Source organism: Acinetobacter sp. YH01005 (genome assembly GCF_013420465.1).
Taxonomy (GTDB): Bacteria; Pseudomonadota; Gammaproteobacteria; order Pseudomonadales; family Moraxellaceae; genus Acinetobacter; species Acinetobacter amyesii.
The window spans coordinates 1-57,647 of the sequence record NZ_VOYA01000018.1; the positions used below are offsets into that span (position 1 = coordinate 1).

Here is a 57,647-nt window from a genome sequence, read left to right on the forward strand (position 1 = left end):
CATGAAATACGGTATTCTGATGTGACAAAACCTGAATCCTGGTCGTTAAAGTGTTTGTTTGCACTCATATTTTAACTGTTAGGACTCAGGTTTTTTTATTTAAAGCAAACTATGGGACAGCAGTGGCTGATTGGCTCCCTTTTTTATTTTCAAATCCGCAGCATAAGGCTTTTCAATTATTCGCTGTATTGGAATACAAGATGCTTAATTAAAATGATACGTTAGTCCTGCATATACCGCTCGGCCTTCACCCGGTGTTAAACGAGCAGGATCTTTGCCGGCATCGTTATAGCCCGGTGTCACGGTAGATGCATATTTTTTATTGGCCATATTTCTGCAATCCAACCAAGCCATATACTGTTTTTGCGGTTGTATATAGCCGAACGATGCTCCCCAAATTTGCCAATCTTTTGCGTAGAAACTATTGGCATAGTCGGTTGCGACCTTTGCGGCATAAAGTGTATTCACCGCAACATAAAATCCTAAAGGATGTTCGTATTTCAGTTCAGCCTGATAGATGTGTTTTGGTATACCTGCAAGTTCATTTTTTCCAAATACCGCATCATTTTTATAGTGAAAATCATTCAAAGTATAGGCTTGTTTCAGTTGAACTTGTCCATATACATCATTTTGCCAAAGTGAACTGTTTAAACCGAGTTCTAGCCCCTGATGGATGGTGTCTGAAGCATTCGATTCGTAAATTATCGGATTAGGCTCTGGTTGGATTTCAACAGCCAACAGTTCATTTTTAACCTGTGAATAGTAATATGCAATATTCCACTCACCCAGTGCATGTTGACCACGCCCACCTAGTTCAAGAGTATTCGCTGTCTGACTATTCAAATGAATCGGAGCACTTTGGCGTCCCGTCGCTGCGCCACTTTCGTTGGGGAACTTTTGATCCGAACCCCAAATTAAAGCCCAAGGATGTGGTGCTTCTAAGCTTCGACTGACATTGGCAAAGAGCTGAGTTTCAGGTTGGATTTGATATCGAAAACCTAGCGATGGCAGGACATTCCATTCACGAATATTTTCTTTATGACTTTGCACAGGCCATGTCACTTCACTTTCACGATGGGTGTACGCCAATGCAACTCGACTATCGAGCCAAAACTGTGGGTGTAGTGCCAAGGCGTTGGCATAATATAAAACATAGTCACCACCTTGATAGGTATAATGCCGCGTTTCTGTACCCGCAGCATAGGCGCCTTGCGCAACACGTAAGCGTTCAATGACCTGACCATCTGGCAAATGTGTGGTACTACGAAAACCTAAGGTGTTCTGACTTTCACGCCCCCATAGCGTTCGGTCAAATTGGTAGTTAAATAAGGTGCTGATATCATCATAGTCAACATCGGTACTATACAAACCTTCTTGCAAATCCATCGGATAATGATGATAGGCCAGACCCAACTGTAAACGATCACCGGAGTCCAAAGTCATATTGGTTTTATTCGCCAACCAAAGACTTCCCGGCTGCGGGCGATTGTTATTTAGCGAGATATTTAGGGCTACTGCTTGTTTTGGATCTTGTTCAATCTGTTGTTGGGTTAGTCGTCCCGGTGTTTGGTGTTCAGTCTCTCGGTAACGCAGATAAAATCGTGTATCTAGGTGAGGATTTAATTGATATCCCACATTGGCCGATATACCTTTGCTCTGGCTTGAGGCATGATCTTGATAACCATCATCATCACTTTGTGTTAAGGAAAGATAATAGTCTAAGTCGCCAATTTGTTGTCCTGAGCTGATTTCACTTTTTTGATAACCGTGGCTACCCATTTCATGGTGCACTGACAATTTAGCTGCATTTTTTCCAGTTGGGCTAGCATAGTTAATTAGACCACCCAAGCTTAATGCACCACGTGTTAAACCATTCGCCCCTCGTAAAACCTCTATATGGTCTACCCACAGCGGCTCAAGCAGTTCATAAGGTGTCCCACCCGGCCCTGTAAATGGCAAATCATCTAAGGTTACATACAACCCTGAAGCATGCGCCCCCGGTGCACGATTGATCCCCGAGCCACGTATCGACAGTTTCACCCCTTCATTTCCTGAATGATGCCGCGTATATCCCCGGTTGATTTTTAAATAAATCAGCATTTGTTCGCTTGGGTACATCTTGAATGTCTGCTGCAACGATCGCATTGGTTGCACCATTTACTTTAGTCAGTGCTTTTTTTATTTGATCATCCATTGAACTTTGTTCAACGTTAATGGTGATTTCAGGTAATACATTGCTATCTGCAACACTATATTGTGCCATTGCAGTAAGCATCATCAGGCTTAAAAGCTTAAGTGACGTGTTGTTATATTTGGAAAATTGAGGGACATCCATGATTGCGTCTTCTAAGTGAAACGAATTTGACGGCAAGGATTGTAGTGTGTTTTATCATCATGTATGTATCAAAATATTTCAAAATTCATGATTTTTATCAATATTCTTCTTCGTATTTTTATATTCAAATGATTTGTTAAATGAAATAAAACAGATAATTATATTTTTTAGTCAAAAAATAAAAGTTTCTAAATAAGATAAAAGCCCTCAATCAGTGAAGATCAAGGGCTAGTATGAATTGAGAGCACGCATTGAAAGATTTTCGGAAAGTTAGATGTCAAATCCTGAACATACTTTCAATCACACTCTCGTTAAATTGATATTGAAATTTCTAAGGCAATTTAAATTAAACAATTCTCTGTAACAGCATTAGAAGTTGTACATCGCGACTGCATTGATTCGATTATCTTCACCTTTAGTACTGCCATTTGGTGCAGCGCCAAAAGCTTCACGTTCACCATAGACATATTCCAGACCTAAACTAATCGGCTTAACAGGGCTGTAAAATACATTTGCCCATGCTTGCCACAAGTTTTTATTGGCCTTGGTTTTATCGACTAATGAGTTGACATAATCTGCATTGTTATCTGCTTTCATATAACCATAGCCCAATGTTCCGCGCCATTGTGCTGAAATTTGTTGAGTTAAACCTACTGTAATCGAGTCAAATTCATTGGTGGCGATGATGTCTTTATCCGCATTGGTCACAAAACCTTGGTTGGTCCATGACACAAAACTACTGTCGCCTTTGACATGGTAATAATCCGCCTTGAGCACTGTTTTATCCGTCAAATCTAGTTTTGCGCCCAGACCAAGCCCCCATGCGGTTTCTGTATCCGTATCCGTTTTCTTTTCAACACCCATCGCACGTGCGCTCAACGTCAGCGTATCTATCATTTTATAATTTAAACGCGCAGTTAATGCAGGCAAACGCATATTTGAGCTGTCATCTTTAGAATCTTCAGCTGCGAGCACGAGATTTGTCTCAGGACTAAATTTGTGACTATAGCGAACTTGCGGTGTACGTTTAACAGCACCACCGACATAGCCCAATGCATCAATGGTTTCAGGCATATAATCAGGTACAGCAAAGTTAGACCATGTTTGCCCCACCAACCAATCACCATAGGTTAAATAGGCATGACGAATACGTAGTCCATCATTTGCACCCAAAAAGTCGACTTCAATTTTACCGCCTACATCTCCCACTTGAGTCGGCGTTTTAAAGTCTAGTCCTAAACGTGTGGCAGCAAGTGTTGCTTTTAAACGATCTGAACTTTCAGCATTCCCTTCTAGCGGAACACTATTCATTTGGTTATACAGGCGAGATAAGCTGCCGCCTTCTGTCTGATAAGATGCATCTGCTCGCACATTGCCATACAAGCTAAACTCAGCGCCCGATTTGGTATTTAAACTCAGGCTCGGTGTTTGAGTCGGTTTTTGATTCTGCGCAGCAACTACAGACCCTTGTTTTACGTCTTTGATTTCACTCGACAAAGTGTTTTGCTGCTGAACATATTGCTGCATCATGGCTTTTAATGCTTTGACTTCATCACGCAAGTGCATAAACCATCAATAAGCACATGAAAAATGCAATCCAGAACATTAACGTACTGAAACTACGGCCTTGTTGAAATAATGCTTTTAACGGAGCTTTGTCTTCTTCAGAAACCTCATTGAGTACAAATTGAGTATCTGTTGTGAGGACTTGTTCAGGGGCAATTTTTGAGACAATCGTTCGAGTCGTATCTGTTTGATGCTTTGAAGTTAAATACATCAATGATTCAGGGAGGAATTTCCAGATTAAAGGCAGTGCAAGACATGGAATAATCGCAATATAAAACATGATTTTCCAGCCATATACAGGCACTAACCAAGCACCCAATAACGCTGAAGCCATACCACCAATGGCATAACCACTAAACATTAGTGCAACCAAGGTGCTGCGTATACGTTTTGGCGCGTATTCTGTCATTAATGCCACAACGTTCGGCATAACACCACCGATGCCTAGACCGGCAAGAAAGCGTAAAATACCAAACTCAACTGGAGTACTTGCAAAAGCACCGCAGAAGGTAAAACCACTAAAAATACCGACGCAGATCATAATGGTTTTTTTACGACCAATTTTATCGGACAGTGTGCCAAAACACATGGCACCAAACATCATGCCAAATAAAGCCGTACTTGCCAGTAAGCCGGCTTGTACCGCAGATAAGGACCATTCTTGCATCAACAACGGTAAGGCAACGCCATAGATCACCAAGTCATAACCGTCAAAAATAATAATCAAAAGACACCAAATCAAAACACCCCAATGAAATGGCGTAAATTTGGCTTCATCAACCAAGGTATTAATATTAATTTTCTGGTTTTGCATAGCCCACCTCCTAATTGTGAAGCTTGTAAAATTCGCTTTTCACAATGAATAAGTCGGTGCTTAATGTCCAAAACCGATTAGGCATGTTTGTATACCTAAAAAGTAGAATATAAATTAATCCCTTGATTCCTCTTTATTTAAATAGATCATTTCATAACTGCTGTTCATCTGAACGTCTATCAACACATTACTTAAAACACAGCACGATCATATGGAATCGCTTCTAAATCATAAACTTGATAAACACTATCAAATAAACCACGAATATCTTCGCTTTCATCCATATTACGTACAGCCATAAATACAGGGCTGATCGCAGCTTCGTCTAAGATCGGAACAAAGGTTAAATGTGTTAATTGCACACTTTGGGCACTCATTGGGGTGATACAAACCCCTTCATTGGCTGCAACAAAGCCCAGTGCCAGTTGTAATTCACGTACTTCACGTACTTTTTTAGGTTCCAAACCATACTCTGAAAATATGCCACGCACTTGGGTCGAAAAGTTTGGTTTGTTGTGATTTGGGTAAAAAATCAATTGCTGATCGATCAGATCTGCAAGATATACTCCTTCCTTTTTTTGTGCCAAAGGATGACTAGCATGTAAGGCTACCACTAAGCGTTCTTCACGCAGTAAAACTCGTTTAATCGCGGGGTCTGAAATACGCAAACGCCCAAAGCCGACATCTATACGACCTTCTTTTAATGCTTTGATTTGTTCAGTGGTGGCCATTTCCTCCATTTCTATTTTTAAATGTGGGTGTTGTTGCTTAAATAAGTACAAAATATTCGAGAGTAAACCAAACAATAAAGAGCTCACAAAACCGATTGTCACTGTTCTTTCGGTCAAACCGATTCGTTTCGTCATCGATTTAATTTCTTCTGCATTAGACAAAAGTTTTAAAGCATGATGATAAAAAAATTGGCCTGCTTCTGTGGTCTTAAGCGGTCGGCTACCGCGTTCAAATAACTGAATTCCAAGCTCATGTTCCAAATTTTGAATCTGCCGACTCAAAGGTGGTTGAGCTATATATAGTTTTTCTGCCGCTTTGGTAAAACTCTGCTCTTCAACCACTGCGACAAAGTATCTTAAGTGTCTTAGTTCCATGGTTATCGATACCTATTAAGTATAATAAAATGCAAATTTGATCTTCGACGTGAAGATTTTATTCTTTTAAGGTATATCACATAGACAGGATTAAGCAAATTTAATCCCATCCAACAGATCAAAAACATCGTGCAGCGCATTACCTGAAAGAAGCTTCAGCCGCTACACGAAACAACTTAAAAAGTATTGTTAGACAACCAAACAAGGAACGTGGCAGCCAAAGACCTCTTTTATCGAGTGATAGCCACCCATACTTAAATGCATACTTAAGGAGATATTGTATGAACCGTCAAGAGATTGATGTTCTGGTTAAACAAATGAACGTAGATACAGCGACAGGGCCTGTTGACCAACGTGTACAGCAAGTTGTGGTCCGTTTATTGGGTGATTTATTCCAAGCGATTGAAGATCTAGATATTACTCAAACTGAACTATGGAAAGGTCTAGAGTATTTTACAGACGCGGGTCAAGCAAACGAATTAGGTCTTTTAGCCGCAGGTTTAGGTTTAGAGCACTATCTTGATTTACGTGCGGATGAAGCTGATGCGAAAGCAGGTATTACAGGTGGTACACCACGTACCATTGAAGGCCCTTTATATGTGGCTGGCGCACCTGAATCAGTGGGCTTTGCTCGTATGGATGATGGTACGGAAACCGATAAAATTCCAACTCTGTTTATTGAAGGTACAGTAACAGATACCGAAGGCAACATCATTGAAGGCGCTAAAGTTGAAATTTGGCATGCCAACAGCCTAGGTAACTATTCTTTCTTTGATAAGTCTCAATCAGACTTTAACCTTCGCCGTACCATTCTTTCTGACCAAGACGGTAAATATGTTGCACAAACTACGATGCCCGTTGGTTATGGCTGCCCTCCAGAAGGCACAACTCAATTTGTTTTAGACAAATTAGGCCGTCATGGTAACCGTCCATCACATGTACATTATTTTATCTCTGCACCAGGTTACCGCAAGTTAACCACTCAATTCAACATCGAAGGTGATAAATACCTTTGGGACGACTTTGCCTTTGCAACTCGTGATGGTCTGGTGGCAACTGCTGTTGATATCACAGACGAAGCTGAAATTGCACGTCGTGGTCTAAACCAGCCGTTTAAACACATTAGCTTTAATGTTGAGTTAGTTAAAGAACAAGCTGCAGCACCAAATACTGAAGTTGATCGTCGACGAGCTAGCGCTTAATTACTCACTCAAAGGAAGCCGAGCTGTCTCATCCAAGTTTGACAACTCGGCGACTATCCCCTCATTGGACAGTCGGAGAATGGACATGCCACGTATTCCTGTAATTAACACCAGCCATCTAGATCGTATTGATGAACTTCTTGTCGATAATTTTGACACTGGTGAATTTAAACTGCACCGCTCAGTATTTACCGATCAAGCGTTATTTGATCTTGAAATGAAATACATTTTTGAAGGTAACTGGGTGTATTTGGCACATGAAAGCCAAATTCCAAATAACAATGATTATTACACGACTCATATCGGTCGCCAGCCCATTATCATTGCACGTAACCGTAATGGTGAACTGAATGCCATGATCAATGCCTGCTCACACCGTGGCGCACAGTTATGTCGTTATAAAAAAGGCAATAAAGCAACCTACACCTGTCCATTCCATGGTTGGACTTTTAATAACTCAGGTAAATTGCTCAAAGTTAAAGACCCTGCCGAAGCGGGTTATTCAGATTGCTTTAACCAAAATGGTTCACATGACTTGAAAAAAGTCGCGCGCTTTGAAAGTTATAAAGGCTTTTTATTTGGTAGCTTAAATCCTGATGTGCCAAGCCTTGAAGAATTCTTAGGTGAAACCACCAAAATTATCGACATGATCGAAGGTCAGTCGGAAAACGGTTTGGAAGTTTTACGTGGTTCATCTACCTATACCTATGAAGGTAACTGGAAACTGACAGCTGAAAATGGCGCAGATGGTTATCACGTTTCAGCCGTGCATTGGAACTATGCAGCCACCACACAGCACCGTAAAGAAGCACAAGCAGCGGATAATATTCGTGCTATGAGTGCGGGTTCTTGGGGCAAGCAAGGCGGTGGTTCTTATGGTTTTGACAGTGGTCACATGTTGTTATGGACGCAATGGGCTAACCCAGAAGACCGTCCAAACTTTAGCAAAGCCGATGAATATACCGAAAAATTCGGCGCACCGATGTCGAAATGGATGATCGAGCGTTCACGCAACCTTTGTCTTTATCCAAACGTCTATTTGATGGATCAATTCGGTTCACAAATTCGAGTTTTACGTCCGATTTCTGTCAATAAAACTGAAGTCACCATTTACTGTATCGCCCCTGTTGGTGAAGAGCCAGAAGCACGTACACGTCGTATTCGTCAATATGAAGACTTCTTTAATGCTTCAGGCATGGCAACACCTGATGATTTAGAAGAATTCCGTGCCTGCCAAGCCGGTTATGCAGGAATTGAGCTGGAATGGAACGACATGTGCCGTGGTTCAAAACACTGGATTCATGGACCGGATGATGCAGCCAATGAAATTGGATTAAAACCGCTATTAAGTGGCATCAAAACGGAAGATGAAGGTCTTTACCTTGCTCAGCATCAATATTGGTTAAAAACCATGAAACATGCCATCGCTGAAGAAAAAGAATTGGCAGAACAAGTCGCAAATGAACAAGGAGATGTCGCATGAATGCAACTGCACATTTAGACAGCGTAAGCATTGAAGCTGTATCTCAGTTCCTCTACCGCGAAGCGCGTTTTTTAGATGATGAACAGTGGGATGAATGGCTAGCGTGCTATGCCCCATCTGCATCATTCTGGATGCCTGCTTGGGATGACGATGACCGCCTCACGGAAGATCCACAGTCTGAGATTTCTTTGATTTATTATCCAGACCGTCAAGGTTTAGAAGACCGTGTCTTCCGCATTAAAACCGAGCGTTCATCTGCCACGATGCCTGATACCCGAACCAGCCATAACATTAATAATGTCGAGATTATTGAACGTGATGGCGACAAAGTCACGGTGCGTTTTAACTGGAACACCTTAAGTTTCCGCTACAAAACCAACTATAGCTACTTTGGCATGTCACGTTATGAAATTGATTTTTCAGGCGAGCAGCCAAAAATCCTCAGCAAATATGTTGTTCTGAAAAACGATTATATCAACCAAGTTATTGATATTTATCACCTCTAAAAGCTTATTTCACTAAGCAAGGTTTAACTTTCAGCCAGAAGGATATTTGGCTGAAAAGACACGTTATACCAGATTTTCAAAAGGATATTCAGCCATGTCAAACCATAATGTTGCACTTCAATTTGAAGATGGCGTTACTCGTTTTATTAGTGTTGCTCAAGGTGAAACCCTCTCCGACGCAGCCTATCGTCAAAAAATCAATATCCCTCTAGATTGCCGTGATGGCGCATGCGGGACATGCCGTGCATTTTGTGAGTCGGGTACTTACGACATGCCTGAAGAATCTTATATCGAAGACGCTTTAACCCCCGAAGAAGCTGAGCAAGGTTATATTTTAGCTTGCCAATGTCGTCCAAGTTCAGATGCGGTTTTCCAAATCAGTGCATCATCTGACGTGTGTAAAACGGAAATTCATGAGTTTCAAGGCACATTGTCTCGTGTTGAAAATATGTCGGATTCTACGATTACCTTTGATATTCAACTGGATGAAGGTCAACCTGACATTAACTTCTTGGCAGGTCAATACGTCAATGTCGGCATTCCGGGGACTGAAGAAACTCGTTCGTATTCGTTTAGTTCAAAGCCGGGCAATCGCTTAACAGGCTTCGTGGTTCGTAATGTCCCTGAAGGCAAAATGAGTACTTTCCTGAGTGCCGATGCGAAAGCCGGCGACAAAATGACCTTCAAAGGACCTTTTGGTAGTTTTTATCTACGTAATGTTGTCCGCCCTGTGGTCATGCTTGCAGGTGGTACAGGTATTGCGCCGTTTATGTCCATGCTACAAGTGCTTGAAGAAAAAGGGTCTGAGCAACCTGTTCGTCTTGTATTTGGCGTAACCAATGACTTTGACATCGTAGCTAAAGACAAACTCGATGAATTACAAAGCAAACTCCCATGGTTCGAATACCGTACTGTGGTCGCTCACCCTGAGTCACAGCATGAACGTAAAGGCTATGTGACCAGTCATGTTGAAAAAGATTGGTTAAACAATGGCGATGTAGATATTTACCTCTGTGGTCCTGTGCCGATGGTCGAAGCGGTACGTGGCTGGTTAGATACCGAAGGCGTTAAACCTGCAAACTTCTTGTTTGAAAAATTCTCAGCGAATTAAGGGAGAATAGTTTAATGTCAGAACAAGCCAGATTTAACAATAAAGTTGTCATCGTAACCGGTGCCGCTCAAGGTATCGGTCGTGGAGTAGCACTACAAGTGGCTCGAGAAGGCGCTCAAGTGGTATTGGCAGATCTCTCAGATTTTGTTGAAGATACGCTGAATGATATTCAAGCCCACAATGGCGATGCCATTATTGTTAAAGCCAACCTTGAAACATTTGCAGGCGCTCATGCAGTTGCTGCTCAAGCCATTGAAAAATATGGCCGAATTGATATTTTAATCAATAACGTTGGCGGTGCGATTTGGATGAAGCCCTTCCAAGAGTTTTCAGAAGAAGAAATCATTAAGGAAGTTAATCGTTCATTATTTCCAACTATGTGGTGCTGCCGAGCCGTGTTACCTGAAATGATTCAAAATCAGCAAGGGACAATTGTAAATGTATCTTCTATTGCAACCCGTGGTATTAACCGTGTGCCATATTCAGCGTCAAAAGGTGGGGTTAATGGCTTAACCGCTGCACTCGCTTTTGAACATGCCAAAGATGGTATTCGAGTCAATGCCGTAGCCACAGGTGGTACAGAAGCACCTCCACGAAAAGTACCTAGAAACGCCAACCCATTGTCAGATCATGAAAAACAATGGATGCAAGACGTGGTCGATCAAACCATTGACCGTACATTCTTAGGACGCTATGGCACAATTCAGGAACAAGTGAATGCCATCTTATTTTTGGCATCCGATGATTCATCTTATATGACAGGAACAGTCGTCCCTGTTGGTGGTGGAGATCAAGGTTAAACGCTATACCGTCATTGGTTTAATTCAACAGGCTCATTGACATAGTCGCATGGAGGCAAAAGCGATGGCACCCCTGTTAAAAACATTAAAAGAAGATTGGTCGATCTCAGCGACGGTTGCAGGATTTTTAGCCGTGCTGATTTCATATTCAGGCCCACTGATTATTTTTTTCCAAGCCGCACAAAAAGCTCAAGTTTCCCCAGCCATGATGATTTCATGGATTTGGGGGATTTCTATTGGTGCTGCGCTGGCGGGTATTTATCTCTCTATTAAATATAAAACCCCGGTGATTACCGCGTGGTCAGCGCCCGGTACAGCCCTTTTAGTCACCCTATTTCCGAATATTTCACTGAATGAAGCCATAGCAGCTTATATCACGTCCGCTATTGTTATTTTCTTGATTGGCATCACTGGCTATTTTGACAAACTCTTAAAATGGATTCCTCAAGATGTCGCTGCGGGAATGATGGCAGGTATTTTATTTCAGTTTGGACTTGGGCTGTTCACTGCGACAGATAGTATGCCGATCATTGTCTTTGGCATGTTATTGGTCTTTCTCATATCGAAAAGACTTTCGCCACGCTACGCGATGATTTGGGTCTTACTGACTGGTGTCATCCTGAGTTTTACATTAGGAAAAATTAATCCTGTTGATGTGAATTTTCAACTCGCTATACCGCAGTTTATTGCTCCAGTTTGGACTTGGAACTCGACTTTAAATTTGGCGATTCCCTTAATTTTAGTCAGTCTGAGTGGTCAATTCCTTCCGGGGATGGCGATCATGAAACTAAGTGGATATGACACGCCAGCTAAGCCCATTATCACTGCGACCAGTATTGCCTCGCTCGCTGTAGCATGTGTCGGAGGCATTACCATTGTTTTAGCGTCTATTACCGCAGCCATGTGTATGGGCAAAGATGCACATGAACTAAAAGAAAAACGTTATATAGCTGGTATTGCCAATGGTATTTTTTATATTTTAGGCGGCTTATTTGCAGGCAGTATTGTCATGTTATTTAGCCTATTACCTAAAGAGTTGGTCGCTGCACTTGCAGGTTTAGCGTTATTAGGTGCGATTGGAACAAACATGTCCGTTGCGATGAAAAATGAGGCCAACCGTGATGCGGCGCTAATCACTTTTTTAGCGACAGCCTCAGGTATGCATTTTTTAGGGCTAAGCTCAGTATTTTGGGGGATTTATATCGGTGTCGCTGCACATGTCATTTTGACCAAACGAGTAGCCACACAAGCACCAACGAGTAGCCACACAAGCACCGATGACAACGACTCAAGATTCTAAAAGTTCATAATGTCCAAACGCATTGCCAATACAAAGAAGATGGAACACTACATCTTCTTTGTTTAATCGAAAACTCAATTTTTTGATTTTCTTGTCATTTAAACTTAAAAATTCAATATTCGAAATTAAGAGCTCTATAGGATAAAAAAGGGATCATGTTGCATCATCCCTTTTTTACTTATCTTTGAATTATTTACGTTTTTTCTTACCACTAAGTAGATCTATGGCTTGGGCATAACGTGTAGGTGCAATTCGCTGAATTAAATCAATAATTTTGGCATCATTACCAATTAAAACTCGACGTTTATTCTGCTTTACCGCATCTAAAATGACTTTTGCTGCGACTTCAGGCGGTGTTTTTAGCACTTTATTAAATGCTTTGGTTGCCCTATCTGGGTTCATCCCTAACGCACGAATACTGTCACTCATACGCGCGCTATTTGCAATATTGGTTCGAATCCCACCCGGATGCACGCAAGTTGCGCTGACTCCAGCATTTTCCAAGTCTAATTCTTGGCGTAAAGATTCAGTAAAACCTCGTACCGCAAACTTCGTTGCATTATAGGCACTTTGAGTCGGTTGAGCCGTCAAACCAAATAAGCTGGAAATATTAACTATATGTCCATCGCCACTTTGTTTTAAATACGGTAAAAATGCTTTTGTCCCATATACCACGCCCCAGAAATTAATATTCATAATCCACTCAATTTCATCATAATGCATACCTTCTACAGTACTGGCTAACGCGACACCTGCATTATTAAAGATCAAATTGACCTGGCCAAATTCAGCTTGGGTTGCAGCCGCCCATTGCTCTACAGCGGCACGATCAGACACATCTAATTGGGTCTGAATTATTTTCACACCGGTGTGCTTAATCATTTCAGCCGTTTGTGCAAGACCGTCAAGGTTGCGATCACTTAATGCTAGATGCGCACCTGATTGAGCCAGTTGAATGGCTAACTGCTGCCCAATACCTGAACCTGCTCCAGTAATGGCTGCGACTTTGTTGTTAAAATTTTTCATCGTTATTCCTATACACACTTAATCTCGTTCAGTGAACAAGCTGCATTTTCATATTATTCATAACACAAGCTTAACGAGAACTGATCTATGAATGAAATGATTTTATTTAATTGTAAAATATGAATGCTATACATAGCTCTTTAGCGTTATTGCTTCAAATCAAATTAATGTAATTCAACATGATTAGAGCAAAAATTGAAAACTTAAATGAGCCTTTTAGCTCCGGCTTTTTTTGGGATTGTAGCTCTAAATTTTTCAGCTCAAACAGCGTTTGATATTTATAAAAGTGATACAAATCCCAAATGTTATAAACAAAGCTCAACATTTATTCTATTTTTCTACACGATCCAGATTCTACATATTCAAAATCAGTATATAAAATCCACAATATATACTTATTTTTTTGTGAATATAGCCCTTGAAGACAACAAGGCTGATGCTTTGTAATTTTCCAAGTCTTGTGTATCCACCCTTTGGAAGATCAGGGATGCACATCTCTTACTATGTTCAATAGAGGTTCTAAAATGATAAAAACAACTCTTAGCCTAATCGGTTTGTCACTGGTGTCTAGCTTAGCTTTGGCTGCTGATCCATTGCATGGTACTAAATGGAAAACCATCGATGACCAAACCAAAAAACCTTTATCTGTAGTTCAATTTAATGAAACATCAAAGGGCGTTTTATCTGCAAAAATCGTTGATGTACTCACCCCGGGTGAAGCAGAAAACTGCCAAAAATGTGTAGGTAAATTCCACAATAAACCACTACTCGGTGTGCAAATCGTGAATGGTTTGAAAAATACCGGTAAAAATACCTATGACGGCGGTAAAATTACTGACCCGAAAAATGGTAAAACCTATAGTTTCAATGCCAAAATGTCGAATGACGGCAAGACCTTGAATGGTCGTGGCTATATTGGTGTATCTGCGCTTGGACGCAGCCAAACATGGATACGTGTAAACTAATCCTTTATGTACAAAGTCAAAAGCGGCTCGATTGAGTCGCTTTTTTTGTATGAAAACCAAGAATGAAATTATTCGAAAATAAAAATTAAACGGTATAACGTTTGCTTAGCCCCCATTCGGCTAATATTCGACGATAGGTTGTCGATGAGCGATCTGCTTCGAAATGCGCCTCCATACTGATATCCAGTGGCAATTCCTCAGGTTTTTGACTTTCCACCATGTCCTGATCTTCAGCAAAAATTTGTGCATTAAAATCATAGACCGCTTGTAAATCGCCTGTGGTATCAAAATTACGAGTTAAAGGCACAAATAAACGGGTTTTATTATGCGATACAGGACAACAGGCATTTAATATTTTTAACACTCCATTTTCAGGAAAATCGATGGTTAAAATTGCAGAAAATGGCGGATAGACATCAAACGTTCTTTTCCATAAAAAATCTTCTGGCGCTAAATGTTGTAAGCCATGCGGATAATTACTCACATCACTAAGATATTCTGTATGTAGTCCATAGTCCGTACGTACTGTCGAATATTTTTGTACTTTAGGATTTTCACGGTCTGCAAAGCTCTCATGATGCACCCATGCGAAATGTGCAACATCAATAAAGCCTTCGAGCTGACGCCCACTTGAACCACCAATATCTACATAAGGTGGCAATATAGATTGGTGCGGCTCTGTATCCCACGTGTCTAAATCTGGAAAATTGGCCGTAGATTCATCTCGGTTAAATAAACTGGTCCACACCAATCCATATTTCAATACGACTGGAAATTTAGTTAATGAAAAACGCTCTGAAATTTGTGTCAACTCAGGCTGTGCAGGAATTTTTACACACTTTCCTGCGCCGTTATAATGTAAACCATGGTATGGACAAATGATGTCTTCACCCTTGACCCAGCCTTTGGTTAATGGCACCCCTCGATGTGGACAGATATCACGAACTAAATGAATTTTTCCACTTTCAGTTTGATATAACGCCATTTTTACATCGAGTAATTGCACTTGTTGCGGTTCAGTCGAAACATCTTCTACACGTGCAACGGGATACCAATGCTGCGCCAAAATATTCCAGTCGTTGGCATCAAATGTACTGCACTGAGGTTGGGTAAATAAATTGAGTACTGGAATGGCATTCATAGTTCATCTCGACATTTTCAATATTTCTTTAGCATTTAGCACTATTTAAATTTTGCTAAATCCTTATTTTCTAAGTCGAAATTAAAATCTAAACACATTTCTGTCTATTAGAATGATTTGCATAGATTGTTCTGTTTTTTAGAACAATAAGCATTGATCTCTGCACGATTTGATAAAGCTGGCATGAATATCGCTTAAAATGCATAACATTATAATTCGCTAATCACGCGATAGAGATTGAAGCTTGTATGTCGATTACCTTTTCTAGATTTTCTGAATATTTTATGGCGGTTGCACGGACTGGAAGTCTGCGCAAAGCTGCTGAACAACTTTTTATTTCAGTCTCAGCAGTACATCGGCAAATCGTTTTGGCAGAGGAAGAACTGGGGGTTGCCCTATTTGAACGATTACCTCAGGGCTTAAAACTGACGCTCGCGGGTGAATTACTGTATGCCGATTTATTAAAATGGCAAAAAGAATATCAACTGACACGAACTCGATTTGATGAAATCCAAGGTTTAAACCGAGGAAACATTGAAATGGGTTTTATTGCGGCTTTGAATGATAGCTTTGTTGTCGACTGTATTCAAAAGATGGCTGAAACTTATCCGTGGATCAACCTCAACATCAGCATGAATAGCAGTGAAGATATTTCCAGAAAAATCGTTGATGCAGAATTAGATTTTGGCATTATTTTAAATCCTAAAAGCCATAGCCAATTAGAGATTTTATCCTTTATAGAAATTCCGTTGGGCTTTGTGATGTCGCCGCATCATACCCTGGGTGGAATGGATAAAATTTATCTTTCAGATACGTTAAATGAACGGCATATTTTGCCGAGTGATCCACTCATTATTAGTGAATATGTACAGACTTTATATAAACATCATAAGTTTAGTCCGATTCAAAAGATCGAATGTAATGACATTAGAATGATACTGTCATTGATTCAACAACAATTAGGCATCAGTTTGATGTCATATATGGATGCTTTGCCATTGCTTGAGAATAATAAGATTATTTTTAAACCGATCCGTGAAAAAGGTTTGCACAGTTTGACCATTGCTTTATGTGTCGCATCGAAGCGCCAAACTTCTCGAATTTCTCAGATCATGATTAATCATTTGGTGGAAAAAATGGAAGAAATTAAAATCAATTTAAAATCCATGACCCCCTAAAACCAATATTTTGGCGTTGTAATAGCAAATAATTATTTAAAAAAAAGCCAGTGCGAATAACCCGTACTGGCTGCTGAAAGCTAAAGTTTTATTAGTTTATTTTTTTAATCCAATGGATTGCCTACAATATTACTAATGATGCCTTTCATAATATGATTGCCTTGTTCTTTACGCAGTTCTGCATACCATTCGCGCGTCACACTTTCATCTTTCATATGCGTCACATCACAACGTTTACGCGCTCGCAGAACCAATTCATTAGCACGTTCATTACGTTTATTTTGATAACGACGCAATGAATCTTGTAAGCCCAAAGTATTGATTTGCAAAGAACGAGCTAAATAAATTGCATCTTCCATTGCTTGGCAACCACCTTGTCCAATATCAGGCGTTGTGCTGTGTGCTGCATCACCCACTATCACCACACGACCTTTGTAGAAATCTGCAAAAGGTTCAATATCATGAATTTCTACCCGATTGGTTTTTTTGGCATCTACAGCATCAATTAGCTTTTGAACCGGTTCACACCAACCGTTAAAGTATTCTTTAAATAAGGCCTTATATTGTGTGCGGTCATTTTCTAAGCCTGCTGCTAAAGGTACATCAAAGAAGAAATAGAATCGGTTGTCGGCAACGGGCATCAGCGAAACGCGCTTACCTTCTCCTACAAATGTCGTCCATTGATCTGCCGCAGCAAATTCTTCTGAAATATCGACTAAACCGTTCCAATTGACATAACCTGCATAGCGGCGCTCAACTTGTTCCCCCAATACATACGCCCGTGTCAATGAATGTGTACCATCGGCGCCAACCAATAAATCAGCCAGAACCTCACTTCCGTCAGCAAAACGGGTGATCACTTGATCATCTTGTTCTGAGAAGCTCACCATTTTTTTGCCTAGATGAATATTCTCACGACCAAATTCATCCATGAGCATATTTTGTAAGTCTGCGCGTGAAACTGGATAAGGTCGCTGACCAACTTCTTCGATTAAAGGAAACAGACTAAACTGTGTCATAACATCGCCCGTTAAACCATCGATATAGGCTAAGTGATCCATCTTGCCACCGAGCTTTTCGACTTGTTCGGTTAGCCCCAAATAGTTCAAACATTTGACACCGTTAGACCATAAAGAAATAGCGGCTCCAACAGGTAAAATTTGTTCTGCCTGTTCATAGATGGTTACTTGGTGTCCAAATTTTTTCAAAGCGATCCCTGTCGTTAGGCCCGCCATACCTGCACCAATAATTGTAATGTCCATCTATAACTCCCCTGTGTTTTTTTAAATATCTTTCTCCTAAAAAGCGAAAAGCATGCCATTTTTTCAAACAAACAATAAAAAAATCTAAAGTTGGCACACGCTGTGCTTCTAAACACGTGTAAATGCTAGTTTTTATCAAATGTTAAATTTTTAACACTAAAAACAAAATGCATATGTTTTAAATGAAAATAGTGAATGGATTTTATATATGGCGACTTTACTCGCACCAAGTTTTGATATTCCTGCACAATTACAGACACTTACAAATTTAGCAGATGACCGTATTGGTGCAAAAATACTTGAATGTTCAGATGATTTTTTTGCAGAAGCAAAACGCATGCTTCAATTTAATGCACCTATCTTCGTCGAAGATAAATTTGATGATCATGGCAAATGGATGGATGGTTGGGAAACGCGTCGTAAACGCCATGCAGGTTATGATTGGGCAATCATCCAACTCGGTGTTGCTGGACGAATTCAAGCCTTAGATATTGATACAACATTCTTTACAGGGAATTATCCAGCTTCCGCATCAGTTGAAGCCTGTTTTGCACCAAGTGGTGAGCTAGCACAGGCAGCATGGGTCAATATCTTAGACAATACCGTATTGGGCCCGAGCCAACACCATATATTGAAGGTCTCAAATGATCAGGTGTTTACCCATGTACGTTTAAATATATATCCAGACGGTGGTATTGCACGATTTAAAGTCTATGGTGAAGTTCAGGTTCAAATTCAAGACAGTACGAGCACATTAGACCTTGTTGCACTGGAAAATGGTGGACGCGTAATTGCTTATAGTGATGCTCATTTTGGACATCCACGAAACTTAATTAACCCTGGTCGTGGTATCAATATGGGAGATGGTTGGGAAACTAAACGTCGCCGTGCACCAGGTTTTGACTGGTGTATTTTGGCTTTGGGTCAATCTGGTGCAATAGAGAAAATTGATATTGATACTGCCCATTTTAAAGGCAACTTCCCTGCGCAGGTTTCCATACAAGCGATCTATGTGGAAGATGCCACTGACCCTCAACTGATTCCGCAAAGTATGTTCTGGCCGTTTTTGCTCGATGCACAAGACATGCAAATGGATCATATTCATAGCTTTGTCAGTGAGATTTTAAAGCATGAAAAAATATCGCATATCCGCATCAATATGATTCCTGACGGGGGGATTAGTCGCATACGGTTATGGGGAAAAATACATCCTTAATTACAGTGTTAATCAAATAGGAAGCCTTCGTGCTTCCTATGTGTATGGTTTCAATTTTTTTAATTAAATACCCTATAAGATATCTAAACATGACTCACAGCATAAAAATACAAGCTCTAAGTATTGAAGGCTTTGCGCCTTTTGGAGAGGTCATTTGCACGACTGGACATGATTTTTTCCACATCAATGACACACATACAGAGCGATATCATGCCCTCGTGGAAACAGAAATTTCAGGTGATGCGGTTGCTGGAATTAGCATCTTTAGAAATATCAAAACCACTGAATTGCCTTTTACGATTTCGATGTTGGAGCGTCATCCCAACGGCTCACAAGCGTTTATTCCAATGCAAGCGCAGGCTTTTTTAGTGGTAGTTGCACCTGCGTTGGATGATCACAGCCCTGATCTTACACAGCTATGTGCTTTCATCACTGATGGGAGCCAAGGAGTCAACTATCGTGCAGGAACATGGCATCATCCTCTCCTGACACTCGAAGCACCCAGTAGCTTTGCCGTCATCGATCGTATTGGCATTGGACATAATTGTGATGTGTTCCAGTTCCAAACGCCTATTCACATTTCAAATTAATGTATTTTTAGCTTAAACACTTACAGCTAAATAGACTAAAAATCACTTAACCAATTGTTAATAAATAATTAATTTCATCTTTTGATATTATTTAATTTAAACATAACGCATTAAAAAAGCCCTCAATTCAAAGGGCTTTATTTATTCTATACAAACTATATTCTATGAATCATCGTGTGGTTCAAGACCCAAGATTGCCAATGATTAATGTTGTACATCTATCGCCATGCTTGGTTTTTTAACCTGATCTTTGCTCATAGTCACTTCTTTATTTTTAAATAAATTCAAATGATTGAACACAATATTTAAAATAATCGCCATCAAACAAGTTGAACTAATGCCTGAATGAAAGAGTGTTTGCACCCATTTCGGGAAGTTTGCGTAGAAAGAATGATCGATAATTGGAATCATCCCTGCTGCAATCGCAGTCGCAACAATGATGAGGTTCTTTTGCTCGTTATAGTCAATTTTCGCCAAGGTACGAATACCACTTGCCGCAACCGTTCCAAACAAAACTAAACCAGCACCACCTAATACAGGGACAGGAATCGCTGCAATCAGTCGCCCCATAATTGGCAGAACGCCTAATACGACTAAAATCATTCCACCCGCTGCGACAACAAAGCGACTTTTCACGCCAGTAATCGCTACTAAACCGACATTTTGTGCAAAAGCACTTTGCATGAATGAGCCGAAGATTGGCGCTGCTGCACTAGATAACATATCTGCACGTAAGCCATTGGTAATACGCTCAGCATCCACTTTAGTACCAACAATCTCCCCAACGGCAATAATATCTGCTGTCGTTTCAGTCATAATCACTAAAGTCACGATCAACATAGCAATAATGGCACTTAACTCAAAAGTTGGCATACCGAAAGCAAAGAAGCTTGGAAATTGAATCCAGTTACCATTTGCAACTTTAGAAAAATCGCCAAAGCCAAAGGCATAAGCCAGCACCGTACCGAAGACGATGGCTAACAAAATAGATAAACGTCGGATAGTTGCATTACGGGTTAAGTTCAGCGCAATCACGATACCCAAAGTTAAAAATGCCAAACTGATGTTCTCAGCACTTCCCCAGTCTGGTGCTTTATTGTTCCCACCCATCATCCAGCGTACCGCTACAGGCAGCAATGAGAGACCAATCACGGTGATCACACAACCAGTCACAATCGGTGGGAAAAAACGAATAATTTTTGAAAAATAAGGTGCTAGGAAAAAGCCAATTAGAGATGCAACAATCACCGCACCATAAACAGCAGAAAGGCCACCGCCTGCGGTTACTATGGCAATCATCGTCGCCACACCTGCAAATGAAACACCTTGTACTAAGGGTAATTTTGCACCGATATATTTCACACCGACGGTTTGTAGTATGGTCGCCAAGCCACCGACAAAAAGCGCCGCCGCAATCAATAAACCGATCTGCGCAGGTTCAAGTCCCGCGGCTGTACCAATAATCAATGGCGGAGCGATAATACCGCCATACATGGTTAATACATGCTGTAGTCCATAGGCAAGGCTTTTCCCTGCGCCTAAATATTCATGTTCTGGTGAAACTGTTTTATTTTGTTCTGTCATTTTTATATCCCCTATTTTTTAACTTTGCTCTTAGCTGCCACGATACGTTGAATATGCAAATGGGCTGATGAGTAAAGGAATATGAAAATGCTGCGAGGCATCTTTTACATAAAAATGAATCACAGCTTTTGGAAAAAAGGTTTCGGTATTTAAAGTCTGAAAATATTCAGCAGTCGCAAATTCAAGGCTATAAGCACCTGCTGTAAAGTCCTTCAGCGCAAAATCATTGACACGACCATCTGCATTGGTTTGGGCTGAACCTAGTAACTCTCCGTGTGCATTAAATAATTGAATGCTGACGTTTGCTGCGGGTTTGCCTAGATTGGTATCTAAAATATGTGAGCTAATCATGCGCTAAGCTCCTGTTTTAATCTTAATAAGGCAATTTCAGCCAGTTGATGATGAACAATTCGTTTTTCGGTTTCAGGATCATTCAATAATCGATATTGCAGCGCCTGTAGTACATCTTCACTACTGAGGCCAGAAGCTTTGATTAAAAAGAGGTATCCGTACTTTTTCTCATACGCGACATTGCCTTTGAGCAATGCAAATTGAGTTTCTTCATCTGCTGAAATTTCAGACTGTTCTTGATTTGAAAATTGTTGTTCCAAACAACTTAATTCTGCCTGTGCCTTTTTTTCACCAATCCGTGGATGATTATCTAGAGCATTTTTGATTTCATCCCAAGTCCAAGCATTTGCAGCTTTTACTGCTTGCTCTATGATTTGTGTGACACAGGTATAAGGACGCTGCGCTACAATATGTTCTGCCCAGTCTTCAATTTGCACACAGTGCTTTAAAAAAGTTTTTACATCTGCTTCGGATGCTTTATTAAATTCAACAAGTTGCACTATAAAATCGCCTAAAATTATTGAATGATTGTTCAAATTTAGTTTTGCAATATCAGTGCCAACCTAGGTCTATGATGTCAGTTACCTAAGTACAGGCCTAAAAAAAGAGGAGCTAAGCTCCTCTTTATCCAAATATTTTTTTACTAGACTGCATGATGTGTATACCAATGTTCCGCGATATCACCACGGCGACAGATCCAGACTTTTTCATGTGATTGCACATAATCTAAGAATCGTTGTAGTGCTTTAAAACGGCCTGGTCGCCCTAAAATACGACAATGCATCCCTATCGATAACATTTTTGGCGCGCTTTCACCTTCTGCATATAGCACACCAAAAGCGTCTTTAAGGTATTGATAAAATTGTTCACCACTGTTGAAACCACCCGGTGAACAAAACTTCATATCATTGCTTTCGAGTGTATAAGGAATAATTAAATGTGGACGGGTTCGACCATTTTCATTTGTCAAACGACTCCAAAAAGGTAAATCATCACCATAGTGATCACAGTCATATTTAATTTGCGGAAATTCAGCCAATAGCTGACGTGTGTTGGGACTGTCACGCCCTGTGTACCAGCCAATAGGCGTCTTTCCAAATAATGCTTCAAGCACACTAATCGCTTGATCCATGTGCTGACGTTCCAGCTCTATCGGCATATCTTGATAATGTAACCAGCGTTGACCATGTGAAACGACATCATAGTTGGCTTGTTTGATCGCATCGACGATATAAGTATTACGTGCTAAAGCCATACCAACGCCAAAGACCGTCATGGGTAAATCACGTTTTTTAAATTCTTCATGAATCCGCCAAAAACCGGCTCTAGAGCCATATTCATACATCGAGTCCATCGACATATGTTTGGCAGGAAAACTGGCCGCTCCAATAATATCGGATAAGAATTGTTCTGATCCTGCATCCCCATGTTCGATGTGGTTTTCTCCACCTTCTTCATAGTTCAACACGAACTGCACTGCGATACGTGCCTGATTAGGCCATACGACTTGAGGTACATCGCCATGATATCCAATTAGGTCTCTGGAATAATCCTGTTGTTGGATCTGGTCAATTAAGTCTTGTCCACGTAAGTAGCCTGTAGTCACTTCAACTTCCTAATTTGTTATATCAAACAGTAAAAAAATTAGGTAGAAGCAAGCAAATTATGCGCCAATGTCATAGACGGCTAAATAACTTTTCATATCAATGACCATTGCCTTTTTTTAAAATATTGAATGGTTGCCCTGAATCATCTGCAATGATTGAAATTTGCCAAATTTCATCTATTTCTGGAAAATTCTGATGCAGTTGATCAATGAAATAGTAATAACCCGGTGTATTTTCGGTAATATAAATGATTGTATTTGAACACAATATATAGAGCTGAATCTCATCAATGGTTCCAAGATCTTGGCGTACGACATCTATACTTTGAATATCTTTCCATAATATAGTTTTAGTGCTTATTTCAGGCCCAGTTATAGTGTATGTGAAACCATCATTAAAATATTCAAAATCACCTTTATCCTGTCTTATAATCTCAAATTCATTTGTTTTATTTTTTATATCTTGTTTTAAATCAATTGAATCTACAAACCAAATATGAGGATGACAAATTATTGCATTCCAAATAATAAAAATACAAAGTGTAAAAAACCATATATTAGCTGTAATTACTATCGTAAGCACTGCCAATATAAATAAGATAAAACCCAAATTTAGGTTTAAAAATAATATAGTTGAAGTTCTTATTGGTAGTTGTACTTTCATTGGCAACTGCTTGAATAAAATATTACCATCATTCAATTTTTCGTTATATTTAAAGTAAAAACAAATTGCCAGTATTAAGAATGATATTAAACTAATGAATGTAAAATGTTTTTCCCATATTTGCCAATTAGATAAAAAATATATAAAAATTACCATAAATATTGAAATTGAACAATACATCGTAAGTAAGGAATTTAAAAAAATATGCATTCTCATTGATTTTTTAATCTAGTAAATTTTTTAATGGTATAACTATACTTAAATTTAAAGCATCATGATCAAATATCTTTGTAAAATCAAAACACCTAACTCTGAAAATTAATTTATACTCATAAGTCATTTTCACTCAGTTCCAAATAAAAGATTCAAACAATAAGATTGGCTAGCAATTGATTAATCCACGCTTTGGAGAAGACAAAAGATTTTGATTAGGCCCACCTCACATCCAAGTAAGTTACATAAGTTTTAGTGACTTATGGTGGTCTGTCTTAAGAATCTTTATGCAATAGAGCCATAAACGAGCAAAACTCTACAAAATATTAAAAAAAATATTTACTCATAATTTTTAAATTTTACTCTTCACTCAACAATGCAATATATTGAAAATAAATAAATTACAAAAATATAGATAAACCTAATATAATATTCATAAACTTCTGTTTCTTTTTTTATTTTTCCGATCAACAAATAACTCCCATTATAAATTAGATCAACAAAGATAATAAAAAAAACTACTGCACCAATAAAACTCCAGAAACCTATCCCAAAAAAGTAATACTTTATTAAAAAAATCAAAAACTCAATAATAAAAAAAATAGCTATAATTAGCCTTTTATAATCGTGATAAACTCTAATTACAAATTTATCCATTATTATTCCTTTTTAAACTATCGATCCATCTCATTACGAACTGCATCATTACTTTACTTCTTCAGTAGACATCAATTATTTAATACACATCACGGCGGTAAAGACCTGCTTTACGCAGAGTATGCAGTTGTTCAATGCCTAGTATCTCTTGCAAAGTTGCATCTACTGCTTTGGCCATATTCAAACTGCCGCAGATATAGAGACATGCCCTTGCTCTAGCCAATCAATCAATTCAGCTTTTTTTACAACTAGGACATCTTGCACATACTTTTCAGCAAATCCATCACGAGAAAATACCCGATCGATTTCTGCAATTTTACCTTGGTTTTGTAATTCATGCAGTTCATCAGCAAAAATTGCATCGAAAGCTTGTTGACGTTCACCATAAATAAACCAGTTTTGATAGTGCACCGTTGCGACGCGTTGCCTTAGATGTGAAAGCAAACTCGCCATTCCTGAGCCATTGCAAATCAAAATCGCAGAGTGAACGCCTTCTGCTAAGTGAAAATTTGGATTCGCAAGAATATAGGTATGAATATATTGACCAAGTTTTAAATCTTGTGTTAATAAACCAGAACCTAAACCTAGTTCATCGCCATGCTGCTCTTGACGTACGACGAGCTCTAAATCTTTTTAATTAAATAGAGTTTGATAATTTCACGCTTATACTAAACGACTGAATAAAGACTATAATAAAAATTAAAAATTCATTCGCCATTTGCGAAATCTTCGAGCAATCATGTCCAAAAATCTTGCAACGCTGATTGGATTCAGTGCAATCTTACAATGGTCTTCTATTGTTGGTTTACTCAAGAAAATTAGTTTCAGTATTGGCCCTGATCTTGCTGTGTTCTTTATGTATACCTTGAGCGCAATTATTCTATTGCTCTTATTTAAAATTCCAAACCTTAAACTGGTTCCGCGCCAATTTTTGATATACGCCACCCTTTTATTTGTGATTTATGAGTTGTGTTTTTCGTATGCCATTGCTTTGGCTCAAACTGCTCAACAAGCGATTGAAATCAGTTTAGTCAATTATTTATGGCCGAGTCTGACAATTGCCGCGTTAATCTTATTTAAAGAATTAAAATTTAACTTTTTCGTAATCATTGGTTTAGCCATTAGTTTGGGCGGCATTATTTTAATCCAAACTGGTAACGGAAGTTTTAACTGGTCTACAGTCTTTACCAACATTCAGTCCAATCCCTTTAGCTATTTTCTTGCTTTTATGGGCGCGAGTTTATGGTCACTCTATTGTGTGATTACACGTAAATACAGTCATGGGCATAACCCTATTTCATTCTTTTTCGTCGTGATCACCATTGTGCTATGGCTAAAAATGTTGATATTTCACGGTATCCCGCGAATGCCTGCCGTAGACTTACATACCGGTAAGTATATGTTAATCGTGTCCATCGTGACCGCATTGGGTTATGCAGCGTGGAATGTAGGTATTATAAAAGGCAATATTACGATATTGGTAACTTTATCGTATTTTAGTCCGATTTTTTCTTCGGTTATTTCAATGTTTATATTACAGACACCACTGAGTTTAAGTTTTTGGCATGGTGCCATTTTGGTGACATTAGGTTCGCTGGTATGTTGGATTTCAACCAGTTGGCCACAAATTAAAGCCAGATTAATGCAATTGCGCCATGAATAATAAGAAGCAGTCACTTGGCTCATTTATCTTAAACTGAATAGCAAAACCGCGATTAGGCACAGCATATGAAGTAACTGTGTTGGTGCAAAATATAGAAAATATTTCCAGCCACCTGTGAGAAATGCATTCACACATTTTGAAATCGCATGGGCTGATAATCCAATCACCACAGCATAAACCAATGTTAAATTGTCGATATTACCTTGCATCACCACGGTTGCCATAGCTGCATGGACTTCAAAGAGTGATGCTAATAATGTCCCTAAAATTAAGCCTTTATCACCTAAAGCGAGATTTAATCCATAAACAAGTGCTTGGATCAAAGTAAGCGTGATGGCAATGATTGCCGCCTGTTTTAAGCTAAACATTCGACTATCAGTATTTTCTAACGGCACTGTTTCATTCGCCTCTACACGAAGCATTTCAGGTTCTGACTCTTTATTATGCTGAACTTGAGATGAGCCATAAATCAGATATAACGCAGTAAGGACCAATATCAAGATGCCGACGATACTTGGTATAACTAATATTTTAAACCAAGCAAAACTCACCCCAAGGACAATGATCAAAAGTTGAACCAATGTCGCAACACATGAAAAAAGTCCTGCCCCTGCATTACTTTTGGCACTGGCTTTTCCTGCTCGCACTTCCATGCCTAAGCTTGCGATTGTTGCTGTGCTCGACACAAAACCTGATGCCAAGGCCGATAAGATAATCGCTTTATCAGAAGATAGAAGCCGCTTGGCGATGTGCGCTAATGACTGCACCACCAAGATCAATATCAGTAATTTTAAAATCACATAGGGATTTAATACAGAACCCCAATAGGCCTGATTCGACGTTAAAGGTAAGGCAATTAGGATCAATGCCAGTAAAAATACACCATCTCTTAACTCATAGTCTTTGATCCAATGTGCTGCAAAATGATGTAAGCCTTTTTTTCCAACTAATATGAGGGTCAACACCACAGCCAAACACGCAGCCAATGGAATATTAAATACACAAGCAGCGCCGATTAAATAGGTCATAACAAAAGCTAGTTCTGTGGTTGTGCCAATATCTTGTTTTTGCTGGCTTAATCCATAATAGCTAAACACACTGACGACAATTGCACCGATTACACCAACAGCTAAATGGATTAAAAAACACAATGCTCCAAACAGCGCACAAATGGTAAATGAGCGTAAACCGGCAAAGCTCTGTTCACTGTCCAAATTGTTGTTACGTTGACGCTCCAAACCGATGAGCAATCCACAGCCTAAAGCCGAAGCTAAAATAGTTAACAACGCTGGGAAGGATAATGTTTGTATGAGTATTTCCAAATTTAAGCCCTCCCATCAATACATTGTTTATTTTGGCAATATAAATAAAAAATAATATAAAAATTTAACGCTAAAATTTGAAAAAAACATATAAATTGAACAACTTGAGAATTTTCAATCATGTTCAAAGTTTAGTCATACTTTAAATCATAAACAATTCCATGATAAATATCCTAGTGGACATCAAATATTTCTCATCTTTTAATTAAAAAAAATATTCGAAAATCTGACTTAAATTCGGACTTTTTTACCTTCATGTCTGTTTAAAGCACACATTAAGCCCAAATCACCATAATCGCCGCAATCACCACTAGGGCTAAACCCCAATGATCAGTTCTTGCGAGTTTTTCCTTAAAGAAATAGGCAGAGATTAAGAGGCTAAATAATATTTCGATTTGACCTAGGGTTTTGACAATCGCAACCGTTTGCATACTCATAGCAGTAAACCAGCCCAAGGATGCTAGAAAGCTACAGACACTAACGCGAAAGGTCAGACCGATTCTCTCCCACATGGCAATGAGCGTTTTGCGGCTAAATAGACTGAGGTACAACAGCATAATCACACATTGAAAGCCAATTACACTCAACAATACCCACGCCGCACGATGCAAAGTCGGTAAATCACTTAGCTCTAAACTGGCTTCACGAACCAATAAAGAGGTAATAGCAAAACTTAATCCACTCCCTACACCGATGCATAAAGTTGGCAAAGATAACTTTTGTCGTTGAGAACCTTTGCTTAAAAGAAAAACGGCAACACCACCAACCAAAACACCAATCCAACCAAATAAACTTAAATGTTCACTTAAGAAAATCACTCCAACAATGGCCGCAAATATCGCTTCACTTTTCGCTAAACCAACACCAATGGCATAATTCTTTTGTTTAAAAAGCAAGACCATTAAAATCGTCGCTAAAATTTGACTTAGTCCTGCAATCACCACATACACCCAAAACATAGGTGTAAATGTGGTCACCTGAGTCACAGGCTGTTGTTGGTACAGCACAAATAAATAAATGCAGGCAAATGGGAGCCCAAAAATAAACCGAGCAAGGGTAACACCATACACATCAACAGTGGTACTGAGTTGTTTTTGAAATGCATTGCGCCATGACTGCATAAAAGCAGCCATTAAAGTGAATAAGATCCAAACTGGAAACATAAGAAAGGTGGTTTAACGGTGGATGCCTCATCAATTTACGCTTTTATTGAATTGAATGCGACCTAACACGGCTAGATTATTCATTGAACTTGGTTATGGATTCATTGAAAAAATTTTATTTAAAAACCTCATATTAAGAATATGGTATTTATCAAAATTTAAGTTTTTATAAAAATACGCAAAGGCATGTTACCTTTGCGTTTTGCTCTTTACCAATATTTAGTTGGTAACTTACAGTAAGTTAGCTTTCAAGTAGTACAGCACCAAATTGCTCACGTAGATCTTTTTTCAGCATTTTACCTGTTCCGCTCAAAGGAATGGCATCCACGAAAATCACTTTATCTGGCACCTGCCATTTAGCAACTTTATCTGCATAATAATCCAAAATTTCTGTATCAGATAAATCGACATCTGGCTTTTTAATCGCAATCAATACAGGACGCTCATCCCATTTCGGATGGGTCGCTGCAATCACTGCCGCCATTGCAATTTTAGGATGTCCCATAGCTAAATTTTCTAACTCAACAGAAGAAATCCATTCACCGCCCGATTTAATCAAATCTTTTGAACGGTCACTAATTTTTAAGAAACCGTCTTCGTTTAGGGTTGCAATATCCCCTGTATCAAACCAACCATCTGAGGTTAATGCAGACTCTGTTTTGCCAAAGTAATTGCCAATAATCCAATGCCCTTGGATCTGCAAATTACCCGTCGTTTCGCCATCACGTGCAACTTCGTGTGTACCGTTTTCTTCATCGGTAATACGTAAATCAACTCCAAATGGCGGACGACCTTGTGACAATCGTACTTGTAATTGTTCTTCTTCAGATAATAATAAATGTTTGGCTTTAAATTGGTTTGAAGAACCTAATGGACTGGTTTCAGTCATCCCCCAAGCATGAATCGTTTCACAGTTAAATTGTTCTTTAAAGACTTTCAACATCGCAGGTGGGCAAGCAGATCCACCAACCACATTTCGCACTAAACTTTGGAGCTGACTGCCCGCTTGCTGCGCAGCATTGATTAATCCCTGCCAAATCGTTGGAACACCCAATGCAACAGATACTTTATAATCATCAATCATTTGTGTCAGGCTCGCACCATCTAAACCTGGGCCTGGCAGCACTAAAGTACATCCCACCATTGCCGCAGCATATGGCGTACCCCATGCGTTGACATGGAACATCGGTACAACGGGCATCATAATATCTCTCGCTGAGATATTTAATGAATCCGGCATACAAATCGCATAACTGTGTAAGACTGTTGAACGATGGCTATACAACACGCCTTTCGGATTGCCTGTGGTACCCGAGGTATAACATAAAGAACTAGCCGATAATTCATCTAGTTCTGGCCATGTATAGTCTGCAGATTGCCCCGCGATAAGTTCGTCATAAAACTTCACATCTGGCACCGCTTCGATAATTGCTGCATCTGGTGCATCTAAACAAATAAAATGTTCAACAGATTTTAATAGTGGTTTTACTGCTTTGATTAAAGGCAAAAAGGTTTTATCAAATAACATCACGCGGTCTGCGGCATCATTGATGATAAAAATTAATTGTTCTGGAAATAAACGCGGATTAATGGTGTGACAAACATAGCCGCTACCTGAAATAGCGTACCAAGACTCTAAGTGACGATGGTTATTCCAAGCGATGGTCGCAACACGATCCCCTAAATTTAAACCGAGAGATGCAAGAACATTGGCAAATCGTTTTGAATTTTTATGGACTTCACCCCAAGTGGTTTTCGTAATCGTCGTGTCTGTATTTTTTGAAATGACTAAACTATCCGCATGATAGCGACCCGCATGTTCAATCATGCTACTAATCAAAAGCGGTTTAAACATCATATTACCAAGCATTCTTTGCTCCCACATTCATCCATATTGAGTTGTTGTTTTTCCACACTGTCCTGCAGATTTTTTAAAACTTTGCACCATGTCAAAAGTGATTGTTCTTTATCGACAAGGTTAAAGCAGTAGATATGAAACGCATATCCAAAACTGATTCTTATGTTTTAACCTTAATTGATTTTAGAATCCACTGTTTTATTGCTCAAAATATGAATGCTTTAGTGGTATATAATGCAAAAATGAATGCTTTAGCCCTATTCAAAATATAGTCTTATTTAGTTATAACACTGCTGCTATAAAAAATGTCGATTTCAGTTATCAAATAATTGACTGAATCAATTGGCATAAAAAAACCCAGTCTAGATACACTGGGTTCGACGCATTAGCCGTTGTAGTTAAGTTGAAATAGTTACAGCACTTCAAACTCAATACGACGATTTTTCTTACGACCTTCAGGCGTAGCATTGTCTGCTACAGGCTTATTTGAGCCCATCCCTTCAGTACTTAAGTTCGCCGCTGCAATATTTTTTGAAATCAGGTAGTTTTTAACTGCATTAGCACGATCTTGGCTTAAACTTAAGTTTTTCTCAGGATTCCCCGAGCTGTCTGTGTGACCAATAATTCGTACTTTTTTCCCACCGACGCGATTCAGTGCGACAACCATTTCATCTAAGATCTGTACCCCAGATGGCGCTAAAATAGCACTGCCCGATTCAAATTCAATAATACGATTACGTAAAGCCGCATTAATAATTGCCTGTTCAGCCTGATTGACAGAAAGCTGTGCATTGAAACGAAAAGGTGCTGTGACCAAAGACTGGAACTTCGTAGTCGTTGGTTGGATATCATCTTGATTTGACATCTTTCCACTTAAATCGACTTGCGTTCCGCGTACAGAGAGTTTCCCCTGTTTTACTTTTTTTAAGTCATCATTAATCATTTGGCTTACGCTATTGCCCCAACCATTGGGTGCAGTAACCGCTCGAACCTGAATTTTATCAACCACATTTGCCTGACCATAGGTCAAATAGGCTTTATTTAATATTTCTTGCTTGGTTGCTTCATTCGGTACAGCACCTTCAATCACAATAGGCTCTGCCCAAAGCAAAGTCGAACAACCTAAAATGCATACACTCGCAATAAATTTGGGCAACATTGGTAAGATTCTTTGCATCATTATTCTTCTATAAAAGTCTGTCTAAAAAGTTTAATGCCATGAATAAGGCTGATCTGACGCTCACTCAAAGACTGTTCCAAAACGGCTAAACCTGCATTTTGTTCAAGATAAGGATCAATCCAACTAGCATCAATCAAGGAAACCCAATGATCACTTTGCATGTTTTGGGTAAATACATCACTCAGCGCTGTAATATCAGCGCCTTGAAAACCAAACAGTAAAACTGGCGAATCACTGTGTAGGATGCCAATGAGTAATTCAGCATCTTGGTTTTCGACAAAGCGACTAATTAAATTGACCCAAAAAGCCGCAATTTCATAACAGTAACTAATATTATTGATCGGTAAGATCAACACTTTATTCAACCGAGACGTACCCTGATGAATAATCGGTTGTAGCAGCAAACCGAGACCAATCATGCTTTGCGCCAGCTGATACGGCGTAAAATTCAATAAACGTGCAAATGAATGCAAAGTATGATGCTCATAAAAAGAAGAGGTTTCTTCTGTTCCGAACACTTGGATTTCGTTATTTAATTTACCTAATTTATCGAGCAAAATATCGGGATCGCGAATAGAACGCATCACTCGGTTACGCTGATATAAGTCAATCAAAGTCTGTTTATAACGATATGGTGCATACAAAATATTATCGAAAGGATCATCGATTTCTAGCAGATGAGCCAGCACCATTGGAAATTGACGCTTTGAACTGTCTTCACTACTAATCAAATTGGCAACCAAAAAACGCTTATCTTTTGGACTGGCAATAAAGAAATCTAATGAAGGCAGTGAGTTATACGCTGCATTAAAATTGTCTGAACGCATAGCGAACTCAAGCGCCTCCGTGATCCACTGATCAATTAACTGAATCAGTGAATATTGTTCACGGCTCTTTAAGAAGTCACCACGAGCTGGACATTTTCCATAATACAGCGGTGTCGTTCTCACTTCATACATCGTCACACTCCTTGTTCTTTTGCACGAATGCCACCGCTCTCATTTTTAAATTCATCATCATGGTGTTGCTGTTCCTTGTACAACACTCATCGGTGAAGTCGCTGGCGCTACAGGCGCTTGTCCTGCAGGCATCGTTTGCGCTGCGACGACACGAACACCTTTATTCGTCACCACTTGATCAACAAGAGTCATACCTGAATAGCCTGAACCTGTAGTTGGGCCAGATGCGTTACCACTAATCAAACGGAAGTTCACTTTAACAAACACTTTTGGATTTTGTTTGCTACGCCACACCATTTCAAATGAATTACCATTTTGTGTACGCTGAGCGCCTTCAACCAATCGGTTAATACCATATTCACCCGGCTCATCAAAAATCGTATGCGTTTGACCTTCCAAGTCAATTGCAGTAATACGTGCACCCGGAATTGCCCCTTTATTTGGCCAAACGAAGTTCACCCATTGCTGAACACCGTTTTCATACACCATACGCTGACCATCAATATCAATGGTATATGAAAGCAACTGTGTATTTTCTAATGGGAAGAACTGGAAGTTCGATTGATTGGTTGCCGCAGGTGCTGCTTGACTCAATTCCCCTGTAGCAACGCCATTACTTGGCGCAACATAGCGTTGGAAATTCGCTACAAATTGTGGATTTAACCCTATACCCAAATCTTTCCATGTTTTCGTGGTTAAGGTATAGCCACGACGAATCACCAATGGATCTAAATATTCTTTTACAAAGCGAGCGATACTTCCGTTTTCACCAAAAATTTGGCTAATTTCATTACTGGTCGCTTGTAAAGTAGCATTGCTATTAAATGGATATTTAGGTGCAAGATTGGTTGTAAATGGTTGATACGCCTGCATTGCCCACAACTTATTAATTTCGTTTTGAGCTGGAATCAAAAGAACTTCAAATGACTGAGTCACCGGCTGCATAAAGAGTTTTTGAATCAACTGTTGATCTAATTCATTCAGACCCACAGACATTTTTTCATCCACAAATTTTTGCGTGCTATTAAAGACAGAGCTTTGATCATTGATGGTTTGTTTCACCAATGTCATGCTTGCAGGCCCCATGTCACCGCCACTCTTCAAATCATTGAACTTACTACGTACTTGACTCAAAGACAGCATGTATTCATCTAAAATAGATTTGTTTTGCTGATCATCACGCTTACGAACCAGTTGATAGAACACATCAAACTCTTTTGCAATAACACCTTGACCGGCTTTAGAAGCCACTTGCTGTGCCTGCTGCGCATCATCACGGCTGAGGACTTTACGTTTAAACCACGCAATAAAGCCTTTCTGAGGTGCAGCCAGTTCTGCTTGAACAATTGGATTATCCCAACTGGTTTCTTTCGCAATACGGTCAACCACTTTACGAATTGGCGAATTTTCAGGTTCACCTAAAATATCGATAAAACGTGACTGCTGAGCGACATCTGCGCCTTTGCCATAATGTACTGCATTTAAGAATTTACGCCATTCAGCGATATATTCCTGCTTATAAAGTTCGGTTAACTGTTTACTGATCTGGTCTGGACTACCACTAAACGTCAGGTCATCAGAGCGATTGGTATTGAGTACCCAATCTTGAGTATCCGTCGGATTATTCGCAGCTTGGTTAATCGCATCTTTTACATAATCATTCCAAGCTTGGTAAGTAAAAATACCCGGCAAGGCATAACTACCCAACATGCTGTTTTGGCCGGTTTCACCTAAAATTTGCTTCACAGTTACTGCTGGGAAACGTACCGAACCACGCATTTTAATTTCATTATAAACGCGGTCGCGTGCAGGAATACCCATGGTAACAGCCGTCAATAATTGACGTGTTTGATCAACCAATAAAGGATCAGATTCCATTTGCGGGAACGCAGGATCAGCAGCTAAAGTCATCGCATAAGATAAAACTTGTTCTGCTTTTTGAATCATTTCCCCACGTGGCATTTGACCACGATTTGAATCTAACCATGAACGCCAGAAACGAGTAACTTGGTCACTCAAATGGCTCGATTCCATATATTTATGATTGCTCATCATCAAATACGCCTTCAGTGCATTGTAGGCATCCTGAGGATTAGTATCCGATGGTTCTAAATAGGGCTGATTTGATTTCACAGCTTGAGTGATTTGCACATTGACGTGATTTTCTTTCAACGTCGCTTCATTGGCTTTAACGCGCTGTAAGTACTGCGCCATATTTTGCTGAGATGGTGCCAATACAATTTGTTGAATACCTCGTAAATACTCAACTTTGAGTTTTTCACGAATTTTATTCCCTTGGTATAAACCAAAGCTATATTTCAAAGGACGATCTTCATCAAAATGATCGAGCTGCTGTAAATGCCCTTGTAATATCAGCAATGCATCCAATTGAGTCGAAAGCTCACTTCCGCTACGGCTTTCCATTTGTACAACTTTGTCTAGGTCTGCCTGAACTTCAGCCACGAGTTGTTGGTTATTACGATACGACCAAACCCATAATCCAAGCACCACAGCAACCAATAATAATGCAGCAATAAATGCCATAAAACGCTGACGCTTACGTGCAGGATTGATATGTTGTTTAACCAGATTTTTATCTTTTAAAATGACGGTTGAAAAGAGTCCTTTTAAGAAATAACCATGATCTTGCGAAACAGAATTTGTCGGAATGCCAAACTCACTATCCGTACTTTTCACCAAATGAAAATCTTCAGCAATTTGTTCGGTCATCGGACTTTCAATCACACCTTCTTGTAACGCACTGGTGAAATAGAACCCACGGAATACCGGTTTAAACTGATAAGGGTTGTCTTGAAACAACGTACCAATAAAAGTTTTTAACACTGGCTTTAAACTTTTAAACTCAAGTGGAAATGTCATTACACTTGGAGAAATATTTTGCGAATGACGACGACTCAAGTGCGTAGTACTGACGCTCTTCAAGCCATCGTATAAAATTGAATAATGCTTTTCGAACATCTCAACGGCATGCTCAGATGAGTCTGGATCATAAGGCAGTGTTGCACCCCAAACTTGATCAAATTCATCCTTATCATAACAATCAAAAAATTCTGTAAAGCCAGCAATCAAATCCATTTTTGAAAAAACGATATACACTGGCGCAAAAATTTCTAAACGTTCCGTCAAATCCTGTATACGTGCGCGTAAGTTTTTGGCTAATTTGATTGATTTTTCAGGACTTTGACTAACAAGCTCCGCCACAGAAACAATCACGATTAAACCGTTAATTGGTGCTTTAGAACGGTTTTTCTTTAGAATATTTAAAAAGCCTAACCATTCTGAATGGTCTTCGGCATAAACTGAATATCGACCTGCGGTATCGAGTAACACACCATCTGTAGAGAAAAACCAATCGCAGTTACGAGTACCACTTAGACCTGCCGACACCATTTTCTGATGAGTTTCTTCAAATGGAAATCTAAGACCAGAATTATAAATCGCTGAACTTTTACCCGCTGCTGGGTTACCAATCACCATGTACCAAGGTAATTCATATAGGGCTGCATTCCCCTTTTTGTCGCCGAGTTTTGATTTACGGATAAGTTGAATCGAGTCTTTCATTTGCTGATTGATCAGCGCAAGTTCTTCTTTATTTTTTTGTTTACCGTATTCAGCTTCATTATCCTTGGCAATCGCCTCAGCCAGTTCTTCGCCTTGCTGTTTATGACGATAATGCTGTACTAATTCATATATACCCCACAGAATTAATCCGAGAATATAAACAGCAACCACAATGTAAAAAGTCTTTTGCGGAATCGAATTATGCATAGCCACAATGGCCACAAAAAATGACAAAGCCACCATCGCTTTAGGATTGGTGACGTACTGCCAAACATAACCGAGGATCGTATAAAATAGTGTGTTCACAATGTTCTCAATTTCGTCTTAATTCTAATTAAACAGTTTCTTGTTCAAGTTCATCTTCTACTGAAAATGCTTGAATAAAAGCAAATGTCGATTCTTGGTCTGTGCTATAAATCATGGCAGTTAACTCTTCTGGCAAGTGCATACCCAACATGAATCCAAAAATTTTTGCCAATTGCTGGGTATTTCCAAGATTCTGTTTTGTATATAAAAAATGATAGGTTTCAATCGCGGTTTCATTAAATTTATACTGTAATTTTTTCACCACTTTCATATCCGTTGCATCATCTAACATCAATAAAAAGGGTTGTTCTTGATCATACTGATCTAAATTATTCAGTGCTTTAAGCTCTAAATGACGTTTCAACTCAGGCTCATGTGCCACCACTTGTAGCACTTTATTTGGAGTTAAACCTCGAACTTGAACGTCTGAAGCAGCCAAACACCAACTCGATGCAAACTCTGCAGCAATGTATTTTTCTTGTAACCACATCTTTTCATCAATCCATTCTTGGTCGATTTCAGAGTCAGCATTGAGAATCAAACTGACTTCAAACTTTTGTTTTGAAATCATCTCTAAAATGCTTAACCATTCTGAATAAGCGACTTGAGTGCCGATAAAATGTGGCTCGATATGAATTTGTTCGGGAATGATCGAAAATCCGTCAGATAGATACTGCTGAATAATTTGAGCATAATCATCATTCCATTGATGAATCAAATTATCAGCAAGCAAAATATGGACATTTAAACGATTTAAACGTGAAACTTGCTGTGCATTGTTCGCCAAATGTTCTGGATGTTCATCTTGCGTATAGTCTGGGTCCACCCAACCCGGATGCATACGATACTGATATGCCAATTCACTATCATAAAAGAGTGCTGATTGCTTCAGATGCTCAGCGATTAAAAACAGACTTTCAACGTGTTGCTCTAGTTGTTGCTGAATAAGTGACTGGATTCGTTTTTCACGCATGGTGATGGCACTAAATTCATCATCTGCTTCTTCACTAGTAAGTTCATCTAAATCTTTGATTCGAAATGAAAGAACAGGCAAACCGTATGCATTGAATAATTTATCATCGAGTTCAGGACTTTTGAATTGTTGAATATCTTGGATAATTTGTTCGTTTTCACCAAAACTATGCCAAGCCGCTGAAGAATAAACATTTAAACGAAATTGCTGTACATCGACAGGCTTCGGTTTTGCTTGTTCAATGGCGTCAATTTGTTGTTGCTCAGCTTGTTCTTCTGCACGTTTTTCAGCTTCAAGTTTTTTTTCTTTTTGATGTTGAATGCCCTTATAAATCAAATAAGGAGACAAAGTAATTGCACATAAAGCGACAGGAAGAATTAGAAAATAGGTGACCAGATCCAAAGCCGTCGGGTCATAGCCTGTATCTCGCCAGTAAAAAATCACGAAAGCAGTACACAAAACAAAAAGCGTACTAAAGGTTCCAATTATTAATTTCAGCATTATTATGAATTCCCCATTAAGGCATAACAGGTTTCTGTATTATCGACCTGTTTATTCGGCTGTAAAAATGCTCCCTGAGCTAAACCAATTCCGCTCAAAGAATTTAAACACACCGGTTTTATTTCTTCTTTTTGTAAAATTAAGCGCACATCCACCATTAATGTTGGACTGCACCAAGTTTGAATCATTTGTTTTAATTTTTGGCTGTGTGACTGATTCGGTAAAAATGTTAAATAATCTTCATGGTTTAAAGGTCCAATCACGATTTCAATTTTTTCGTCAATCTGTTGAATCTTTTCACCACAAAATGTATTTAGTCCCAATAAACTCGGCTGAGATCCACCTAAACATGTTCTCTGATCTTCTTCAAATACAAAAGTTTCAGGGATAAATTCTCGAATATCAAAATTCTGCTTAAAGATACAGTTCAGCATGGTTTTTAATGCATACGCTGTATTGTTTTGTCCCTGCATTAAACCTGAAAACTCAGCAAAATAATCATCTAAATCTGGCTGATCATGCTGGCTACGGATATAACCATTTAATGCATGTAAAATATCAAGATAGTGATTATCCTGCTCGATTTCATAACGAATAGGTAAATGATAATTTAAACTGGCATCAACATAATGTGCTGTTAATTTATGATTAAACAGCCCTAAAAACTTTTGTGTTTCGTGTCGCTGATGTCGCCCGCTGAGCTTAATCTTATTGGTATAGCTATAAGGTAATGCACCTTGAATACCCGTTAAACCCACCATTAAATTTGTCAGTTCAACTTTCTCATCGTTGAACTCTAAACTTTCAATTTCAGTGTTCGGGAAGTTCAAATTAAGTGAACTATTAAACTCAAAGTCATTGGCCCAATAGACTTGAGCTGCTCCATAAGGTGCATGTCTTAACAAACGAGTAGCTTGAACAAACTCGTAGGCTTTCGGTTCTTGGAAAAGTCCGTCAATTACAGAGCTTTCTTGCCACCAACGTTCTGCACGCATTGGTATAACTCCTGTTGACTATTTGCATCAAAAACCGAGACATCGACAAAGCTGTTCATATTGACTTTTAAATTAAAGATATGGGCTAGCAATTGACTAAATATATACAGGCTATGCCCTCTAAATATATCCGCATCGATATCGAGCTGTACTTTTAAACCTCTGACAAATAATGGAAACGGTTTACTATCCACAAGTTTCTGCGTGGTAGAAAATTGAATCTTTTTTATGGAGTCGATAATAATTTGGTTTTCTTTCGATTTAGGTAAATTATACAATTCCAAAAGTTCTTTAATATGAGAGACCGTATCGCCTTTCATTAAAGACATATTATTCAAAGATAAATGTGAAATGACCCGCCACTGTTCTTGTTTATTTTGCTCAAAATAATACGGTAACGACGGTCGTTTGAGCATCAGAGCACGACGTGCCAAATTACTATCATTCAGAGTTAATGCATTTTGATCTTTATTATAACTTTCGTAAGGTAACTCACGATTACTACATAGTAGTTCAGTACTAATAAAATCGGACTGAGTGCTATGTGGGTCTAGAGCACGAGATATGATTGAATAGTTTAATTCCTGATGTTTATTCTTCATCTGCTGCGGATTTAAACTATAAAAAAACTGGACTTTATCCTGATGATAATGACTCATTGCAAAAAAAGGCAGTACCGGATAATACACTTCATCTTGGTTACTTTTTTCACGCACCATATTCATTTTTAAAATGCTATAGGCTTGAAAATATTCAGGATGGTGTGCATCTGTCACCAATGGATATTCCATTCGCTTATGATTAATCTTTTGCGGCTCTGCTTGTTTATTGAAAAGATTAACAATTGGTGTAGCAAACAATTTAAAATTTGCAGCATTTAATTCAGAATAATTTCGAATCGCTGCTTGATCATTTAAATTGAGTTTAAAGTGCATTTGAACATCAAATTCACTATGTTCTAAACTTAAAAACTTAATGAAATCTAAATTTAGATTTAACAAATTGAATTTTTCAGGAACACAAAAATATTCCATCAGTAAACGATATGCATGATGCGTATGTTGATCGATAGGTAGAACACTTTGAACTTCTTCAAAGCCCATAATTTCAAATGGATTGGCAATATCAAAAATGTGCTGCCCTACACGAATCGAAAAACTTGTAGTGGATTTAAAAATACTATCCAAAACCTGCAAAGGAAAATTAGAAATAGCGTCTAAAAAGATCGGCAAAGTTTCATTTTTGAGTAAAGCGTGCTTATTCGAAAAAATTTCAAATCCTAAGCTCAATGTGGCATTTTGATTTAAATGCATATGTGCCGATGGATGAGTTTTGAAATTGAGCTGTTTTAATTGAATCGGTAATAATGTGACTTCTTGTACCGTCTGATATTCACATTGAACACCGCGCGTACTTTTGGCTTTTAGACTGGTCGCCTTTGGAATAACGTGTCGATCTGTTAATTGCTTAATTTTATTTATATCTTCGAAGCTCACCACAGAACATGCAGGAAATGGTTTTAAATATTGAGGAAACATCACCTCAAAAATTGAACGGGTAAAAACGTCATAACTATCTGCAAGTTTTTTATCAATCCGTGCAGAAATTAGAGAAAATGCTTGAATTAAACGCTCAATATGCGGGTCATCTATTTGTTCTTGGTTTAAAGACAAACGCTGGGCGATTTTGGGGTATTTACTGGCAAACTCACGGGACTGTTGTCCAAATTCCTGTAGTTGTTTTTCGTAATACGGTAACAGCTCTTCAATCACAGATAACCCACTTCATTAAGCTCTTGGAGAAATAACATATTGTTGTGTTGTTGGTTTTAATAAGGCATCAAAAATAACTGGTTCGTATAAAGGATGAATATTTAAATATGCCTGAATACTTAAACATAGTGCCCCCATATTATGACCATCCATGAGCATTTCGACTCGAATCTGTTTTAAACGCGGTTCATGTGCAGCAATCGATTGCTCAATTGACTGGCAAATTTTGTCGCGATCCGATGGATTTGCTGTCGATAAGCCCACAAAATCGATAATGCCAAATTGCAAAATAGATTTTTTTGCTAATGGAAAGTCATCAATCAGTTCATCTAACTTTGCCACCCGACTATTGAGGAGATCCTCTAAATCCGAAGCAACAGATTCACGAAGTTCTTGCAAAGACAGACCTTGAGTCTGCTGAGCATCTGCTGGTAATAAGCGGTCAAATAATGTCGTTCTAAAACCATAAGGATAAAGCTGATCGAGATTCATATCTTCTTATAAATATTTAAAAAAATGAAAATAGAGGCTACCCAAGTAAGCCTCTATCTGAATCCATCTATTACGCTGCGTATGAAGCAGTGTTGTTAGATAATGACCACTTCTTAGTAACAGCACCTTTCGCAGTACCGTTAATATCTTGTTGGTTATATGTCCACTCTACTGCAGCATATTTCAAACCAAATGATTCGTGTGGAACACCTTCATCATTTACAGTTGGTGTCACGCTAGAAACCAACACATGTTTCAGTTTGATTTGAAGATATTTAATGCGTTTGTCGCCATTCGCACGGTAAAAATCAATTTGAACTTCATCAAATGTATAACCTGCTGAACATGCTTCCCAAAGTTTAGGGCTTGTCGCATCTAAATCTTTAACAAAAACCATGTCAGAATGTTCTACACGTTCTGCGGTGTGACCACCCACACTTGAAGAAGTCGCAGATTTAGGTTGACGGATGTTATGCGTCCAAGAGTTAACTTCTAACCAACTCTTGTGCTCTGCATCACGAGATTCGCCGTCTACTTTGTACTTACCACGAAATTGAATGTATATATCTTTCATTGTTCTGAATACCTATTTATTTAAAGTTATTATAGTGTTGACCCAAATTAATTTGAGGACTGAGGTAACTCGGTCACAAGTCGTAATGAAACAGACAACTCATCCAACTGGAAATGTGGTCTTAAGAAAACCACAGATTTGTAGTGACCAGGCAAAGCTGGATTTTCTACAACTTTTACAGAAGCTTCACGCAATGGATACTGAGCTTTAGCTTCTTGAGATGCACCATCATCGAGTAATACATATTGCGATAACCATTCATTTAAGAAGGTCTCAACATTACCAGCTGATGCAAAACTACCCACTTTGTCACGCATCATTGCTTTTAAATAATGTGCAATACGTGAAACTGCCATGATGTATTGGATCTGGCTAGACAATGCAGAGTTTGCATTTGCCGAATCGCTGTCATATTTTTTAGGTTTTTGCGTCGATTGCGCACCGAAAAATGCTGCATAATCCGTATTTTTGCAGTGTACCAACGGAATAAAACCAAGGTCACTCAGTTCTTTTTCACGACGGTCAGTAATGGCAATTTCAGTTGGGCATTTAAAGACCACTTCGCCATCATTGGTTTTGAACGTATGGACAGGCAAGCCTTCAACTAAACCACCACCTTCTACACCACGAATCGCAGCACACCAACCATGCATATCAAATGCATTGGTTAAACGCGTACCAAAGGCATAAGCCGCGTTCATCCATAAATATTCATTATGATTTTCACCTGAAACTTCTTCAACGAAGTTAAATCCTTCAGTGGCAATGCCTTCTTTTGGATCATATGGCAAACGACCCAATACACGTGGCATTGTCAACGCAACATAACGTGCATCGTCACTTTCACGGAATGAACGCCATTGTACATATTCTGCTGTTTCAAAGATTTTAGATACATCACGCGGACGATCAATATCAGTAAAAGACTCTAATCCCAACATATTCGGACTAGCAGCCGAAATAAACGGTGCATGTGCAGCCGCAGCGACATGTGAAATTTGCTCAAGCAAATACATATCAGATGGAGTACGGTCAAACTCAAAGTCACCAATCAATGTTGCATAAGGCGCACCACCGAATGATCCATATTCTTCTTCATAGATTTTTTTGAACAACGTGCTTTGGTCAAAATCGGTCGCACCTTGGAAATCTTTAATCAATTCTTTTTTCGTCGTATTTAACATACGAATTTTTGTTAAAGAATTTGAAGGTGTTTCTTGGCAGAAATAATACAAACCACGCCATGTCGATTCAATTTTTTGAAATTCAGCATGGTGCATGATTTTACTTAACTGAGATGAAATCAACGCATCAATTTCAGCAATACGCTTATCAATTGATAAAGTCATATTGTCTGAAACGGTGATGGTACCTGCCATCACTTCTTTAGCAAGTTCACCAATCAAACTTTTTGCACGATCATGTTCTTGATCTGTACGCGCGATACGACTTTGTTCGACAATTGAATCTAAAAGTGAATATTCTTCGGTTGCTTCAAGGTTTGCAGCAGTTGCAGTATTAAAATTACTCATTTTCTGCCTCCACGCTCAACTTACGAATTTGATCAGTGTTATGTAACACTTCATCCAGTAAATCTTCTAAGCGTTCATTATTTGAAATTTTATTACGCAAGTCAGACAGACGCTCACGTGCAGCAACTAACTTTTGTAATGGATCAACCTGTTGTACAACTTGCTCTGGAGTGAAATCGGCCATGCTCTTAAATGTAAGATCTACCGACATTTTTCCACCGTCTTCAGTCAAGGTATTCTCAACTTGAAAATTAGCACGTGGCGCTAAAGACTCCATTACCTCATCAATATTATCTAAATCAACATTAATGAATTTCTTGTCTTTTAATTTGGTTTTCTCTACTTCAGATGCCGCTGAGAAATCACCTAACACCCCTACAACGAATGGTAATTCTTTAATTTCTTTACCGTCGCCAACTTCAACATCGTAAGTCAATTGAACACGAGGAGGACGAATTCGTTGAAGTTTTTTCTGTACACTTTCACGTTTTGCCATGAGTGCTTTTCCTTGTTATTTATTTTTTAATGTATCGAAAGGTGAACCACTGGCAGCAGGTTTTTTCGCTGTAGTCTGCGTTTTTGCTGTCGTGGTAGTTTTCTTTTTGCTTGCTGCTGTAGTCGTTTGTTTAGACTTGGTAGACGCTGTATTGGTTCGTTTTTTAGCTGGTGTTGTCTGTTTAGATTTCACATTGCTCGAAGATTCTGTACTTTTTTCACGAACATCTGCTGCAGCAGACGTAGATTTATCAATCGTCGGCTGAATATAACGAATATTATCCGACAACACTTTGGCAGGAGAATAGGTCTGTTCATCTAGAGTACGATTTTCATTACTCCGCATATGATTCAGCGCATTATAAGAAATAGCGATACCTGCTAAAAAAGTGACATCAGTAAGTTCAGGCGACTGATAGTTCTTTTCTCGCAGCAGATTGACCGCTTGCAATGCTTTTAAATTGTAACCATTAGCTTGATATTTTTTGGCAATATCTACAAAAATTTCATTTTTTAAGTTCTCATTTTTCTTATTTTTTTTGTCGCATAACTGATTATAAAAACCAATAATCTCTGGATCTGTATCACCTACTGCCAGTGGATAATCCTTTAAACAGGATTTTTTCACAGATGCCGCTTTATCTTTTGCAAAAACGGTTTGTGTTAAACTGGCTGCTAAAATTATAGGTAATAAAACACTAAATTTATTCAAAATTTCCTCTGTATTTCTACGTGCTAAAACTTAATTTATGTGGAGAAATCACCACTTATTTTCCCGTGGGTTTTCTCTTCATTTATCAAAATTAAAAATATGCTGCAGATTTAACAAAAAATAAGCACATAGAGTCAATACAAAAATGTGCCAAATGCTCCAAAGTTTGTCGACTATTTGTTTTTTTTTGTTTCATTTTATAAAAAAATCTTTTTCCTTTTTTTATTTAGTCTGTATTATATCGCCTAAAGCAAGACACTAATAATATATAAGGTGTTGATTTTAAAGTTTTTATTTTTATAGCAAGAAAAAAGAGATCACAGTCAAACTTGTAAAATTTCGTACTGTGGATTCTAAATTTGATGAGTTATTTATGAATAATTTAAAAGTTTTAATTACTAAACTTTCACCTCACGCCCGCATTTCACTCGAAAAATCAGCCAATACATGTATTTCACAGCAAAATTATGAAATCGAAATTGAACATTTTTTACTCGAATTATTAACCTATAACAATAAAAATGACCTCCAAATACTCTTAGAAAAATACAAAGTTTCTGCAGACGGTTTGGCAGATGACCTCAAAGAAAGTATTGCTCAACTACCAAAAGGAAATACGCGCACCCCTATTTTTGCCCAATCCATTGTGCGCTTACTTGAACAAGCTTGGTTATTAGCATCCGCTGAACAAAATCCACAAATTCGTAGTGGTCATTTACTTGTTGCGCTCCTCACCGCGCCAGATTTATACCAAATTGCAGCAAGAGCTTCTTCTCTTTTCGATTTATTACCTATCGATACGATTAAACATAAATTTTTAGATCTTTGCCTAAAAAGCATTGAAAATGAAGATTTAGCAACTGCATCACCAGATGAAAAATCAGCAGCACAAACGAATGTAACTACGCCAGTTAAAACACCAGCTCTAGACCAATACACCATTAATCTTACTGAAAAAGCTAAAAATGGTGGCATTGATCCTGTGATTGGTCGTGAGTTTGAAATCCGCTTAATGCTCGATATTTTGATGCGTCGTCGTCAAAACAATCCGATTTTAACGGGTGAGCCTGGTGTTGGTAAAACGGCCGTTGTTGAAGGTCTGGCATTAAAAATCGCAACCAACCAAGTTCCAGATGCTTTAAAAAACGTCAGCATTCATACTTTAGATATGGGCTTACTACAAGCGGGTGCCAGTGTTAAAGGTGAATTCGAAAATCGCTTAAAACAAGTCATTCATGAAGTTCAAGCCTCTGCACATCCAATCATTTTATTTATTGATGAAGCACACACGTTGATTGGTGCGGGTGGTCAAGCAGGCCAAAATGATGCAGCAAACCTGTTAAAACCGGCGCTCGCACGTGGTGAGTTAAGAACCATTGCCGCAACCACATGGGCTGAATATAAGCAGTATTTTGAAAAAGATGCCGCATTAAGCCGACGCTTCCAAGTAATTCAGGTTGAAGAACCGACTGAAGAAGTCGCAATCGATATGCTGCGTGCCATGATTCCCGTGATGGCAAAACATTTCAATTTACAAATTGACGATGAAGCTATCGTTACTGCAGTCCATGCATCACACCGTTATATCACTGGCCGTCAATTGCCTGATAAAGCGATTAGTGTCTTAGATACGGCTTCTGCGCGTGTTGCGTTAACGCAAAATGCACAACCTGTAAAATTGGATCAACTTCATGCTCAATTACATAATTTGAAGCTTGAATTGGCGATTCTTGAAAATGAACATAAGAATATTCCTATTCACCACGAACGCATTGAAAGTGTAAAAACACAAATATCCGCGCTTGAACAAGAAATTCAGTCGACAGAAACGCAGTGGAAAAAAGAACTCGAATTCGTTCAACAGATTAAAACGCTTGAACAAGAGTCCGAGCAAAAACCAGAAAATATTGAAACTTTAAGCAATATTCGTAACCAACTGGCAACTTTACAAGGTCAAACGCCGCTTGTTTTTGAGCGTGTGAATGCACAAATTATTAATGAAATCATTTCAGACTGGACCGGTATCCCTGTTGGGAAAATGGTTAATGATGAAATTCAGCAAATTTTGAAGCTTGAAGCACAGTTAGAACAACGTGTGATGGGTCAAGATTATGCACTGCATCAACTGGTACAAGGTATTAAAACCTCTAAGGCAAAATTGGAAGATCCAAATAAACCTCAAGGCGTTTTCATGCTGGTTGGCCCAAGTGGTGTGGGTAAAACCGAAACTGCACTTGCGTTAGCAAACGAGTTATATGGTGGTGAGTCACATTTAATCACCATTAACATGTCTGAGTATCAAGAAGCACATACCGTCTCGTCTTTAAAAGGTGCTCCTCCGGGCTATGTCGGTTATGGCCAAGGCGGCGTACTGACAGAAGCAGTTCGCCGAAATCCATATAGTGTGGTTTTGCTCGATGAGATTGAAAAAGCACACAGCGATGTTCAAGAGCTATTCTACCAAGTATTCGATAAAGGTACTTTGGAAGATGGTGAAGGTCGTGTCATTGACTTTAAAAATACAACGATCTTATTGACTTCAAATGCAGGCTCTAGTGCCATTATGCAGGCTTGTTTAAATCAGCCAGTAGAAGAATGGCCGTCAGCAGAAGAACTTCTAGATGTATTAAAACCAGCTTTATATAAACAATTTAAGCCGGCATTTTTAGGTCGTATGCGTATCGTGCCGTATTTCCCATTGCACGATGATCTGCTCGTACGCATTATTCAGCATAAATTAGGCAAAATCACCGCGCGTATTGAAAAACAATATGGTACGCAAACACGTTATACCGACGATTTAGTCGAATTATTATTAAGTCGCTGTACTGAGGTCGATAGTGGTGCGCGTAATGTCGACAACATTTTAAATGCGACGGTCTTACCTGCTTTAGCCACTGAATTGTTGATGGCGATGAGTGAACAAAAGATTCCATCAGTCATTGAAATCGATGTCAAAGACGATGAAATTATTTATGTTTTAGATCCTAAAAGTAAACCTGCGAAAAAACGCAGCAGCAAAAAGACTAAAACCTTAGAAGCATAAGTTAGGAACGATGTAGAATATGAGTTTAGAGCTCGACGCTTTATTGCAACCGATTACGGATGATTTACCTTGCGGTAGTGATTTTTCATTTTCAAATGATTTTCATGCAATTAAAAAAGCTAAAACACAAGATGACCCGCTCTTGGATCAAGGCGACTGGATCGCAGAACCGAAACAAGCAGATTGGGGCTTTGTGCACCAAAAATCGTCAGATTTACTTCGCGAACAAACTAAAGATATTCGCTTATATGGGTGGTTGCTTGAAGCATGGACTCATATTCATGGTTTTGAAGGGATTGCCAAAGGGATTGAACTTACACAAAAAAGTTTGCAAGACTTTTGGCTACAACTTCATCCTGAAATTGAAGATGATGACCTTGATCAACGTCTAGGTTTATTACAAGGGATAATTAATCAAATCCCAACATTAATTAAATCAGTTTCAATCGTTCATGGCGCGGCAGCTTATTCCCTATCCGACTATGATCGACTACTTCATGTTCAAAACCAAAGACGTAAATCCAACCATGAAGATGATGATCAAGAAGAGTCTTTTAATGGTATGGAACAGTTTGAACATGCCTTGTTCAATACGTCAAAATCAATTCAATACCAGTATTACCAACAGTTTTTAGATATTTTAAACCATTGGGAAAACTTAAAAACGACTCTTGATGATTTGATGGGTTTAGATGCGCCAAGCTTTGCTGGCATTGACTCTCAAATCGAAATGATTCACTTGAGCTTAAAAAAAATCTATAAAGCAGATGCTTTTATCAATTCATCGAGTGCTGAACAGGTTCAATCAAATTCTCCAATTGAAAGCCAAACACTTTCCACTGTAACTTCCGTACAGAATGATATGCAAATAATACAACAACAGCATACACAGCAATTTAAACCTCAAGTGCAAAATCATCTTGAAAACCGTGAACAAGCCATGAAAGTCTTGCAAGATATTGCGGACTATTTCCAAGTGAATGAGCCGCATAGCCCTGTCAGTTATATGCTGCAAAAAACCATTAAATGGTCACAAATGCCACTGCATGAATGGTTAACTCATGTGATTAAGGATGAAAACCCTCTTGAAGCTGTACAAGAAATGTTAGGTGTTCAGCAACAAAGTAATGAATCGAATAGCGACTGGTAAAAGCAATGTTTAAAGCAGAAAAAATTTTATGGGGTGAAGGATTATTTTTACGCCCGCAACACTTTCAATTACAAGATGCTTATCATGAACAGCGTTTAAACCATACGGTTCGCGCAACAATACCGTTCGCTTATGGTATTCAAAGTTTAATTTTTGATGAATCACAACTCAGTACCAATACTTTGGCTTTGAATAAAGTTGAAATGATTTGGCAAGATGGCGAGATTTATCAAGCACCTGCACAAGACTTATTACCTGAGCCTGTACTACTTGATTCATTAAATTTACGCGGTGAAATGCAAATTTATTTAGCATTACCAATCGTTCAACCGAATAAACGAAACGTCAATTTTGAAGAAAATACCCAATCGAGTCGCTATCATTCACATTTGACTGAAACTCATGATTTGTTTACAGATGCAACGGCTGCTGAAATTACCTTATTACGCCGCCGTGCAGAGTTCAAAATCTTTGAATTAGGCCAAGAACCACAGCACAATCTTGATGGTTTTCTTTATATGCCAATAGGCCGCATCAAGCGCCAAAGCTCTGGTAATTTTGTTTTAGATTATCAATTTATCCCACCAATATTACATATTAGTTCGTGTGATTCGCTGATTACTGGGCTTAAACGAACGCTGAATATCATTAAAGCTAAAATTAAAACCATTCAATCGAATAATCGTGAAAACGAACAAAAGTTAATTGAATTCCGTTCAGGTGATATCGTGTCATTTTGGTTGGTTAATGCGCTAAATACTGCGCATGCAACCCTGAACCATTTATTGCAATATCCACTGATTCATCCTGAACGTTTGTATTTTGAATTATTACGTCTGACAGGTTCTTTACTCACCTTCTCTACAGCTTATGAAGTAGATCAACTCCCACAGTATCAACATCATAATTTGCAAGAAAGTTTTGCTCAATTAGATGTGATTTTACGTGAGTTGCTCGATACGATTATTTCAAATCGATATATCAGTATTAACTTGAAAGAAACGCGTCAATCCTACTGGGTGGGCAGCCTTGAAAGTGACAAAATTACTCGCGATTCTCGCCTGTATTTAGCTGTTTCAAGTAGTGTGATGCCTACACATGACATTATTTCTTATGTACCGCTGCGCTTTAAAGTCGGTAATACCGTTGATGTTGAACAGCGTGTCATGGCGGCATTACCGGCTGTGCCATTGCAACATATGATGCAAGTGCCAACAGCAATTCCGGTACGTTCAGGTGTGAGTTATTTTGAAGTTGAGCCAAATAATGATTTGTATCAACGTATGCTTGATTCTGAATCCATCTGCGTTTACATACCAGCTGGCTTCCAAGATATCTCGATTGAACTTATTGCTGTGATGAATGGTTAAGGAGCAATCATGAATATTTCAAATAATGCCCCTTCACTTTTTGACGACGGTCAAATAGGATTAGGCTCTTCAAAACCAAGTGCTGAACCGAAAATCAACAGTTCAACTAATTTAGTTGATCTACTGCATGATGGGTTTTACATTGTTTTCTTACTCAAAAATCAATATGTTCCATCCAGCCCTGAAAGTTTCAGGACAAAAATTATGGATCTATTAAACCGATTTGAAAGCCAAGCCCGTAAGCTTCAATTCAGCAATGAAGATATCACGGACGCAAAATATGCCTATTGCGCTTTATTAGATGAAACCATTGTCACCCAACAAGATGCACGCTTTTTTGATTTACAAAACAATTGGATGATGAATCCATTGCAATTAAGTCTTTTTGGTTCACAGCTTGCGGGTTACCGCTTTTTTGAAAATTTAGAGCAAATTCGTTCTAAGAATAAAGATCGTTTAGCAGCACTTGAAGTTTATCATTACTGCATGCTCCTTGGTTTTCATGGTAAATACCGACTTGAATCGATTGAAATGCTCAATTCACTCGTTGCACGTGTCGGTGATGAAATTGATTATATGAAAGGTAAAAAGGCGTTTTCGCCTTTCGCGGCACTGCCGGATCAAATTAAAAACATTATTCACCGTGAATTACCATTTTTTTGGATCATTATCTTTTGGGCTTTGTTTGCTGTATTAGCATTTGGTGGACTGAAATATATGTTATCCAGTCAAAATAATCAGGCGTTATCACAATATCAAAATGTCATAACTGCACCATCGGAACAGGCTTATATCACCATTCATTTACCATAAGACTTAGACACCATGGCAAACGAAAAATCGAATAACGTTAGAATTTTACAGTCGACTCAAAAGAATAATTTACCGCCTTTAGCTCATGCTGCGATTGGCTTTCTTGTTGGTGCAGCGGTCATTATTGTTGCTGGCCTGGGATATTTTTATCTAAGTTCTGACGATCAGCCTGCAAATACAGAGATGACTACTTCTACCTCAACTGAAGATAAAACTGAAACTGAGGTATCCGCTGCGCCCCGTCAAAGTGAAAATGAACAAGCTTCAGCTGAAAAAGCACCGCAAACCGTTCATGCAACTGAAGAAAAAGATCCGGATAATGGTTTATATTCGAATGATTTAGCTACCGCTTTCAATCATGGAAATACAACAAAAGTGACTCAGCCTGTTCAAGCTGTAGCGAATAACCGTTCGCCTTTTGAAATTACCCAACCGCAGCGCCCTGTTGTAGCTGCTACAACAACCGTTAAACAACATATTCCAACCACATTAGCAAAACCTAAAGCTGCGCCAACAACAGCCAAGGTGACCAAGCCTACAGAGCCATCTACGAAAGCAGTAAAAGAAGATGAGCACTTCGAAGAGCCGATGGGCGGAACGCAAATTTCTGAAACCAAACGTCCGAAAGTGGTTGCTACAAAAAACACTGCTAATGCGACTGTGAGCGCTACAGTTTCCCCATGATCATCTTTTTGGTTAGTTGTTTCTTTGTCTTAGCACTGGTGACAGTGCTTTGTTTTTCTTATGAACTCAGAATTAAAGTTCAGGATTTTTTCTTTCAAATCATTCCACAAAGTAAAAAAAGAATTCAGCACGCCAAAAATTTTGCTTATGAACTGAACTATGCAGCAGCACCACAACAGATTCAATCACACTGGCATTTACAACAATGGTGGATTTTATTTGCAGGCTTTTTACTGTTTGCCAGTATTTTATTATTTGCTTTTACTCGCCCGATTACTGCAAGTAAAGTAGAAGCGGATTATTTACGTAAAGTCGATCCACAAATTTACGCTATGCTCGATGGACAGGTTTTAGATGCACCTCCTGAAGTTGAAGAATATCTTGTTCAAGAAGCGATCGCTGAAGAAGCAGCAATGATTGAGCAGCCATCTGTTATGGCCTCAAGTTTCAATCCAGAAGTTCAAGATATCCATACGCATTCATACTCTACAGATGTGCCTTCAGCAGATCGTAAATGGCATAAAATGAACCCACGTTATAAGCAGCGTTTATTGATGGTATTTAAAATTATGCGTGAACAGCATGGCTACGAAATGGTTTTGCTCGAAGGTTATCGGAGTCCTGAACGTCAAAATAATTTAGCCACCAATAAAAATACCACTCGTGCCCGTGGCTTCCAAAGTTATCATCAGTTTGGTTTAGCAGCCGATGTCGCCTTTAAACGCAATGGCAAAGTGGTCATTACTGAACGAGACCCTTGGGCTATGCGTGGTTATCAACTTTATGGTCAAGCCGCTGAGTCTGTTGGTTTAACATGGGGTGGACGCTGGAAATCTATTCAAGATTATGGTCATACAGAATATCGTATGCCAGGCCTGAAAAAAACTGCAGAGATGGCGGCATTACTCACCTCTGAAGGTCAGCTTCAAGCCAATAACATTTCGATTGAGTAATATTTCGATGTTGTGCCTGCAAAATATATTTGAAGGCACACCGTATTAATTTAAAAAATTTTGTATTTGCTCTATAACTTCAGTTGTTTTTTCTGCATGTAACCAATGGCCTGCACCTTCTATTTCTACAATTTTCGCATGTGGAAATTGGTGTTCTATCGCCTTAGTATGTTCCGCTTTTGAAATATAAGGTGATTGTCCACCTTTGATGAACAATACAGGCTGTTGCCAAGTATTTTCAATATTTTCCCAACCAATAATCTGGTCATATTGTTTATACAACGCATCTACATTAAACAACCATTGTCCTTTGCTAAAAGACTTGAGCAGAAACTGTATCACCATATCGAAATGAATATACTCACGCATAATTTCAACCGCTTGTTGTCTAGATTGAATTTGTGCATTTTGTACAGCGATCAAAGCTTTAAATATTTCATCATGATGACGTTCTTGATATGCAAAGGGCGCGATATCCAGTACAACAAGTTGCACTACCCGCTCTGAGATTAAAGCCAATTGCATTGCGACCTTGCCACCCATGGAATGGCCAATCACTGAGAACTTATCGATGCCAATCGCATCTAATGTCTCAAGTACATCGTTTGCCATCTCACGATAATCCATTTCTGTACTTTGAGGTGATTTACCATGGTTTCGTAAATCAAGCTGAATGACAGAATGTGAATTTTGAAAAGCTCTGGCAAGCATCCCTAAGTTACTGAGGCTGCCAAATAAACCGTGAATAAAGACTAGTGGATGCGTTTCGCCCTCTAATTTTTGATGATATTCGTAATTTAGGATCATTTTTGAATACTTTGCTATGTTGATATTATGATGCCTAGTTGATGGAATGAAATCAAATGACAGTTAAAAATTATTAGTCTTACTTAGGCTATTTGTATGTGGTATATGATTTAACTTGCTTAGGCTATTTTATAAATAAAATAGCCAACCGCAATCAACCTAAAAGATCTTTGTCTTTAATTTGCAGATTTAAAGTGATTAAAAGGAATTTTTAAATAGCGAATACCATTCCCTTCTGGTTTTGGAAATTTACCTGCATCCATATTGATTTGTATTGCAGGTAAAATCAGTTTTGGCATAGCCAATTTTGCGTCACGCTGAGTTCGCATTGTGACAAAATCTTCTTTTTTCGTACCAACGTGGATATGAATATTCTGCTGTTTTTGCGCATGTACACTGCTTTCACAGCAGTATTCTGACCGATTTTCTGGTAAATAGTCATGGCATAAAAACAAGCGCATTTCAGGTGCTAACTGATAAATCTTTTGTACTGAATCGAATAATACTGCTGCACTGCCCTTGGGAAAATCACAGCGTGCTGTGCCATAATCAGGCATAAATAAGGTATCACCGACAAACACAGCATCATCACCAACCACATAGCTCAGACAAGCAGGTGTATGTCCAGGCGTTGGAATGTTATAGGCCTTTAACTCACCGATTTTAAATGCCTCATGATCTGCAAATAAATAATCAAAAGACTGATGTGAATTAAAATATTTCACATCAAAATTATAAATGGCGCTGAATGTTTCCTGCACAATCTTGATGTTATGGCTCATCGCAATTTTACCACCAAGAACCTGTTTTAAATATTGAGATGCGGTTAAGTGATCTGCGTGCACATGCGTCTCTAAAATCCATTCTACGCTTAGGCTATTTTCTTGAATATAATGAATAATCAAATCTGCATGCTTCGTTTGAGTAGTTGCAGAAGCAGCATCATAATCCAATACACTGTCTATAATCGCACATCGGTTTGTTTGCGGATCGGCTACCACATAACTGAATGTATTGGTATTTTCATCAAAAAAATGTTGTACCTGTGCACGATTTGACATTAATTTGCTCCCGAAAATTTACGATGTATATAGACGCCCGCAAACATCGCTACAACGAAATAGATCGCTTGATAATAACCAAGCCCGATCAAAGTAAAGGCTGGCGCAGGACAAATCCCAGCAATGCCCCAACCTATTCCAAAGATAACACTCCCCATGACGAGTTTTGCATCAATTTGATTATTACTCGGTAATTCAATCGCCGTCCCATCAAAGGTTGTCGGTTTTGATTGACGAACGGCCATTTGAAATGGAATAAATGCAACTGCAATGGCTCCCACCATCACAAAAGCTAAACTCGCATCCCACTGCCCTGTTATATCAAGGAAACTTAAGACCTTTTCTGGATTAGACATGCCCGAAATCATTAAACCTAATGAGAAAATTCCACCAAAAATAAAAGCCAATATATTTTTCATCATTAAGCTCCGATTACATGTCTCATTACATAAACTGTGATAATCCCTGCCAACATAAAACTAGCAGTTGCAACGAATGAACGCTTAGAAAGACGACTAATACCGCAAATGCCATGACCGCTAGTACAACCTGAGCCTAATCGAGTTCCGAATCCAACCAAAACACCGGCAATGATCATCATCCATGGACTTGCATCCAGCTCGATTGTCACAGAGGTCAATTGCCCGTAGATAAAATGCACAATAAAAAGTCCTGCTAAAAACCAGATCGCGGGTGTTTTTAAAATCGTTTGGCGATTCAGCGTTTGCGCAATTAAACCACTGATACCTGCGATTCGACCATGTACGTATAGGTAGCCAACTGCGGCCAGGCCCAATAAGGTCCCACCGAGAAAAGCAGTTAGAAATGGATGCATATTCATCAGCCACAAAACATTATATGTTTTTATAATATGTTATTTAGAAAAAGATGCAAGCTCTCACGCCGAAATATTCGTTCTAATTTGCCTTTTCCTAATTTAATAATTTAACGGCTCAAAGGTGTTTGATTAATTTATTTAGAAATAATTTATAAACTTGAAAAATCACGGAATATTTCCTCGGAGATTTTTCAATAAAGGCTGTTTATTATGAAGTTAATTGAAATAATAGATAATTTATAGATCAATACTGATATCGCTGAGTGCATCGCTCACCCATGTTAAAGCATCTGAACCCAATTCTATAATATTCGAACCAATTTCAGCTAAGTCAGTCAAATCTACAGAAGATAAAGGATCAGATGATGTACTATTTTTTTGCTGTTCTTGTTCAGCTTGCTGCTCAATGGCTTGATCAAGATGAGTTTGATCTAATGGAGATGAGTTTGAATGTTGTTGTAATTCATAGTCATTATTCTGCATAAGTTCAGCCTGTTATGTTGTTTTCTATTACGTTCAGTTGATATTAATTTGGTTCAAACTCTTTAAGCACCTTATCTACAAACCACCAAGGTAAACGCTGAATACCTGAATTCATCTTTAAAATTTCAGCTTGTTCAATTTCCGCAATGAAAGAAGCATGCTGTCCATCGGCAGAGTTATCAAATAAATAACTACGATCCGTTGCTTCTACCGCCTGCATTAACAAATCCATACTTCGATAATAACGTTCGCGAATTTTTTGTTCTGGAACACCATGTCCACCCGTTTTCACTCGGTACTGAACACGTGAAATATTGATAACAGGATCAATAGTGGAAACATAATACAGATAGGTTCGAAAGCCTTTTCTTTTTGCTTCGCGTAGAAACTCCACCTTTGAAATATGGGACATCACTGTTTCAAAGGTAAAACTAATTTTTAGTTCTAAAAACTGCAAACGGATATAATCAATAATTCTTGCACAAAGATATGAGTCAATCTGGTCTGGATGAAACTCAATTTTCCACGGATCTAATATCTGAGGTTTACGTGCTAATAGAGGAATAAATTCTCCATCGGCGGGACGCTTTTTCGTATATAGAAAGTCAATTAATGCTTCGGATTTTAAAGCGGGATGGTAATCCAACAAATTGAGCCGGTGTGAATGTTTCAGTTGAGCTTCGAGTTCATCCGCATTTAAATATGCCCCAATATGATGGGGCAATAAATATTCTTTAACTGTGCTTTTACCTGAACCATTTGGACCCGCGAACATTCTAATGCGAGGTTGTGGAGGCATGTATTAAACAATTTCCTCTATTTTCTTTTTACGTTTTAAAATTTTAGGTAGATCATCCACTTGTACGAAGTCGGCTGAAACATCTTTTATTTGTACTTCTTGACCATTTTGCAGACGTTGAACCAGTTGTAGACCTTTTACATAAACCACAGTGGATGAAGCACTTGCTTGTTCAAAAGCATGGCGAAATGCATGGATAGCAAGGCTCGGGATCATATCGTCCTCATATTGGCTTGCTTTCATTACTGAAGTATAAGCTGTCATGGAAACAACTCCTCAAACATCAAAAATAATGTGTTCAATCATCTTATCATACTCGCAATATTTGTCTATTTATCCATCACTCATACTGAAAGGAAATCGATAAAAATTCAAAGTGCTTAAATCATTTGATTAGGGTCTGTTGACATTTGTTGATTAAAAAAATAGCGAGATAGTAAAATTAAATCGCCAAACCCAATTTTACACTCGCTATGCCTCGAACAATGCTAAATGATCAACACTGGTCCAAGTTACTTGCTATTTTCCGTCACTTTAATATTTATCTCAAATTAAATTTACGGAATTTTATTGAAGCGATTTTATTTCGAATTAGAACAGGCTGTCCTTGGCGTGATTTACCTCAAGAGTTTGGTAAATCAAATTCTATTTTTAAGAAATATAATCGATGGTCTAAAAATAGTAAGTTTATGAATATTTTTAAATTATTCAGCCAGCATGCTGATAAAGAGTGGATTTTTATCGATGGGAGCCATGTACGAGCGCATCAACATTCAGCTGGTATTAAGAATCAAAGTATTTCCAAAAGTATTGGTGGTAATAGTTCAAAAATACATTTAGCAATCGATTCAAATGGTAATCCTATTGAATTTATTATTTCAGATGGAA

52 protein-coding genes and 1 pseudogene are annotated in these 57,647 nt (G+C 38.7%); 18 read left to right on the forward strand and 35 right to left on the reverse strand.

The features are described 5' to 3' along the window. Positions 1–204: 204 nt before the first annotated feature. The 5 genes and pseudogenes from FTT72_RS12280 to FTT72_RS12295 form a co-directional block, all read right to left on the reverse strand. Entirely contained in the window at positions 205–2,040 is a 1,836-nt protein-coding gene (locus FTT72_RS12280; protein ID WP_373686920.1) for a TonB-dependent receptor family protein, read from the reverse strand. 4 nt (positions 2,041–2,044) lie between these two features. Beyond that, the gene (locus tag FTT72_RS16320; protein ID WP_257233428.1) at positions 2,045–2,335 is read right to left on the reverse strand and encodes a hypothetical protein; all 291 of its coding nucleotides are present in this window, start codon (positions 2,333–2,335) and stop codon (positions 2,045–2,047) included. 369 nt (positions 2,336–2,704) lie between these two features. Beyond that, positions 2,705–3,901, reverse strand: a complete 1,197-nt coding sequence (locus FTT72_RS12285) for a DcaP family trimeric outer membrane transporter (RefSeq protein WP_257233429.1) — start codon at positions 3,899–3,901, stop codon at positions 2,705–2,707. Continuing rightward, positions 3,894–4,715: pseudogene (locus FTT72_RS12290) on the reverse strand (MFS transporter); the annotation flags it as partial. The gene FTT72_RS12285 and the pseudogene FTT72_RS12290, both read right to left, overlap by 8 nt. Positions 4,716–4,906: 191 nt before the next feature. Next, positions 4,907–5,821, reverse strand: coding sequence for a LysR family transcriptional regulator (locus FTT72_RS12295; RefSeq protein ID WP_180022865.1), 915 nt, complete (start codon positions 5,819–5,821; stop codon positions 4,907–4,909). A gap of 281 nt (positions 5,822–6,102) precedes the next feature. Here FTT72_RS12295 and catA point away from each other — a divergent pair, with 281 nt between their 5' ends. The 6 genes from catA (at position 6,103) to benE (ending at position 12,223) form a co-directional block, all read left to right on the forward strand. Beyond that, positions 6,103–7,023, forward strand: coding sequence for a catechol 1,2-dioxygenase (gene catA / locus FTT72_RS12300; protein ID WP_078193335.1), 921 nt, complete (start codon positions 6,103–6,105; stop codon positions 7,021–7,023). Between the two features lie 85 nt (positions 7,024–7,108). Further along, positions 7,109–8,506 carry a benzoate 1,2-dioxygenase large subunit gene (gene benA / locus FTT72_RS12305; protein WP_180027181.1) on the forward strand — a complete coding sequence of 466 codons (1,398 nt, stop codon included), beginning with the start codon at positions 7,109–7,111 and terminating at the stop codon, positions 8,504–8,506. After that, positions 8,503–9,012, forward strand: coding sequence for a benzoate 1,2-dioxygenase small subunit (benB, locus tag FTT72_RS12310; RefSeq protein ID WP_078190730.1), 510 nt, complete (start codon positions 8,503–8,505; stop codon positions 9,010–9,012). Before benA ends, benB begins: the two co-directional genes overlap by 4 nt. Before the next feature lie 94 nt (positions 9,013–9,106). Further along, positions 9,107–10,123 carry a benzoate 1,2-dioxygenase electron transfer component BenC gene (gene benC, locus FTT72_RS12315; RefSeq protein ID WP_078190731.1) on the forward strand — a complete coding sequence of 339 codons (1,017 nt, stop codon included), beginning with the start codon at positions 9,107–9,109 and terminating at the stop codon, positions 10,121–10,123. Positions 10,124–10,137: 14 nt separating this feature from the next. Further along, a complete protein-coding gene (gene benD, locus FTT72_RS12320) occupies positions 10,138–10,923 on the forward strand; it encodes a benzoate diol dehydrogenase BenD (RefSeq protein WP_180178458.1) in 786 nt (261 codons plus the stop codon). 64 nt (positions 10,924–10,987) lie between these two features. Beyond that, the gene (gene benE, locus FTT72_RS12325) at positions 10,988–12,223 is read left to right on the forward strand and encodes a benzoate/H(+) symporter BenE (protein ID WP_180178459.1); all 1,236 of its coding nucleotides are present in this window, start codon (positions 10,988–10,990) and stop codon (positions 12,221–12,223) included. Positions 12,224–12,412: 189 nt separating this feature from the next. On the opposite strand, the gene FTT72_RS12330 is transcribed toward benE, so the two are convergent. Continuing rightward, on the reverse strand, positions 12,413–13,249 hold the full coding sequence (locus tag FTT72_RS12330) for an SDR family oxidoreductase (protein ID WP_180035226.1): 837 nt from the start codon (positions 13,247–13,249) through the stop codon (positions 12,413–12,415). Between the two features lie 524 nt (positions 13,250–13,773). Between FTT72_RS12330 and FTT72_RS12335 the strand changes: the two genes are divergently transcribed. After that, entirely contained in the window at positions 13,774–14,214 is a 441-nt protein-coding gene (locus FTT72_RS12335) for a DUF2147 domain-containing protein (RefSeq protein ID WP_168379617.1), read from the forward strand. Between the two features lie 85 nt (positions 14,215–14,299). Here the strand turns inward: FTT72_RS12335 and FTT72_RS12340 are convergent, their stop codons facing one another. After that, positions 14,300–15,355, reverse strand: a complete 1,056-nt coding sequence (locus FTT72_RS12340; protein WP_168379618.1) for an aromatic ring-hydroxylating dioxygenase subunit alpha — start codon at positions 15,353–15,355, stop codon at positions 14,300–14,302. 248 nt (positions 15,356–15,603) lie between these two features. Here FTT72_RS12340 and FTT72_RS12345 point away from each other — a divergent pair, with 248 nt between their 5' ends. After that, positions 15,604–16,533, forward strand: a complete 930-nt coding sequence (locus FTT72_RS12345) for a LysR family transcriptional regulator (protein WP_180059846.1) — start codon at positions 15,604–15,606, stop codon at positions 16,531–16,533. 104 nt (positions 16,534–16,637) lie between these two features. Here the strand turns inward: FTT72_RS12345 and hpxO are convergent, their stop codons facing one another. Continuing rightward, complete coding sequence (hpxO, locus tag FTT72_RS12350; RefSeq protein ID WP_180178460.1) at positions 16,638–17,795, reverse strand: FAD-dependent urate hydroxylase HpxO; 1,158 nt, start codon at positions 17,793–17,795, stop codon at positions 16,638–16,640. Positions 17,796–18,003: 208 nt separating this feature from the next. Between hpxO and alc the strand changes: the two genes are divergently transcribed. Both alc and FTT72_RS12360 read left to right on the forward strand, forming a co-directional pair. Next, positions 18,004–19,011 (forward strand): allantoicase, encoded by a 1,008-nt coding sequence (gene alc / locus FTT72_RS12355; RefSeq protein WP_180162653.1) that lies wholly within the window; start codon positions 18,004–18,006, stop codon positions 19,009–19,011. Positions 19,012–19,100: 89 nt separating this feature from the next. Next, positions 19,101–19,601, forward strand: coding sequence for an ureidoglycolate lyase (locus tag FTT72_RS12360; protein ID WP_180022856.1), 501 nt, complete (start codon positions 19,101–19,103; stop codon positions 19,599–19,601). A 204-nt stretch (positions 19,602–19,805) separates the two neighbouring features. On the opposite strand, the gene FTT72_RS12365 is transcribed toward FTT72_RS12360, so the two are convergent. From FTT72_RS12365 to FTT72_RS12390, 6 genes are all read right to left on the reverse strand, one after another. After that, entirely contained in the window at positions 19,806–21,185 is a 1,380-nt protein-coding gene (locus FTT72_RS12365; RefSeq protein ID WP_180178461.1) for a nucleobase:cation symporter-2 family protein, read from the reverse strand. A 30-nt stretch (positions 21,186–21,215) separates the two neighbouring features. Continuing rightward, a complete protein-coding gene (gene uraH / locus FTT72_RS12370) occupies positions 21,216–21,536 on the reverse strand; it encodes a hydroxyisourate hydrolase (RefSeq protein ID WP_180023718.1) in 321 nt (106 codons plus the stop codon). Then, positions 21,533–22,036, reverse strand: coding sequence for a 2-oxo-4-hydroxy-4-carboxy-5-ureidoimidazoline decarboxylase (gene uraD, locus FTT72_RS12375; RefSeq protein ID WP_180178462.1), 504 nt, complete (start codon positions 22,034–22,036; stop codon positions 21,533–21,535). The genes uraH and uraD overlap by 4 nt, the downstream gene beginning before the upstream one ends. Before the next feature lie 143 nt (positions 22,037–22,179). Beyond that, positions 22,180–23,142 (reverse strand): allantoinase PuuE, encoded by a 963-nt coding sequence (gene puuE / locus FTT72_RS12380; RefSeq protein WP_180178463.1) that lies wholly within the window; start codon positions 23,140–23,142, stop codon positions 22,180–22,182. A gap of 97 nt (positions 23,143–23,239) precedes the next feature. Then, positions 23,240–23,806 (reverse strand): hypothetical protein, encoded by a 567-nt coding sequence (locus FTT72_RS12385; protein ID WP_180178464.1) that lies wholly within the window; start codon positions 23,804–23,806, stop codon positions 23,240–23,242. 1,050 nt (positions 23,807–24,856) lie between these two features. Then, complete coding sequence (locus FTT72_RS12390) at positions 24,857–25,150, reverse strand: hypothetical protein (protein ID WP_257233430.1); 294 nt, start codon at positions 25,148–25,150, stop codon at positions 24,857–24,859. A 265-nt stretch (positions 25,151–25,415) separates the two neighbouring features. Between FTT72_RS12390 and yddG the strand changes: the two genes are divergently transcribed. Beyond that, entirely contained in the window at positions 25,416–26,339 is a 924-nt protein-coding gene (gene yddG / locus FTT72_RS12395; protein ID WP_180178466.1) for an aromatic amino acid DMT transporter YddG, read from the forward strand. Between the two features lie 23 nt (positions 26,340–26,362). Here the strand turns inward: yddG and FTT72_RS12400 are convergent, their stop codons facing one another. The 14 genes from FTT72_RS12400 to FTT72_RS12465 form a co-directional block, all read right to left on the reverse strand. Further along, complete coding sequence (locus tag FTT72_RS12400; RefSeq protein WP_180178467.1) at positions 26,363–27,661, reverse strand: MgtC/SapB family protein; 1,299 nt, start codon at positions 27,659–27,661, stop codon at positions 26,363–26,365. A gap of 275 nt (positions 27,662–27,936) precedes the next feature. After that, complete coding sequence (locus tag FTT72_RS12405) at positions 27,937–28,824, reverse strand: DMT family transporter (protein WP_180178468.1); 888 nt, start codon at positions 28,822–28,824, stop codon at positions 27,937–27,939. Positions 28,825–29,065: 241 nt separating this feature from the next. Beyond that, complete coding sequence (locus FTT72_RS12410; RefSeq protein ID WP_180178469.1) at positions 29,066–30,694, reverse strand: long-chain-fatty-acid--CoA ligase; 1,629 nt, start codon at positions 30,692–30,694, stop codon at positions 29,066–29,068. A gap of 400 nt (positions 30,695–31,094) precedes the next feature. Further along, a complete protein-coding gene (locus tag FTT72_RS12415; protein WP_257233432.1) occupies positions 31,095–31,841 on the reverse strand; it encodes an OmpA family protein in 747 nt (248 codons plus the stop codon). Positions 31,842–31,861: 20 nt separating this feature from the next. Continuing rightward, a complete protein-coding gene (tagF, locus tag FTT72_RS12420) occupies positions 31,862–32,821 on the reverse strand; it encodes a type VI secretion system-associated protein TagF (protein WP_078190765.1) in 960 nt (319 codons plus the stop codon). A 57-nt stretch (positions 32,822–32,878) separates the two neighbouring features. After that, the gene (gene tssM / locus FTT72_RS12425) at positions 32,879–36,709 is read right to left on the reverse strand and encodes a type VI secretion system membrane subunit TssM (RefSeq protein ID WP_180008120.1); all 3,831 of its coding nucleotides are present in this window, start codon (positions 36,707–36,709) and stop codon (positions 32,879–32,881) included. Between the two features lie 28 nt (positions 36,710–36,737). Continuing rightward, positions 36,738–38,183, reverse strand: a complete 1,446-nt coding sequence (locus FTT72_RS12430; protein ID WP_180178471.1) for a hypothetical protein — start codon at positions 38,181–38,183, stop codon at positions 36,738–36,740. Between the two features lie 2 nt (positions 38,184–38,185). Further along, positions 38,186–39,178 carry a type VI secretion system baseplate subunit TssG gene (gene tssG / locus FTT72_RS12435; protein WP_180178472.1) on the reverse strand — a complete coding sequence of 331 codons (993 nt, stop codon included), beginning with the start codon at positions 39,176–39,178 and terminating at the stop codon, positions 38,186–38,188. After that, the gene (tssF, locus tag FTT72_RS12440; protein ID WP_180178473.1) at positions 39,142–40,950 is read right to left on the reverse strand and encodes a type VI secretion system baseplate subunit TssF; all 1,809 of its coding nucleotides are present in this window, start codon (positions 40,948–40,950) and stop codon (positions 39,142–39,144) included. Before tssF ends, tssG begins: the two co-directional genes overlap by 37 nt. Positions 40,951–40,965: 15 nt before the next feature. Then, positions 40,966–41,442: a type VI secretion system baseplate subunit TssE gene (tssE, locus tag FTT72_RS12445; protein WP_078190770.1), complete on the reverse strand. Its 477-nt coding sequence runs from the start codon at positions 41,440–41,442 to the stop codon at positions 40,966–40,968. A 70-nt stretch (positions 41,443–41,512) separates the two neighbouring features. Beyond that, positions 41,513–42,016 carry a type VI secretion system tube protein Hcp gene (locus FTT72_RS12450; protein WP_078190771.1) on the reverse strand — a complete coding sequence of 168 codons (504 nt, stop codon included), beginning with the start codon at positions 42,014–42,016 and terminating at the stop codon, positions 41,513–41,515. Positions 42,017–42,063: 47 nt separating this feature from the next. Then, positions 42,064–43,548 (reverse strand): type VI secretion system contractile sheath large subunit, encoded by a 1,485-nt coding sequence (tssC, locus tag FTT72_RS12455; protein WP_180178474.1) that lies wholly within the window; start codon positions 43,546–43,548, stop codon positions 42,064–42,066. Then, positions 43,541–44,044 carry a type VI secretion system contractile sheath small subunit gene (gene tssB / locus FTT72_RS12460; RefSeq protein ID WP_078193364.1) on the reverse strand — a complete coding sequence of 168 codons (504 nt, stop codon included), beginning with the start codon at positions 44,042–44,044 and terminating at the stop codon, positions 43,541–43,543. The genes tssC and tssB overlap by 8 nt, the downstream gene beginning before the upstream one ends. 15 nt (positions 44,045–44,059) lie before the next feature. Next, positions 44,060–44,755 (reverse strand): hypothetical protein, encoded by a 696-nt coding sequence (locus tag FTT72_RS12465; protein WP_111885475.1) that lies wholly within the window; start codon positions 44,753–44,755, stop codon positions 44,060–44,062. A gap of 373 nt (positions 44,756–45,128) precedes the next feature. On the opposite strand from FTT72_RS12465, the gene tssH reads away from it, so the two are divergent. Genes tssH through FTT72_RS12495 form a run of 6 tightly spaced genes read left to right on the forward strand, consistent with a single transcriptional unit; the run spans position 45,129 to position 52,771 of the window. Then, entirely contained in the window at positions 45,129–47,801 is a 2,673-nt protein-coding gene (gene tssH / locus FTT72_RS12470; protein ID WP_180178475.1) for a type VI secretion system ATPase TssH, read from the forward strand. Between the two features lie 19 nt (positions 47,802–47,820). Then, positions 47,821–48,951, forward strand: a complete 1,131-nt coding sequence (gene tssA / locus FTT72_RS12475) for a type VI secretion system protein TssA (protein ID WP_180027198.1) — start codon at positions 47,821–47,823, stop codon at positions 48,949–48,951. 5 nt (positions 48,952–48,956) lie between these two features. Next, positions 48,957–50,321, forward strand: a complete 1,365-nt coding sequence (tssK, locus tag FTT72_RS12480) for a type VI secretion system baseplate subunit TssK (protein ID WP_078193368.1) — start codon at positions 48,957–48,959, stop codon at positions 50,319–50,321. A gap of 9 nt (positions 50,322–50,330) precedes the next feature. Continuing rightward, positions 50,331–51,134, forward strand: coding sequence for a type IVB secretion system protein IcmH/DotU (gene icmH, locus FTT72_RS12485; RefSeq protein WP_078190778.1), 804 nt, complete (start codon positions 50,331–50,333; stop codon positions 51,132–51,134). 12 nt (positions 51,135–51,146) lie between these two features. Continuing rightward, the gene (locus FTT72_RS12490; protein WP_180178476.1) at positions 51,147–51,818 is read left to right on the forward strand and encodes a hypothetical protein; all 672 of its coding nucleotides are present in this window, start codon (positions 51,147–51,149) and stop codon (positions 51,816–51,818) included. Then, entirely contained in the window at positions 51,815–52,771 is a 957-nt protein-coding gene (locus tag FTT72_RS12495) for a M15 family metallopeptidase (RefSeq protein WP_180008112.1), read from the forward strand. Before FTT72_RS12490 ends, FTT72_RS12495 begins: the two co-directional genes overlap by 4 nt. A gap of 45 nt (positions 52,772–52,816) precedes the next feature. Here the strand turns inward: FTT72_RS12495 and FTT72_RS12500 are convergent, their stop codons facing one another. From FTT72_RS12500 to FTT72_RS12530, 7 genes are all read right to left on the reverse strand, one after another. Continuing rightward, a complete protein-coding gene (locus FTT72_RS12500; RefSeq protein ID WP_180177265.1) occupies positions 52,817–53,578 on the reverse strand; it encodes an alpha/beta fold hydrolase in 762 nt (253 codons plus the stop codon). A gap of 176 nt (positions 53,579–53,754) precedes the next feature. Beyond that, positions 53,755–54,639, reverse strand: a complete 885-nt coding sequence (locus tag FTT72_RS12505; RefSeq protein WP_180041446.1) for an MBL fold metallo-hydrolase — start codon at positions 54,637–54,639, stop codon at positions 53,755–53,757. Further along, on the reverse strand, positions 54,639–55,058 hold the full coding sequence (locus FTT72_RS12510) for a DUF6691 family protein (RefSeq protein ID WP_180041451.1): 420 nt from the start codon (positions 55,056–55,058) through the stop codon (positions 54,639–54,641). The genes FTT72_RS12505 and FTT72_RS12510 overlap by 1 nt, the downstream gene beginning before the upstream one ends. 2 nt (positions 55,059–55,060) lie before the next feature. After that, positions 55,061–55,474, reverse strand: coding sequence for a YeeE/YedE family protein (locus FTT72_RS12515; protein WP_180178477.1), 414 nt, complete (start codon positions 55,472–55,474; stop codon positions 55,061–55,063). A gap of 240 nt (positions 55,475–55,714) precedes the next feature. Then, positions 55,715–55,960, reverse strand: a complete 246-nt coding sequence (locus FTT72_RS12520) for a hypothetical protein (RefSeq protein WP_180041448.1) — start codon at positions 55,958–55,960, stop codon at positions 55,715–55,717. Positions 55,961–56,003: 43 nt separating this feature from the next. After that, a complete protein-coding gene (locus FTT72_RS12525) occupies positions 56,004–56,759 on the reverse strand; it encodes a zeta toxin (protein ID WP_252725865.1) in 756 nt (251 codons plus the stop codon). A 3-nt stretch (positions 56,760–56,762) separates the two neighbouring features. Continuing rightward, positions 56,763–57,023 (reverse strand): hypothetical protein, encoded by a 261-nt coding sequence (locus tag FTT72_RS12530; RefSeq protein ID WP_168379492.1) that lies wholly within the window; start codon positions 57,021–57,023, stop codon positions 56,763–56,765. A gap of 209 nt (positions 57,024–57,232) precedes the next feature. Between FTT72_RS12530 and FTT72_RS12535 the strand changes: the two genes are divergently transcribed. Then, a partial coding sequence (locus FTT72_RS12535) for an IS5 family transposase (protein ID WP_180178478.1) occupies positions 57,233–57,647 on the forward strand: 415 nt, incomplete at its 3' end.

Coding starts and splice junctions, on each gene's coding strand:
- FTT72_RS16320 (WP_257233428.1), bottom strand. CDS start 2,335: ATGGATGTCCCTCAATTTTCCAAATATAACAACACGTCACTTAAGCTT.
- FTT72_RS12285 (WP_257233429.1), bottom strand. CDS start 3,901: ATGCACTTGCGTGATGAAGTCAAAGCATTAAAAGCCATGATGCAGCAA.
- FTT72_RS12295 (WP_180022865.1), bottom strand. CDS start 5,821: ATGGAACTAAGACACTTAAGATACTTTGTCGCAGTGGTTGAAGAGCAG.
- catA (WP_078193335.1), top strand. CDS start 6,103: ATGAACCGTCAAGAGATTGATGTTCTGGTTAAACAAATGAACGTAGAT.
- benA (WP_180027181.1), top strand. CDS start 7,109: ATGCCACGTATTCCTGTAATTAACACCAGCCATCTAGATCGTATTGAT.
- benB (WP_078190730.1), top strand. CDS start 8,503: ATGAATGCAACTGCACATTTAGACAGCGTAAGCATTGAAGCTGTATCT.
- benC (WP_078190731.1), top strand. CDS start 9,107: ATGTCAAACCATAATGTTGCACTTCAATTTGAAGATGGCGTTACTCGT.
- benD (WP_180178458.1), top strand. CDS start 10,138: ATGTCAGAACAAGCCAGATTTAACAATAAAGTTGTCATCGTAACCGGT.
- benE (WP_180178459.1), top strand. CDS start 10,988: ATGGCACCCCTGTTAAAAACATTAAAAGAAGATTGGTCGATCTCAGCG.
- FTT72_RS12330 (WP_180035226.1), bottom strand. CDS start 13,249: ATGAAAAATTTTAACAACAAAGTCGCAGCCATTACTGGAGCAGGTTCA.
- FTT72_RS12335 (WP_168379617.1), top strand. CDS start 13,774: ATGATAAAAACAACTCTTAGCCTAATCGGTTTGTCACTGGTGTCTAGC.
- FTT72_RS12340 (WP_168379618.1), bottom strand. CDS start 15,355: ATGAATGCCATTCCAGTACTCAATTTATTTACCCAACCTCAGTGCAGT.
- FTT72_RS12345 (WP_180059846.1), top strand. CDS start 15,604: ATGTCGATTACCTTTTCTAGATTTTCTGAATATTTTATGGCGGTTGCA.
- hpxO (WP_180178460.1), bottom strand. CDS start 17,795: ATGGACATTACAATTATTGGTGCAGGTATGGCGGGCCTAACGACAGGG.
- alc (WP_180162653.1), top strand. CDS start 18,004: ATGGCGACTTTACTCGCACCAAGTTTTGATATTCCTGCACAATTACAG.
- FTT72_RS12360 (WP_180022856.1), top strand. CDS start 19,101: ATGACTCACAGCATAAAAATACAAGCTCTAAGTATTGAAGGCTTTGCG.
- FTT72_RS12365 (WP_180178461.1), bottom strand. CDS start 21,185: ATGACAGAACAAAATAAAACAGTTTCACCAGAACATGAATATTTAGGC.
- uraH (WP_180023718.1), bottom strand. CDS start 21,536: ATGATTAGCTCACATATTTTAGATACCAATCTAGGCAAACCCGCAGCA.
- FTT72_RS12385 (WP_180178464.1), bottom strand. CDS start 23,806: ATGAAAGTACAACTACCAATAAGAACTTCAACTATATTATTTTTAAAC.
- yddG (WP_180178466.1), top strand. CDS start 25,416: ATGTCCAAAAATCTTGCAACGCTGATTGGATTCAGTGCAATCTTACAA.
- FTT72_RS12405 (WP_180178468.1), bottom strand. CDS start 28,824: ATGTTTCCAGTTTGGATCTTATTCACTTTAATGGCTGCTTTTATGCAG.
- FTT72_RS12410 (WP_180178469.1), bottom strand. CDS start 30,694: ATGCTTGGTAATATGATGTTTAAACCGCTTTTGATTAGTAGCATGATT.
- FTT72_RS12415 (WP_257233432.1), bottom strand. CDS start 31,841: ATGTTGCCCAAATTTATTGCGAGTGTATGCATTTTAGGTTGTTCGACT.
- tagF (WP_078190765.1), bottom strand. CDS start 32,821: ATGTATGAAGTGAGAACGACACCGCTGTATTATGGAAAATGTCCAGCT.
- FTT72_RS12430 (WP_180178471.1), bottom strand. CDS start 38,183: ATGCTGAAATTAATAATTGGAACCTTTAGTACGCTTTTTGTTTTGTGT.
- tssG (WP_180178472.1), bottom strand. CDS start 39,178: ATGCGTGCAGAACGTTGGTGGCAAGAAAGCTCTGTAATTGACGGACTT.
- tssE (WP_078190770.1), bottom strand. CDS start 41,442: ATGAATCTCGATCAGCTTTATCCTTATGGTTTTAGAACGACATTATTT.
- FTT72_RS12450 (WP_078190771.1), bottom strand. CDS start 42,016: ATGAAAGATATATACATTCAATTTCGTGGTAAGTACAAAGTAGACGGC.
- tssC (WP_180178474.1), bottom strand. CDS start 43,548: ATGAGTAATTTTAATACTGCAACTGCTGCAAACCTTGAAGCAACCGAA.
- tssB (WP_078193364.1), bottom strand. CDS start 44,044: ATGGCAAAACGTGAAAGTGTACAGAAAAAACTTCAACGAATTCGTCCT.
- tssH (WP_180178475.1), top strand. CDS start 45,129: ATGAATAATTTAAAAGTTTTAATTACTAAACTTTCACCTCACGCCCGC.
- tssA (WP_180027198.1), top strand. CDS start 47,821: ATGAGTTTAGAGCTCGACGCTTTATTGCAACCGATTACGGATGATTTA.
- tssK (WP_078193368.1), top strand. CDS start 48,957: ATGTTTAAAGCAGAAAAAATTTTATGGGGTGAAGGATTATTTTTACGC.
- icmH (WP_078190778.1), top strand. CDS start 50,331: ATGAATATTTCAAATAATGCCCCTTCACTTTTTGACGACGGTCAAATA.
- FTT72_RS12490 (WP_180178476.1), top strand. CDS start 51,147: ATGGCAAACGAAAAATCGAATAACGTTAGAATTTTACAGTCGACTCAA.
- FTT72_RS12495 (WP_180008112.1), top strand. CDS start 51,815: ATGATCATCTTTTTGGTTAGTTGTTTCTTTGTCTTAGCACTGGTGACA.
- FTT72_RS12500 (WP_180177265.1), bottom strand. CDS start 53,578: ATGATCCTAAATTACGAATATCATCAAAAATTAGAGGGCGAAACGCAT.
- FTT72_RS12505 (WP_180041446.1), bottom strand. CDS start 54,639: ATGTCAAATCGTGCACAGGTACAACATTTTTTTGATGAAAATACCAAT.
- FTT72_RS12510 (WP_180041451.1), bottom strand. CDS start 55,058: ATGAAAAATATATTGGCTTTTATTTTTGGTGGAATTTTCTCATTAGGT.
- FTT72_RS12515 (WP_180178477.1), bottom strand. CDS start 55,474: ATGCATCCATTTCTAACTGCTTTTCTCGGTGGGACCTTATTGGGCCTG.
- FTT72_RS12520 (WP_180041448.1), bottom strand. CDS start 55,960: ATGCAGAATAATGACTATGAATTACAACAACATTCAAACTCATCTCCA.
- FTT72_RS12525 (WP_252725865.1), bottom strand. CDS start 56,759: ATGCCTCCACAACCTCGCATTAGAATGTTCGCGGGTCCAAATGGTTCA.
- FTT72_RS12530 (WP_168379492.1), bottom strand. CDS start 57,023: ATGACAGCTTATACTTCAGTAATGAAAGCAAGCCAATATGAGGACGAT.